The sequence below is a fragment of the Micromonospora sp. RL09-050-HVF-A genome, from assembly GCF_019374995.1.
GTDB classification, from domain to species: Bacteria; Actinomycetota; Actinomycetes; order Mycobacteriales; family Micromonosporaceae; genus Micromonospora; species Micromonospora antibiotica.
Genome location: NZ_JAGKQP010000002.1, coordinates 5253896 through 5311566 on the forward strand (window position 1 = coordinate 5253896; position 57671 = coordinate 5311566).

Here is a 57671-nt window from a genome sequence, read left to right on the forward strand (position 1 = left end):
GTCCCCCGTTGGCGACCAGCGCCGGACGCGGGATTTCCCGCTGGGGGTGCGTGGTTGCGTCCGGGGCTCGGCTTAGCGTGTTCCGGGGGTGCGGCTCCGCCGAGCTTGCAGAAGGACACCACTGGTGTTGATGCGGAAGCGCGCCATAGGGAGGCTCACGTCGTGCTTCTGTGCGACGGCTGCGGCGTCCGCTCCGGCGTAGATTTCCTTGAGGAGGAGGGCGCGGGGTAGTAGGAGGCATCCTGCTAGCCAGTTTGCTTCGTCTTCCTGGTCTCGGTCGCAGGTGAAGAAGGTGTGGCCGGCGATCTGCTGCAGCTCTCGTACGTCGTGGGCGAGGAGTAGGTGGGCTAGTTCGTGTGCTAGGTCGCTGTTGGTGCGGCAGGCGTCGCTGCATGGGTTGTATACGACGACAGTGCGGCCGTCGGGTAGGTGGAAGGTCGCGGCGGAGAATGCGCCGGGCTGTTCGGCGTTGAGTTGTTCGATTCTGCTGCGGTCGATGAGGTCGTCGGCGGCGTAGATCTCGACTTTGAGCTGGTTGGCGAGGTGGCGGATCGGCAGTGGCGCGTACGGCTGGAGACCGAGTTGGGCGCGGGTTCGGTCGGCGAGCCGTTCGGCTTCGGCCTTGAATCCTCGTCGCATGGCGCTATCCGTTCGCAGCGTCGTGGCGCGTGCGGTCGTGTTTGTCGGTCAGTACGTCCTGGATGTCGCCAAGCAACTCGCCGAGGATGCGGGATGCGTCGGGGGTGAAGGTGCTGGCGGCGCGGAGGTGAACTTTGACGGGTCGGTTGGTCACGGCGAGGCTGGTGTAGAGCTCGCGGACCAGTCCGGCGATCTTCTCCGCAGCGGCGTCGGACAGGTTCGGGTCGCGGGCAAGGTGGTGTGCGATCACCTCAGGTGTGTCCACCGCGCGGACCTGTGCTGGCTGGAAGAACCGCTCGGGCGCGAGGCCGAGCCATTCGACGATCCGGCGGAAGTTGGCAAGGTCAGGCAAATGACCCTTTTCAACTCGGGCGAGAGTGTTGAACGGGACATCGGCCTGTTCAGCCGCAGCGCGCAGGCTAAGCCCGCGCCGCTTGCGTTCGCCAGCCACGAGAGTCTTAAGTTGGTCGATGTCTACTGGCTCGCTCACCCGTCCTCCTTCCACGCGAAGTTGAGGCTCACCGTAACGACCGCCTCGGCAGTCATGTTGGGTGACCCGACATGGATAGATCAACTCGTATTTGTACCTCCGGAGGTACGCGCCGTAAGATCTGCTTCAGATCCAGGCTAGCTCGGTCAAGACCGGGTTGCCGCACTTCTGCGTGGGCCGCAGTCTCGTGTCCCCCGAAGGTGACGCATCCGCTGAGTGCCTGGGCGACAACGTGAAGCGGCCGGGCCGGCGGCCGGCGGACCCCTTCGGGGATTGATGTGTTCGGCGGGGTCAAGGAGGCCCCCTCCTCATGAAGCTTGTCGGGTACTTCGACACGTTGCTCACCGACACGGTGAACCTGAGCAGGTACAAGCTCGACCGTCTCGATGACCGGGTCGACGCGATCTACCGGGCGTTGAAGAACGACGCGGTCCTCGGCCCGTACGTGCGGTCCAAGATCGCGCAGGGCTCCTGGGCGCACCGCACGATCATCCAGCCTCAGCCGGAGAAGGAGTACGACGCCGACTTCCTGTTGCAATTGGATGAGAACCCGGAGTGGTCGCAGGACAAGGGCCGATACATCGGTGAGGTGTATGCCGCGCTTGGCCGCAGCAACGCCCACAGCGACATGCCGCGATCGAGGAAGTGCCGGTGCGTCAGGTTGACCTACGCCAACCTGTGCCACGTCGACATCGTGCCCTACCTGATTCTGCCCGACGGCCGTGAGGTGATCGTCAACCGTGACCTCGGTAAGTGGGAGGACACCAACCCAACCGGCTTCACCAGGTGGATGCGCACCCAGGACGACATCACCGGCGGCAACCTGCGCAAGGTGATCCGCCTGCTGAAGTTCCTACGCGACCACAAGGGCACCTTCCAGGGCGTCCGGTCGATCATCCTGACCACGCTGGTCGGCAACGTGGTGGACGCGAACAAGACGGTCTGGAATCCCGGCTACTACGCCGACGTGCCTACGACGCTGCGTAACATCACCCGCGACCTTGACACCTGGCTTCAGGCGAACGACAGCAAACCGAGCGTCGAGGACCCGTCGCAGTGTGGCACCACCTTCGACCACCGTTGGGATGACGTCACCTACGCCAACTTCCGCGACAAGATGAACAGATATGCCGCCGCGATCGATACGGCGTACGAGGAGACCGACAAGACCAGCAGTATCGCGCTCTGGCAGGACCTGTTCGGTGAGGGATTCAAAGCTCCTGCGCCGAAGCAGGCATCGGGACCGTTCACGCCTGCCGCCACTGCGTTGCCGGTCCGGTCCGGCCGGGCCGGGTGACCCGCAAGAAGACCGCCGGGAAGCCGCAACTGCGGCTCACGGCAGGTCAGCAGCAGGCGGTCGCAGAACTGCGCGAGGTCGTCGCCGCCCACACCGGCCTGATCACGTTGGTCGGTGAACCGGTTCTCCGTGAGCAGGGACTCCTCGTCGTGACGGTGCGCCTCGCCACGGGGAGTTTCACCACGGCCGAGGGCGGCCTGCCCTTAGCCGCGCAGGGCGAAGACGTCGTCATCGGCGTCCCCCGGCACTTCCCGTGGATGCCACCGCAACCATGGGTCAATCACACCCGTTTCGCCGGATACGCGCACGTCCTGCTAGGACGTGCGCTCTGTATCTACCTCGACACGAGCCGCGAGTGGCACCCCGACCTGGGCATGCGAGGCTTCCTCGACCGGCTGTGGAACTGGTTCGCCGACGCGGCGGCAGCCAGGTTCGACCCGGCCACTGCCCTGTTCCACCCAGTCGGCGGGGTGCCACACCGCACGCCCGGAACGCCGACGATCGTCGTGCGTAAACCTCTGGACGTCCAGGGCAGAGCATTCTTCCGCGCCACGCTGACCACCCGAACCCCGGCTCGGCTCGACCTGGACCGCTGGGCCACGTCCGAAGCCGCAGGCGACGTGGCGCAGATCATCGTCCTGCCCGAAGCGCTGCCCTACGGCGCAGGTCTCACCCTGCCTGAGGTTCTCGTTCATGTCGCTAGCACCGGGCACGTCGGCGCGGACCAACTCGCCACGCTGCTGGCCCGCACCGCCACACGTAACGCGAACGGCACCGCGCTCTACCTGATCATCGCCTCGCCGCACCACGCCTCCGCCGGTGGCCACCACCTGGTGGCCGCCCGGCTGCCTGCTCCCGCCGCCGATGTCCTGCGCGCGGTCATGCGGAAAGGCAGTTCACTGGCAACGATCAACAGCCGGGCGATCCCGGCCAGCATCTCGATGGAGTGGTGTCACGTGTCCGACGAACGACCCGAGATAGCCTCCCGACGCGACGCGTCGCGTCCCGTGTCTCGATTCGCCGGCACAACCGTCGAGGTGTGGGGATGCGGGGGCCTCGGCTCCTGGATCGCCGAGTTCATCGCCCGCGCTGGAGCAGCGCGCATCGTCCTGCGCGACCCCGGCGAGGTCCAAGGCGGCTTGCTCGTCCGGCAGAACTACGTCGAGACCGATATCGGCGGCAACAAGGCAGACCAGCTCGCCCAACGGCTACGGCAGATCTGCGATGATCTGATCGTCGAAAGCCATCCCGCAGGATTCCCTACCAGCCACAAGCTCCCCGACTGCGATCTCATCGTTGACGCGACGATCAACAACGGTGCCGGGATCTACCTCGATAGGGCGGCTCACCGGACACGCGACACCACTCGGCCGATGCTTGCTATGGTCGCAACCGATCTCCGCACCGCCACCCTGGGCCTGCTGACCGTGTCCGCTTCCGGGTATCCGACTGGGCCGGCTCACATCGACCAGGCGGCCGGGCCGCGAGTCCTCGCCGACGGCACGCTGGAACGCTTCCACGGCCTGTGGCAAGAGCCCGCAGAAGGAGATGAAATGGTGCCGGCCCGAGGATGCTCGGTCCCGACCTTCCACGGATCCGCAGCCGACGTCGCCGCCGTCGCCGCGTCCCTCGTGAGCCTGCTCGCACAGCACCTGAACACCACCATGTCCGGAACCCATCTGGCTGCCGTCGCACACGCGCCGGGAACCGGCCCGCATCACCACTTCATCCCTGCGCCGGAAGCCGAGTAACCCGATGGCGTTGACCGAACCCGAACGGCGCAAGCTGTGGGTCAAGGCAGGCGGGCGTTGCACCTTGTGCAAGGCATACCTGCTGGAAGGCAACCTGACTGCCAAGGAAGTACCGCTCGGCGAGGGTGCCCACATCGTCGGTCAGCAAGCCACCCCCGGATCACCTCGCGGTATGGACTCCGACCTCGGAGCCGACGACCGCGACAAAGCCGAGAACATCCTCCTGGCCTGCGCGTCCTGCCATACGGAGATCGACAAACAGCAGGTCACCGGACTGCTGACCATCGACGAACTGACCCGCCGCAAACTCCAGCACGAGAATCAGATACGGCACCAAACCGGATTGACCACCGACCGGCGCACCACCGTCCTGCGAGTCCAAGGCTGGGTACGCGGTGCCGCGATGGAACTCAGCAAGGATACCGCCGCTCTCGCCGTGATTCGCTCCAGCGACCGCTTCCCCCTCTTCATGCCGGCCTTCGACCAGCACGGCATCGAGATCGACCTACGTCACCTACCTGGCGAAGAAGAAGGCACACCCGCTTACTATGCCGCAGGCCGCGCCAGAATCGACTCCGGCGTCAAAGACCGGCTCTACGAAGGCATCCGCACCAACCAGGTCCACCACCTCAGCGTCTTCGCGATCGCCCGCCTCCCACTTCTCGTATACCTCGGATGGGCACTGGACGACGGCGTACCCACTGACGTCTACCAACGCCACCGCAGATCCGACGACTGGCTATGGCCCACAGGCGGCCAAGACACCCAATTCACCATCGAACCCATCCGAGACGAACACGCCGAAGCCACCGACGCAATTCTCATCACCAACCTTTCCGGCACCACTCACCTGAAAAATCTCCCACCCGCACTTACCACGTGCCCGGCCTTCCGCCTGCGGGTCGACGGAGACACCGCCCATGAAGACATCATCGCCACACCTGAGGCGCTGAGTTTCCTGGAAAAGGCAATACGGCGGTTCTTTTCCAACCTCGAAGCAACCAACAAACCGCTCCAGCGCCTCCATGTATTCGGCGCCCTGCCGGTATCCGCTGCAGTCACACTCGGCCGAAGCCTCAAAGCCGCCGACCTCAGACCAAAAGTCGTTCTCTACGATTTGACGCAAAGCGGATATGTGCAGGTCATGGAAATCTGACACATAAAGTCGGCCGGCTCTGGCGACCCCCCAAAACTTGGTTGCCACAGGCGTCCGGAATGGCTCCCGATCAGGGGATCAAAACGTTAATCTGGTGCGGGTGCGCCGATTCGTGCATAACCGCTGGCCGAGAGGCCGTGCTGCTCGTGGAAATTTCTCCAGGCGCGCTATGAGGAAGCACCGACCAGAGGCGCCGGGCGACGCGCGGAAGGACGACAGGAGATTCCTACGGCGTGGGTTGGATCGCGTTCAGCCAGTCGAAGATCTAGGCCGCGGTAAGCACGATCTGGTCGCATTCCTCGCGGTCGACCACTTCGCCCTCGTGTGCGATCTTGTTTCGTAGCTTCCTGAGCCGCTTGGCCTTGATGAACAGCGCTTGGTTCGACAGCCTGAGGGACACCCCGAACGCTTGTTGATAGAACCGGTCGATGACCTCGTCGAGGTCAGACACCCCGCCAAGCCCTTGGCGGTGCTCAGGCTTGGCCCGGTCACCACCGACCCCGCCGTGCAGCGGAGCAGCGGCCACAAAGGATAATATGCTGGGATGCACCCCAGCGAAGCGGCCGCCCAGGCCAATCTGGTTCAGCGGTACGCCAGCCTGGGCGCGTTGGCCGGTGGCATCAGCAAGTCAAAGCGGGGCATGGCGTTCAACCAGTTGATCGCTGACGCGCTCCAGCGTGACGGTATCGATGCTGAGGCCGATGCCCGCGGTCCACGAGGTGAGGTCGACGTCGCCTTCTTCTACGAGGGTACCTGGTACCTATTGGAGGCGAAATGGGAAGCCGCACCGATCGATGCTGACCCCATCCGCAAGCTCCACGACGTCGTCAACGAGCGACGCCCTGGGAGCATGGGCATCCTGGCATCATGGTCCGGTTTCAACGAGAGTGCTCTACGTCGGGCCGCCGGCACCAGAAACCTCATACTGTTCGATCGCACACATATCGAGGCATTGCTGGCCGGTGTTGCCACCGCGCAGGAGGTTCTTTCCGCGTCGAACCGGGCGATCTCGGTCCTCGGTGACGAGCGCGTATCGCTGGCCACGCTCCTGCGGCCTCGGCGTCCAAGCGAAGCACCCATCATCCTTGGAGTGCCAGACGGTTTCACCCCGGCGGCTGTCGCGGCGCCGAATGGCTTAGACGCGGAGGTGTTGGCCTACGGCGACGGGATCAAGGGCTTAGCGTCACACGAAGATCGACTGCTAATCACTGTCGAGGATGGTGTGGTCGAGCTCGAACCTCGACATCTGCGAGTACGGCGGCGGCTGGAGTTGACGCGCTGTGAGGGCAACATGTTCAGGGACTCTGATGGCTCCCTGCTCGTCGCGCGTCACGGCGGTGTTGTCCGATACGGCCACGATGGGGTTGGGGTGGCGGCTGGGGGCTATGGACGTACGCCGATGATCGTTAACGGTATGGACGGGCTGCCCTGGTTTTTGGACCGCAGCACGACCAATTGGCTTGGGAATCACCCAGGGCACCTTGTTGCACCGGGCCCCGATCTAGGCGTCGACCAGCGGTACTCCTGCGAGTTGCCGGCCACGAGCTGTGTAAACGCCTGCTGGATGCAGGGCTACACCTTTCTAATTCTGGGGGAGGGGAATAGCTGTGTAGTCGACGTCAGTACCGGTAAGTTCGTCTGGATCGTGACCCCGGTGGGCCGGCCCCACGGGCTCATCCGCCTCAACGAGACTCGGGTACTGGTTACTGGCTGGAACCGCCACCTACAGGTTGCTGTGATCGACACCGAGTCCGGGTGGACGTCTCAACCGGCTGCCGTCAATCTCGCCGGGCATGTTGGCGACGCGGTCATGCTCAACAATTCCGTGGTGGTTGTGGCCGGGGCGCCGGTCAACTCCTCGACCGTTGTTCCCGTCGTGGCTCGCTTGGACCTGGAGCAGCTCATCGGATCCATCCAGCCATAGCCACGTCGCTGGCGGCGCGACCATGATGGGGACTGTACGAATAACGGCTCTGTCTCACATTCGGTGGTGACGGTGAGTGTCGGTTAGCCGAGCAGGATGCGGTGTCGCAGAAGGTCGAACCCGGCGCGTCCGTACATTTGTCATTTGATCAGTTTGGTTTTGGTGTTGACGCCTTCGGTGCCGCCGTTGTGGAACGGATGGGTCAGGGCTGCGTTGACAGCGGCGCGGTCCAGGCCGAGGTCGCGGGTGAGGTGTGCAGGCAGGGCAGGTCCAGCCTGAGGCGCGGGTGGCTGCCAGAATGACCGAGGTAAGGTCCGGCGGGCTGATCGACAAGAGCTTCCGTTTCACGCCGTACGACGTGGTCGAGTGCGCGGTGCCGTCGTTCGCGGCGGCGATCCTCGGCGTACAGCGCCCCGCGTCGTTCCTGGTGGGCGGAACTCATCTCCTCGTCGTCGGACTCCGGGTGGAGCCGGGGTCGCAACTGCACGGAGCCCTGGTGTCGTCTGCTGACCGCGACGGCGAGATCGCGATCCTTTATGCGGTCGGCCCCCGCGGTGTGATCAACTGCCGGATGCAGGACTACCGGCCTGCCGTAGGTGAGATGATCTTCGCGGTCTGCACACCAACGGGAATGGGCCGGCTCGCCTTGCGCACTCGGGCTACCTGATTCCCTGACCTTGGGTGCGTAGTTGACTCGTTGATGTCACGAAGCAGCCCTCGCAACTGGACCTGAACCCCCACCGAGGCAGTGTGGTCCCACCCCAACCGCCGTATCGGCAACCTCGCAGTGACCGGCGTTGTGAAGTGGCCCCTATGAGCCGGACATCCTGATGGTGCGGCGAGTCCATGATGGTGCGATGGATCGAGTGTTCGGTCGTCGGCTGCGGCGTCCCCTACGGATGGTATTGCTCGGCGTCGCGGCCCTAGGGGCGTCCGTCGTGGTGTGGGTGTGGTGGCAACCACCGGCCCTTCCTAAGCTGGGGTGGGGCGGCACCGAGCAGGCCAGCTGGATCGTCAGCATGGTGCTGGGTGTAGCCGGCACCGTGGCGACGATGGTTGGCACGGCGGCGACGGTGCGGTCCGCCCAGTCCCCGGCCTCTTTGGGTGACGTGGGTGTGGTGGCGGATCTTGCGGCGCGGTTGGAACGGGACTGGGCTGAGGAGGCGGTACGACGGGAGGTGACTCGGCCGGCGCCGTTGCGTGTGTCCTGGTCGTCAACGGGTCGTCCGGCGGCCAGTCGCGAGGCGGTGACCGGTGAGCGGTCGAACGGTGGCTGGCGGCGCTTTCCGCTCTGCGGACAGATCGACGTGCCGCTGCCAGGGCAGCGTGGCGAGATCAATCGGCAGATCGTGAGTGCCTTCCGGGGCCTGCCGCGCCGGCAGTTGGTGGTGCTTGGCGAGCCGGGTGCGGGCAAGAGCGTCTTCGCGATCCTGTTGACCCTTGGGTTGATCCGTACCCGGGTTGAGGGTGAGCCGCTGCCGGTGCTGTTGGCGATCAACGCGTGGGATTCGGCCGAGCCGGTGGACGTTTTCGTCGCCCGCCATCTCGCCGAAGACTACGCCGACGTGTTGGCCGGCTTCGGCGACCCACGGGCGGTGGCTGAACGGCTGGTGGAGCATCGGCAGGTGGTCCCGGTGCTGGATGGCCTAGATGAACTGCCCGCCTCGGCCATCGGCCAAGCGCTGCAAGCCCTGGACGCGCACGCAGCAGCAGGCCGACCTTTGGTGGTGACCTGCCGTATCAGCGAGTACGAGCGGGCGGTGAACCGCAGCGAGACCATCCTGACGACCGCTGCGGTGGTGGAACTCGAACCGGTCACCATCGACGCGGTAGTCGAGTACCTGTCCTACCCGGAGCAGGCCCGACCCCGCTGGGAACCAGTATTCGCCCACCTACGCCCACACCTCGACGGCGACGAGCCTCAGACGAAGACACCGGCGAATCCACTGGCACAGGCGTTGTCCACGCCGCTAATGGTGGCTTTGGCCCGCACCGCCTACAAGGACCCCGGAACGGATCCGGCCGAGTTGCTCAAGTTGACGACCCTACAGGCGGTTACCAGCCGGTTGATGGACGCGTTCGTCACCGCTGCCTACACCCACCCACCCGAGCGGCGGAGCGCTCCAACTGGCTTGCGGTGGCGACGCCATGACCCGGCGCGGGCCCGCCGATGGCTAACCTGTCTGGCCTACCACCTGTACCAGAGCCATACTCGCGACTGGCACTGGTGGCAGCTCAACCCCGTTCTACTCGCGGCCCGGCCAGATCAGGTGTCGGTGATGACCACAGCCCTGGCGATGGTGATCGGCGGGCTGTCCGCAGGACTGGTCGGTGCCAGCGTCGGTGCCAGCGGCCTCGGGTCTTCCGTCACGGGAATACTCATCATGTTGACGGCAGCCAACGGCTTGCTGCGGCCGATGTGGCCGTACGGCTACCCGCCCTATATACAGGTGAGATTTCGGACTCGGCGTCAACGCCGCATCGAACGGGTCACGCTTGCGTTGGGATACGGGATCGTCGGCGGACAATTGATCGGGCTGATCACCGAAGGGGCAGCCGAGCTGCCTGCCGGGCTGGTCTACGGGCTCCTCACCGCCGTCGTTCCATCCTGGCGACCGGCCTCGCCGATCCGCCAGACCAGCACGTCCCCCACTGACCTGGTCCATAACCGTCGTAATATTGCCGCCGCAGCGTCTCAACAGGCCCTGACCAGCGGTGCGCTATTTGTGCTCGTAGGAGCGCTAGCCCAGGCCCCCACACCCTTAGCTACCGGTATCACGGCAGCTGTGGTGTACGGCATCACCGCCGGACTCATGGCCGGCGCCTGGACCTGGATAAGGTTCCGCCTGACCCATACCCGCCTCGCACTGCAGGGCTGGCTGCCCTGGCGCCTGCAGTCTTTTCTCGCCGGTGCCCACCACCACGGTGTGCTACGCCAAACAGGCACCGTCTACCAGTTCCGCCACGCCATCCTCCAGGACCATCTCAAAGACACCGCCCGCACCTACCATCTTCAACTCCAAGCCGACGCCGGCGATCGGCACGCCGCTGTGCGGTTGGCGGATTTACTCGTTGAGCAGGGCCACGTCGACGAGGCGATCGACACTTTACGAGTCCGTGCCGACGCCGGTGACCAGTACGCTGCCGTGCGGTTGGTGGATCTGTTCGTTGAGCAGGGCCGTGTTGATGAGCTACGGATCTGTGCTAGCACCGGTGACCAGTACGCTGCCGTGCGGTTGGTGGATCTGTTCGTTGAGCAGGGCCGTGTTGATGAGCTACGGATCTGTGCTAGCACCGGTGACCAGTGCGCTGCCGAGCGGTTGGTGGATCTGCTTGCTGAGCAGGGCCGTGTTGATGAGCTACGGACCCGTGCCGACGTCGGCGACTGGCGAGCCGCTGTGCGGTTGGCGGATTTACTCGTTGAGCAGGGCCACGTCGACGAGGCGATCGACATCCTACGAGTCGCTGCCGACGTCGGCGACTGGCGAGCCGCTGTGCGGTTGGCGGATCTGCTTGCTGATCAGGGCCGTGTTGATGAGCTACGGACCCGTGCCGACGTCGGCGATTGGCGCGCCGCCGTGCGGTTGGTGGATCTGTTCGTTGAGCAGGGCCGTGTTGATGAGCTACGGACCCGTGCCGACGCCGGCGGTCGGCACGCCGCTGTGCGGTTGGCGGATTTACTCGTTGAGCAGGGCCACGTCGACGAGGCGATCGACACTTTACGAGTCCGTGCCGACGCCGGTGACCAGTACGCCGCCGAGCGGTTGGTGGATCTGTTCGTTGAGCAGGGCCGTGTTGATGAGCTACGGATCTGTGCTAGCACCGGTGACCAGTACGCTGCCGAGCGGTTGCTGGATCTGCTTGCTGATCAGGGCCGTGTTAATGAGCTACGGACCCGTGCCGACGTCGGCGATTGGCGCGCCGCCGTGCGGTTGGTGGATCTGTTCGTTGAGCAGGGCCGTGTTGATGAGCTACGAATCCGTGCCAGCACCGGTGACCAGTACGCCGCCGTGCGGTTGGCGGATCTACTCGTTGAGCAGGGCCACGTCGACGAGGCGATCGACATTCTACGAGTCCGTGCCGACGCCGGTGACCAGTACGCCGCTGTGCGGTTGGCGGATCTACTCGTTGACCAGGCAAGGGTTGACGCCCACGGGTGAGGGTGAACTAACGATGCTGTCACCATGGATGAAACCGGGAGGTGTGGGCCGGGCAAGCTCGAAAAGTCAGGACGCTACCGCCGGAGCGGTGGCGTCCTGACTTGATCCGATACCAAGCGGGCGACGTCCTCCATCGGCGGTTCAATTCCGTCTTGGCCGCAGTTCAAATTCCATTACCACCTCATCATCCATGCACTGCGGCAGTGGGTTGCGGTGTCGATCGCCCCCGCCGACACGAACCCCTGCCGATCGCGGGCGGGTCGCGATGAGGGCGGATGCTGGTCGTAACGTGCCGATGGTGCTCGACCCTGAGCGGGGGTTGTTGGGTCATGGCAACGCGCTGTCGGCACCCTGTCAAGCCCCGGGTTTGGTGGAGAGTTGGTTATCTGGTTTTCAGGGGTGCGGTGACCGGCTGGGTCATCGCGTGTAGGGCCTCATATTCGGCGGGTGGGACGTGTCCGAGTTCGCCGTGCAGCCTGCGGTTGTTGTACCAGTCGATGTACTCGACGGTGGCCATCTCCAGGTCGTCGAGCCCGCGCCACGGGCCTCTGTTGCGCACGAGTTCGGCCTTGTAGAGGGAGTTGAACGCCTCGGCCATCGCGTTGTCGAACGAGTCGCCCTTGGAGCCGACCGAGGCGACGGCGCCGGCCTCGGCGAGGCGCTGGGTGTAGCGGATGGCTCGATATTGGACGCCGCGGTCGGAGTGGTGCACGAGTCCTTGCAGGTCAGCGCCCTGATTCTGGCGGCGCCAGATCGCCAGTTTCAACGCGTCCAGCGCCAGGTCGGTGTACAGACTCGTGGATACCTGCCAGCCGACGATCATGCGGGAGTACACGTCGAGGACGAACGCGGCGTACACCCAGCCCACGCTGGTGCGTACGTAGGTCAGGTCGGCGACCCACAGTTGGTTCGGGGCCGTCGCGGTGAAGTCGCGTTTCACCAGGTCACGGGGCTGGTCGGTCTCAGCGGCCGGGCGGGTCGTGCGCGGTGACTTGTCGCGTAGCAGCCCGCGCAGCCCGATCTCACGCATCAGCCGTTCGACAGTGCACCGGGCCACCCGCACGCCGCGACGCTGCAGCTCGTGCCAGATCTTGCGGGCACCGTAGACGCCGTAGTTCTCGGCGTGGATCTTCGTGATCATCTCGATCAGTGCGGCGTCACGCCGTGAGCGGGCGCTGGCCGGGCGGGTCTTCGCGGCGTAGTAGGTCGACGGTGCGATCTGTGCCGGCGTGTCTTCAAGAGCCTGCAGGACCGGCTGGACACCGTGTTCTTCCTGGTGGGAGTCGACGAAGGCGACCTTCATCGCGACGGACGGTCCAGCTCCGCGATGCTCCTATGTCAAGCTGCCAGCGGATCGGTCCGATCGTTCTTGAGTTCGTGCCCGTGGGCGGCGGGGAGGGCAGCGGGTCGATCATGTGGTCGGAGAGCGCGTTCGTCGGCCAGAAGGGCGGCGAAGACCCGGTCGGACAATCGTCGTCGGAGCAGTCGCAGGGCTTCGGTCTTGGTCTTGCCGCTGGCAAGGAGCTTGTCGACGTATTCCTTGCCGGGGCCGATACCGCGCGTTTGCGTGACTGCGGCCATGTGCAGCGCGGTGTTGACGGTCCGGTTACCGCCTCGATTGAGTCGAACGCGGACCTTGTTGCCGGACCAGACCGGGATCGGTGCGGTCCCGTTGAATCGGGCGTAGGCGTGCTTCGAGCGAAACCGGGCCGCGCCAGCGGTCTCGCCGAGAATCATCGCCGCGCCGAGTACGCCCAAGCCGGGGATGCCGAGCAGGGTGGGCCCCAGATCCTCGACCAGGGTCCGTAGTTCGCGCTCGAGGCTGTTGATCTGCGCGGTCAGCTCCCGGCAGCGGACCAGCAGGTCGCGGGCGATCCTGGCGACCGTGCCGTCGACGCCCGTGAGTCTGGTGGTCAACTCGTCGATGACGCGGTAGCGGCGCAGGCCGCGTGAGGGCACCTGCAGTTCCGGGTCCAGTTCATGCAGGTGCCAGCGAAGCCGGCTGCACAGCTTCGTGCGTTCCACGACGAGGTCGTGACGGTGGTCGGAGAGCAGCTTGACCTGTCTGGTGGGCCCATCGAGGCGGGCAACGGGCAGATTCGGATCCCGGAGCGCGGCCAGGGCGACGGCTTCGGCGTCGATCGGATCGGACTTGCCCCGCTGCCGTCCGGACCTTCGGGCGGCGGCCATCAACCGGGTGTGTACCCGCACGACCCGATACCCGCAACGCAGAAGGTCGCGTTCGAGCCGGCGGGTCATGTGCCGGCAGTCCTCGACAGCGAAGCTCACCTCGGGCCACTGGTCAGCCCATTCCACCGCCCGGAGGTGACCTTCGTCCGTCGCGGCGACAGTACGTTCACCGAGTCTGCGACCAAGGTCATCGACCGCAACCAAGGTGTGAGTGCGCTTGTGCGCGTCGATTCCGATGACAGTCATGTCAGCTCCTCGCTGCCGGGATGACGTTCCACGCCAGGCAAGGGGGCAAGCCTTAATCGAGCATGAGCAGGCTCCTATCAAGCCACTCCAAGCCCAGCGAAGGTCCGGCGGGGCCGCACATCAGGAGAAGCCACCAGCCACAGGCCAGGGCAGCGAAGAAATGAGCGAACCCCGCCGGACGTTGACCAGCTTGGCATTAACGCGAAGAAACTTGCTGCGGACTTCAGGATCTGGTTCGCCCGGCGCAGCTCACGATTCTCCCGTTCCAACGCGGCGATGCGTTCGGCGTCGCTGCTGGTCGTGCCCGGCCGCACGCCGGCGTCGGTCTCGGCCTTCTTCACCCAGGTCCGCAACGCCTCCGGATGAACCCCGAGCGACCCGGCGATCCGCTGGATCGCCCCGGCCGCGGACGTCGGATCCCGGCGAGCCTCGACCGCCAACCGGGTCGCACGCTCACGCAGATCATCGTTGTACTTCCTCGGTGCGGGCATCGCTGACGTTCCTCCCAGGTTTCGATGTCTCCATCAAACCCGGGGCGCAACACCCCTCGTTTACCCCCCGAAAACGCACATCAGCACGTGACGAGCAGTGACAGGAAACGATTATTGCGCGGGCATGTCTGGGCAGCTCAGTGCCAATTCTCGACAGGCCGCGACAATGTTAAGGTCGCTACTTTCGGTAACCGTGTGTCGCAGGTTCGAATCCTGCCGGGGGCACCAGTTGAGGTCCAACGAGCAAAGTGCCGATCGTCGATGAACTTCGACCGGCTGCGGGACCACCGCTGTCGGATCGCCGCCCACGGTGAACCTGCTGCCCGAACTCCGACGACGCCGTCAAAGCCGCGATGCGGGTCATGACGGCGTCGTCGACGGCGGTGGGGCGGTGTTGCAGGCCGTTGAGCGGTCCGTGTTGTCGCGGGCGGATCAGAGGTACGGGTCGCTCGCGGCGTAGATGCCCAGAACGATCATGAGGGTGCCGGACACTGCCGTGAGGACCTGCCCGGCCCTCGGCGTCATGAGCTTGCGGGAGACCGCCCCGACTCCCACCAGCAGCCCCTGCCAGCCCGCCGAGGCGGCGAAGATGCCGGCTACGAAGAGCACGCCGGCACCCCAGGACATCGTGCCACCGATGCCCACCGCCGCCGAGGCGAAGTAGCCGATGGTCAGTGGATTAGCGGCGGTGAGGCCCAGGAGGAGCAGGTAGGCGCGCAGCCCGGTGGTCGGCATGCCACGATCCGTCGGCCCACCAGGGGTCGTCGATCCTTTCATCCGACGCAGGGCGAGCAGTTCCCGCGCCCCCAGGAGCACCAGGACGGCACCGGCGATGATCCGCATCGGTGTCAGGAGCGACCCGACGGCGGCGGCGACGCCGCCGCCGACCGAGACCGCCAGTGCGGCGAAGACCAGGTCGGTCGTGGCGACGCCCAGCGCCGCCGCCAGGCCCACCCGTAGGCCCCGCGCCTGACCGGTGCGGATGACCAGCAGCCCGATGGCGCCCAGTGGCACCGCTACTGCCAGCCCGGCCAACAGCCCGGCCAGCAGGTATCCCATCATGACAGACATCGCAGCGTCCCCCGTCAGTGCGCGCGTTACGACACTGCGGGACACTACCAGGTATGGGCTATTCCATAAGCTCAGATATCCCGAATCTGACCTCGTCGCCGTCCGCCGGGCTCAGGTCCTCCCGGGTGTAGAACATCTCATAGACGTTGGTCGAATACAGTTGACCTGCCCTGGTCAGCTCGTATCGGTCGCCCTCCAGGCGTAGCCAGTCCTTGTCCACCAGTTCCTGGAGCTCGCTGCCGAAAACCGACTCCATCGGTACGCCGAAGCGCTGTAGGAACTCTGTCTGAGATACCTCACACATCTTCAGGCCACGGATCATGACCCGCCGCATCTCCTGCTCCTTGGTGAGCACCGTGGCGAAGTCAATGGGAATCCTGCCCTCGTCCACCATTTCGTAGTACCGCTTGAGGGGCTGGACGTTGACGTAGAGGCGGTCATGGATCACGCTCTTTGACGACACCCCGAAACCGATCATCGGCCAGGTGCGCCAGTAGTATTCCAGGAAGCGGGACAGATCGGGACACCGGTCCGGGTGGAAGTACCCGGTGGAGCTGCGCCGACGGAACCCGGCGGCCTCCAACGCGTCGATGGCGTACTCGTACATCATGGCTTCCTCGGCCGGCGACGGCAGCTGCATCTTGCCCGAGCCGATCAGGGTGTGGAAGGCCGTCTTGGGCCAGATCTCCAGGCCGTACGCCGTGATGCAGGCCGGTTCCAGCTCGATGGCCCGGTCCACGCTGCGCTTCCAGTCGTCGAGGGACTGGTCCGGCAACGGGAAGATCAGGTCGATGTTGGTGTGCCGGAATCCACCGTCGACCACCATGCGGTACGCGTTCTCGGCGGTCGCCACGTCGTGCGAGCGGTTGCAGATCTCCAGGAGCCGGTCGTCGAACGCCTGCACCCCCACGTTCACCCGGTTGAATCCGCCGGCCACCAGTGTCTCGACCTTGTGCGGGTCGACGGTCGACGGGTCGAATTCCAGGGCGATCTCACAGCCGTCGTTGAATTCGAACGTTTCCCGGCACGCGTCGAGCAGGCGGACCAGTTGCTCACCGGTCAGGATTCCGGGCGTCCCACCGCCGAAGTACACGGCGTCGATCGAGAATCCGGGAAAGGTGCGGTTGGTGGCGAAGTTGCGGATTTCCTTCTCCAGCGCGTCGACATACCGCGCGAAGTGTGACTCGTTCTTGTTGACATAGACGGTGTAGTCGCAGAACCCGCACTTCTTGATGCAGAACGGCACGTGCAGATAGAGCACCGCGCTCTGCCGCCGGAAGTAGTCGTCGTAGTCCACGTAGCGGTACTTGAAGGGGTAGGTGTGGATGTTGCGGCGGATGATCTGGCCCTCGGGCTGATACATCTGCGATTCCTCCGCTTCGCTCAGTGAATCGGCGTGAACGGTTGCGTGGCTACGTCGGGCAGCGCATTGCTGACCCGACCGTTCGGGACCACCGGCCTGCCGCACGACACGAAAAGGTCGTCGAAGACCTCGCGCCGCCGGTCCCGGTAGTCCGAGCCGGACCGGCCCACCAGCCGGACCATCTCCTCGGCGAGCATCAGCTGGTACCGGCAGGACTCCTCGTTGAGCACGTTGAGGTCCCCGCTCGCGACGAAGTTCTCCTGGCGGCAGCCGCCACCACACAGGTAGCGCGCCCAGCACTGGCCGCAGACGGGGTGCTCGTCGACGGTGCGACGCCATTCCGGGTGCGGCACGGTGAGCCCGTCCTCGCCGGTCCCCACGTCGAACGCCTCGTCGCCGACGAGACGGTGGCAGGGACTGATGGTGCCGTCCGGCGAATGGGTGTAGTAGGTCCGCCCGCCGGAACAGAACGACAACGCGGTGAGACCCTCGATCATCATCTGGGCGGTGCGTTCGTACTCGAGCACCCCGGCGAAGCGGTTGTCGGGCGTGAAGAACGACGGGTAGGCGTGCAGGAAGTCGCGGAACTGCTCGATCATGCCGGGCCGCAGGAAGTGGTTGACGTAGGTGACCTGGCGTGGACTGCTGAGCACCTTGTCGCCCAGGGTCAGGGTGAGGGCGACGCTGCGCCCCTGCTGGTCGACCGGATAGACGCCGGGGTAGATCTGGAAGAAGTCGAACAGGTTGAGTTCCCACAGCTCGCGCACGCTGTCGAGCAGGGTCGGCGTCTCCGTCGCGATGGTCATCCGGGCCACGAGGATGACGTTGTCGCCCGCTTCCCTGCGCAGCGTCCACAGATTGCGCATGATCCGGTCGTACGAGCCGCTGCCGTTCTTGGACGGACGGTTGCGGTCCTGCACCTCCCGGGGCCCGTCGAGGGAGACGGAGACGATGAACCGGTGCCGGCGGAACAGGTCGATGACGCCGGTGGGCATCAGCGTGAGGTTGGTGGAGATGCGGTGGACGAACGTCACCCCCCGTTCGTCGGCCACCCGCTCGGCCCGCTCGCAGATCTTGCTGATCAGGGCGAAGTTGGCCAGCGGCTCGCCGCCGAAGAACTCGAAGCGCACCCGCTGGCCGGGTGCCACGTTCTCGTCGATGAAGCGGAAGATCCACGCCACGGAGTGTTCGCCCATGGCTTCCTTCATCCGGCCGTAGTCGCCGCCCTCGGCGAAGCAGTACGTGCAGGCCAGGTTGCAGATGTTCGTCAGGTTCACGTTGACCGCGAAGTCCGCGCCGTCGGCCAGCGAGCTGGCGCGCAGCGTCTCGGCGTTGCTGTCGGCGTCCGGGGTCAGCGTGAAAGCCTCCCAGGCCGAGTGTTCCTCGGCACGCAGGTGCTCGATCCCCTGTTCCAGGCGCTCACCCACCTCCCGTGGCATTCGGGCGATGCGGTGGTTGCCGGTGACCAGCACCGCGGACTCCTGCTCGTCGAGGTGCACGACGAAGTAGTCGGTGCCGCTACGCACGGCGGGTCTCCTGGAGTCGGATCGCGGCCTCGGGGACGGCGTCGCTGGAGTGTTGGATCTCCAGGACCGTGCTGATGGGGAAGTGCGCCCGGTCGTACACCTCGTAGAGGTTGGCGTGGACGCCGGGGGGCAGCTGCACGCTGACGCCGCGGTCGTCCGAGGCGGACTTGCACGCGATGAAGCGGTACTGCGAACCGGGCAGGATGGGCACCCGCTTGACCTCGCGGCCGTGGGAGGCCCCGCCCAGCACGCGGACGGTCACCTCGTGCGCCGCGGACGCCTCACTGGACAACTCCACGTGTACGGCCTTGACGTCGCCGCGCCACTCGTGCTCGATGTGGTGCAGGTCGGCGGCGTCGACGTCGAGAATGTCGAGGGCGGTGTTGTCCGGTGCCGCCAGCAGCCGGAACGGCAGGGGGTTGGCGCACCCCTGGCAGTGGGCCTCCCCGGTGAGCCCGACGGGGGACGCGATCAGCCCGTACCGCTCGACCACCAGCAGACCGCAGTGCGGGCAGTAGGAGTTCGTCGCCTCGTTGTCGTAGACGTTGCCGAGGTAGCAGTAGCGGACCCCCTCCTCCAGCGCGATCTCCCGGGCCCGTTCCAGCCGCTCGACCGGGGTCCGGTCGACGTGGGTGTACTTGTAGTCGGGGTGGAAGCGGACGAAGTGCACGGGCACGTCGGGGCCGAGCCGGTCGAGCACCCAGCGGGACAGTTTCCGCGCGTCGCCCTCGGTGTCGTTGGCGTCGGTGACCAGCAGGCTGGAAACCTCGACGTGCTTGCCCCGGTCGAACACGTAGGCCGTGGCGTCCAGGACGGGCTGCAGCTGGCCCTTGGTCACCCGCTTGTAGAACGTGGGGTCCATCGACTTGAGCGAGATGCTGAAGATGTCGATGACCTCGCAGAGTTCCTTGGCCCCTTCGAGCGAGATGTAGAACGCCGACTTGAAAAGGTTGACCAGGCCGTGCTCGCGGGCGAGCCGGGCGGTGTCCAGGACGAATTCGTGCCAGACGACCGGGTCGTTGTAGGTCCAGGAGATGACCTGGATCCCTCTTTCGAGGGCGCTCTGCACGACCTGTTCCGGGGTGTAGTAATGCACCGACTGGTCCTCTACGAACCGCGCCTGCGAGGTCTGCCAGTTGTGGCAGTAGTCGCAGTTCATCATGCAGCCGATGTTTCCCATCGAAAGGATGCGGGCGCCGGGGGCGTAGTGGTAGACGGCCTCGGTTTCGATCGTCTCCTCGGTCATGGCGACCGACTTGCCGTAGTTGAGCGTCACCAGTTCACCGCCGCGGTTGGCGCGTACCCGGCAGAACCCGACCGCTCCTGGGCGGATGACGCAGTTTCGGGGGGAGAGGTGGCACTGGACCGTTCCGTCCGGGCGGGAACTGTAGAGAACGGCGGGATGGGTGTCCTGCTGCCAGCTCCATTGTTGCTGATCCTTTGGCACGGTGCGTCCTTCCGTGGCGGGATGGCGGGAATTCAGCGTGAACTGCGGTGAATGTGCGCAGGTGCCGAGGGCGCGGGCGGGGTGACCCGTGCCGGGAAGGTGTCAGGCTGTCGCGCGCCAAGATCTGTGATCATTGTATCGCTTACGGTGACGACCCCCGAACGAACGGTATGTCTTGACATGTGTTGGCGTCAATACTTTCGGCATAGGACGGTGACGTGAAGTGGTCTTGGCCGGAAGAGATGGGACGTGCCTGACGCGGAGCTGAAGATCAGTTATCCGTTGCGTCGGTGGAGTTGTTCTTGGGGCAACGGATAACTGATCTTCCGACTCTCGGCGTGGGACGGGTGACGACCGCCGCCGCCGTCGTCCACTTCGTGGCCGCGGTGCCGCGCGTCCGGGCGCCGCTGCCGCGTCCCGGCGGCGGCGTCGGGGTCATCCGTCGGCCCGCATGCCCGCAGGGGCAGGAGGAACTGCCCCTAAGGCGGCCGGCGGTCGCGTACCCCGCGGGCGGGTGCCCGGGGCAGGGTGGCCGGGTTGACTGTCGCCGACGTGAAAAGAGCGGTCATGACCTGGCGCGAGAACTACTGGGACGATGCCACGCAGAGCCCGGACTACTTCGAGTCCGTCGAGTTCGCCACCGTCCTCGACGGCGACTACGGCACCCGGATGTTCGGCCGGTGGATCGCGCAGATGCATCCGGACCGCCACGACCTGATCCGCAGCCTGGAGTACCTGCTGGTCACCTACCGGCACGGCGATGACGTGCAGGCGACGCTGGACACGTTCGAGCGCCAGCTACCCCGGCCGTGGGACGACTGGGCGATGACCACGGCACTGACGGAGACCGCCCGCCGCAACCCGGACGTGCCGGTCGAACTCCGCGACGACGACGACTTCGCCGCCCTGGCCGAGCAGTTGCGCGACGACGCTCAGCTCTTCGCGCTCTGGCGGGAGGAGGTGCAGCAGGCTGCCGTCATGGCGCTGTCCGTCCCGGAGGTGATGCCCGCCTTCGTCACCTCCTGCCAGACCCTCGCGGCGGAGGCACACGGCTATGGGGACAGGGGCAAGGAGGAGGAGAGCGAGCAGGAGAGCGAGGACGAGGAGGAGGCCAGCTACGACTACTCCGGGTACGACCGGGCGTTCGGGCACATCGCGTCCGACGACGACCTGGTGGTGGCCCCCGGCCCGGAGAAGTCGGTCCGGTTCGCGGAGCCGCTGGTGCAGGGGGAGGACGCGCCGCAGTGGCAGCACGGCGAGTTCAAGATCGGGGTGGCCTTCACCCTGAACCCGGAGGCCAACTCCAACCTGGCCGGCCTCTACTCCTGGGCGCAGACGCAGGCCCTCGTCGGCCTGTGGGGGGTGGACGTGGACGAACTCGCCACCATGATCGGCTCGGCGATGGAGCGGATGCCCCGGATGTACCGGGACGACCGGATGACCATCCACGTCTTCCCGCAGTACGTCTTCATCACGGTCACGATCGACTCGGCGCTGAACGCGCACAACACCGGGATCATCGCCACCCTCACCGACGAGGGGGCGTACGCGCACTACGTGCAGTTCAAGGACCTGGTGATGTTCTACACCGACGAGAGTGACATGGACACCCCGATCTACAACGTGCTCAAGACGTTCGGGGACCCGTGGGCCGGCGGCACGGCCGAGAGCTACGTGGTGCGCCACGGCCGGGGCCGCAAGGCGTACTTCACTGTCGACCCGGTGCGGACCAGCCACGAGCAGAGCGTGGCGGCGGTGGTCCGGCGCTGCTCCGGTGGGCTCGACGTCCGGGTGCTGTCGGCCCGGCCGCAGTAGGGTGACGACCGCCGGCGGTGGTGGGGTGGTGCCCGAAGGTGCAGGCGGGACTGCCCGGAGGGCTTCCCGTGGGGTTGCGGCCGACCCGGGCGGGCCGCGTTCACTGGCCCCCATGGCTGCATCAGCGTCCCGGTCCCTGCGCGCCACGTCGGCGCTCGCTGTGGTGGCACTCCTGGTGGCCGGGGCACCGCCGGCGGCGTACGCCGAGTTCTTCGCGGCACCGCGACCGGCCGGTGGCCCGGCGCTGCGGATCAGCGTGAGCGACGGCGCCGCCCCGCTGGTCGGCGAGCCGGCCGGGACGACCCTCGGGCTGACCCCCGGTGGCTCGGCGGTGGTCACCCGCACGGTGACCACCGCGACCATCCCGCCCCGCCCCGACGTGGTGCTGCTCGCCGACACGACCGGCAGCATGCAGGCGGCGCTGAACGACGTCCGGGTCAACGCGAAACGGATCATCGGCGACATCAGCGCCGTCCAACCCGACGCCCGCTTCGCGGTCGCCGAATTCCGGGACGAGGGCGACGAGTTCGTCTTCCGGCTCAACCGGGACCTGACCGCCGTGCCGTCCGAGGTGCAGGAGGCGGTGAACGTCTGGACCGCCGCCGGAGGCGGCGACGGCCCGGAGGCCGGCCTGAACGCCCTGTACGCCGTCGCCACCGGAGCGGTCGGCCTGCGGACCGAGAGCAGCCCGATCGTGGTGATCTTCGGGGACGCGCCGTCGCACGACCCGAGCGTCGGCCACGACCTCGCCGGGACGATCCAGGCGTTGACCACCCGGGGCGTGCGGGTGGTGGCCGTGGACGTCGGCAACCCGGGCAGCTACTCCCTCGACGAGTCCGGACAGTTCACCGAGATCACCCGGCAGACCGGGGGCGTGCTGCTCGACGCCGCCGGCCCGGCCGAGGTCTCCAACGCCATCCTGGCCGGCATCCGCGCCATCCAGGCCACCGTCAGCGCCCGGACCACCGACTGCGACCCGCAGCTCTCGGCCTCGGTCACCCCGGCCGAGCAGACCGTCGACAGTGGCGGCACCGTCGACCTCACCGTCTCCGTCGCGGTCGATGCCGCCGCCCGCAACGGGGAGTACGCCTGCCACCTGGAAGTCTCCGTGGACGGCATCGTGCAGGGCGAACCGGAACGCCTGGTGGTGAACGTCAGCGGGGCGGCACCGGACGTACCGGTGCTCCACTCCGACGCCGCCGCGCTCGACCTCGGGGAGGCCCCCCTCGGCGTGCCCTCGGCGACCCGGACGGTGACCCTCACCAACACCGGCGACTACCCGCTGACCGTGGCCGCCGCCCTCGCCGAACAGCCGCTCCCGGCGGTGTTCGCGGTCACCGCCTCGACCTGCGGCGGAACCCTGGCCGTCGCCCGGTCCTGCACGGTGGCCCTCACCGCCACCCCCCGGGCGATCGGGGCCGCGACGTCGGTGCTCAGCCTCGCCAGCGCCACCGACACCGGCGGGGTCGCCGCCCAGTCGCTGGCGCTGAGCGTCTCGGGTCGCAGCCCGACGTTGCAGTTCAACCCCGGCGTCGGCCGCCCCGGCCAGGTGGTCACCGCACTCGGCCAGGGCTTTCCGGCGGGGGCCGAGGTGCTGGTCACCTGGGTCGACGGCACGGGCGCGGTGCCGGTGGTCGCCGACGCGTCCGGCCGGTTCGCGGTGCCGATGGTGGTCTTCGAGGAGGGGATCGCCGGTCCCCGGGCCGCGCTCGCCTCGGTGCCGGCGGTCGGCCAGGTGACCAGCGGTACCTTCCTGGTGCAGTCGGCGACCGCCCAGCCGGGACCCTTCACCCGCCGTCGCTGACCGGCCCACCCGTCGGGGCGCACCGGCCCCGGGCCACGGCCGGGGCGCCCCGGGACCCGGGCCACCGCCGAGCCACCCCCGGCGGGATCGCCCGGGGCCCGTACCCCGGTCAGCCGACCAGCACCTGACCGGTGGCGATGATGCTGCCGGCCGGCAGGGGAGCGGGGTCGTTGCAGGTGTTGACCTTGTCGCCGTGCCGGGCCGCCGGCTTACCGTTGATCAGCACCAGGGCGCTGCCGGCGATGATCGTGCCCTGGTTGTTCGGTGGCGTCTGGAACGGCCCCCCGGTCGGCAGGTGCGGCGGGGAGTTCACCGCGACGCTGCCGACCACGGCGGCCGGCTTGCCCTCGATCAGCACGTCGGTGCTGCACCCGTTGGCGATGGTCCCGGCGAAGGGCATCGGGGTGGGTGTCGGCACCGGACCGGTCGGCGAGGGCACCATGATGATGTGCGTGTCGGTGCCGACCACCTTGTCACCGAGCTTCGCGGCAGGTACGCCCACGATGGAACCCTCCCTTGGGCAGCGGAACCGGTCAGATCAGCCCCTCGCGGATGGCGTGCGCGACCGCCTGGGTGCGGTTGCGGACACCGAGCTGGGTGGTGATCTCGTGCACGATGTTCTTGATGCTGCGTTCCGAGTAGGACAGCTCCCGGGCGATCGTCGCGATGTCCGCCCCGGCGGCGATCATCCGGAGCACCGCGAGCTGGCGCGGTGACAGCGGCAGGATGGTCAGCCCCCGGGGGGCGAGCACCTGCCGCTGGGCCCGACCGACCCGGGTCAGCAGCGAGCTGAGCAGGTCGGTGGGGAGCCTCGCCTCGCCCCGGGCGGCAGCCCGGACCACCTCGCGCAGCAGGGCGGCGGTGCTCTCCGAACGGCGTACCAGACTGAGACCACCCGCCTCGATCGCCTGCAACCCGGCGGTGTCGTCGAGCTGCCCGACCACCAGCACCGGTCGGGGGGCCGGCCGGCCGGTCAACGCGTCGAGCTGGGCCAGCAGCCACCCGTCCACCGTGTCGGCGACGATCACCAGGATGTCCGGGGTGTCGTCGGGTTCGGCCAGCACCACCGGGCGCGCGCCGACCGGGTCGTCGGTCGCCGCAGTGCCGAGCTGGGCCATGACACCGGCCTGGGAGATCGGGTCGCGGGAACGGACCGCCGTACGGATCGGTGCCGGGCCCGGGGCGGTGCCCGCCCGGTGGGCGCTGGCGGCCGGATCGGTGGTGTCCGGACCGGGGACCTGCCCGACGGTGGGGTGCGGGTCGCTCATCGGCTGGGGGAGGGGCTCGGGGTGGGCGCGACCGGCACGAGCTGTCCGGCGAAGTACGCGGCCGGGGTGCACGCCGTGGTGCCCGGGTTCGCACACTTCACCGCGACGGTCACCGGTTGGCCGGCGGAGAACCGCAACGGCTGGACGAAGTGGTAGTCCAGGTCCCGGAAGTTGTTCAGGCCGGTCTCCAGCAGCACGGTGTCGCCCCGCCGCACCTGGAGCAGCCCGGCGTCGCCGTGCGGATTCTGCAGCACGATGTCGGTCACCCAGAGCACCTTCTTGTCGGCCGGCCGGTAGGTGGAGAGGGTGAACTCGTTGGCGGTGGTCGGTGAAGCGCTGGTCGCCACCCGGAAGTCGGCGGCGGTCTCCGGGTCGGCGTTGTCCAGCGTCCCGCCCTGGGCACCCGGCCCGTTGCCGTTGCCCTTTCCGGTTTCGGTCGTCGGGCTCGGGGCCGCGCTCGGTTTCGGGCTGGCGCCGGCCGCGACGATGGCCACCTTCTCGGCCTTCTCGGCGGTCTCCGCCGCCTCGCTGGCCTGGGTCTTCACCTCGGCCACCTCCTGGGACAACTCCTTGGTCTCCACCTTGGCAGCCTCCTTGGCGGTGGACTGCACGGTGGGTTTGAGCACCGCGAACCAGAGCCCGACCAGGGCGACCGCCACCGCGGCGGCCACCAGCACCACCCGGGGCGACCAGGCCGGCAGGACGGACCGCTGCACCAGCAGTCCGTCGCTGGTGATCGGCTCGGCGTCGGGACGGGTCACCGCCACCTGGAACGGCAGGTTGCGGTCCGGGCCCAGCAGGAACCGCTTCCGGGGGCGTACCCGCAGCTTCACGAACGTGGCCGTGCCCGGACGCAGCACCGGCGCGACCGGAAGCACCCGGAAGGTCAGCAGGCGGTCCGGATCGGCCGGCAGCACCTCGACCGTGGTCTCGACGTTGCCGGTGTTGTCGATCACCAGCTGGTGCCGGGCGGCGCGACGCGCCTGGGAGGTACGGGGCACCAGCTCCGTCGCCAGCTCCACGAAGGGCTGCACGGTGACGGTGCCCTCCTCGACCACCGAACCCTCGGGATTCTCCCGCCCCCGGACCCGTACCCCGAAGGCGACGCTGCCGGCCGGCACGGTCGCCGCACGCGGCGGCGTGAACGTCACCCGGGCCTCCTGCTCGGTGCCGGGCAGCAGGTTCATCGTCGCCGGCTCGACCTCGGCCCACGGTGCGGCGTCGCCGACCACGTCCAGGGTGAACCGGTCGACGACGGCGGCGGTGTTGCGCACCCGGACGGTGCAGCCGACCGTGCCGCCCGCGGCGACGGTGAGGTCGGTCTCGACAAGTCCCACAGCGACACTCATGCGGGCAGTCTCGCCGTGCGGGTGGGCCGGCAGAACCACGAACGAGGAACACCAAGGGGCAGCCGTGGCTACCTGAACGGGCAACGGAAAGCCTGATCGGGCAACCGGCGACCCGACGGGCGGCCCTCGCCCGGGTGGCCGGGGACCGGCAGGGGCGGCCCGGGCGACCGGGAAGACGGCGGGGCGTCAGCGGGGCTCGCTGATCCCACCCCTGGGCCGGGGCCCCGGCGGGCCACCCGGACCGCCGGGGCGGCCACCGCCACTGTTGACGCTGACCTCACGCGGCGGCGGTGCCAGGTCGGTCTGCGGCTCGGGCACGAACGGCACGAGCAGTTGCAGGTGCAACCCGGTCCGGGCGGTCCCGCCGTGCGCCACCCAGGCGGAGCCGGTGTCCCCCTCGCGCCGGGGCGCGGAGCGCACCACCACCGGCTGGTTCGCCCGGGCCACCGCACCGGTCAGGAACCGGGCCGGCAGGGCGGTGCAGCTCGCACAGCCGACCAGCAGTTCACCCAGCAGCCGGTGCTCCCGCTCGGTGTCAGTGGCCCAGGCGGTCAACAGGTAGCTGAACCGGTACCGGCGGCCCGGTGGGCGACGCCCCACCAGCTGACCGGTGGCGTCGCGCAACTCGTCCCAGGTCGCCGAGACGCCCGCCGAGTCCTCCTCGACGTCCAGCAGGAAGGCCGAGACCAGGTCACCCTCGCCGCGCTGCGCACACCGGTCCGGCGGGTCGAAGACGACCGGCACGTCCGACGGCAGGTAGTGGCCCAGCCAGGCCCGGACCGACAGGTCGACATCCCAGATCATCCACCCACCCTGCCCGCTGCCCGGACGGCACCGCGCCCGGCGGCCGGGCAGGCCGTCGGGGCGGATCGGTTGCCCTTGGGGGCAGAACTGCCTACCCCGGCGGCGGTCCGGCGGGCAGCCCTCGCGGCCGGCCGGCGTTGGCAAGCTCGGCCCCATCACACCGTCGTACAGGAGGTTCGATGCCGACGTATCTGTCGCCGGGCGTCTACGTGGAGGAGGTTTCCTCCGGGTCGAGGCCGATCGAAGCGGTCGGGACGGCCGTCGCCGCGTTCGTCGGCTTCGCCGAGAAGGGGCCGGTCGACGAGCCCACACTGATCACGAACTGGACGCAGTACACCCGCACCTTCGGGGGCTTCGTGGCGGGCAGCTTCCTGCCACTGTCGGTCTACGGCTACTTCCTCAACGGCGGCGGCTCCGCGTACGTGGTCCGGGTGGGTGGTGGTGCCGGTGCGGACTCCGCCGCCGAAGCCGCCGGTGAGTCGTACCCGGCCGCGGCCGTACCGGCGGCCGGCGACAACGGGCGGCTCTCCTTCACCGTGCGGGCCGCGCTGCCCGGCCCGGCCGGGCAGGACCTCTCGGTCGAGGTCGCCGACGCCTCCGAGGGCGGCGACGACGCGTTCAAGCTCGTCGTCAAGCAGGCCGGCAAGCCGGTCGAGACGCTGGACAACCTGACCACCAAGCGCGGTGCGGGCAACGTGGTCACCGTCGTCCGCCAGCAGTCCAAGCTGATCCAGATCGAGGAGACGAAGGGCGCCACCCTCGCCCCGCCCCGACGCGGCGCCGAGGTCACCCTCGCCGCGCCCGCGCTGCCGGCCACCACGACCGGCACCGGCGACCTGCGGGTACGCGCCGAGGACTACGTCGGTGACGTCAGCGACCGGACCGGCTTCGCCGGGCTGGAGGCGATCGAGGACATCACCATGCTCTGCGTGCCCGACCTGGCCGCCGCCCACCAGCAGGGCGCCATCGACGACGAGGCGTTCAAGGCCGTCCAGTTGGCGATGATCGCGCACTGCGAGCTGATGGGTGACCGCGTGGCCATCCTCGACCCGCCGCCCGGCCTGCACCCGCAGCGCCTCAAGGAATGGCGGATGGACGTCGCCGGCTACGACTCCAAGTACGCGACCCTCTACTGGCCCTGGGTCAAGGTGATGGACCCGGCGCAGGGCCGGGCGGTCTTCATGCCGCCGAGTGGGCACGTCGCCGGGGTGTGGGCCCGCAACGACGACACCCGGGGTGTCCACAAGGCACCCGCCAACGAGATCATCCGGGGCGCGCTCGCCCTGGAGAGCGGGCTGACCAAGGGCGAACACGACCAGCTCAACCCGATCGGGGTCAACTGCATCCGGGCCTTCCCCGGGCAGGGCATCCGGATCTGGGGCGCACGGACCCTGTCCAGCGACGCCGAGTGGCGTTACCTCAACGTCCGGCGGCTGTTCAACTGGATCGAGAAGTCGATCCTGCTCGGCACCAACTGGGTGGTCTTCGAACCCAACGACCCCCGCCTCTGGGACGCGGTACGCCGGGTCATCACGATGTTCCTGCGCCGGGTCTGGCGCAGTGGGGCGCTGATGGGCGACACCTGGTCCGAGGCGTTCTTCGTCAAGTGCGACGCCGAGAACAACCCGCCGGAGAACCTCGACGCCGGCATCCTCACCGTCGACATCGGCATCGCCCCGGTCAAGCCGGCCGAGTTCGTGGTGTTCCGCCTCTCCCAGCTCTCCCAGGGCTCCGGCGACTGACCGGCCCGCGGCGAGCACCCGACCTGAGCGACGACGAGACCAGGAGAACCGAGCATGGCCGGTCAGGGCACCCAGGACCCGAAGCAGAACACCCAGATCATCAGTGCCGCCGTCTTCCGGCTGGAGGTGCCGGGCATGTCGGCGATCAACTTCGCCGAACTGGTCGGGATCAGCAGCGAGGTGGAGAACGCGGAGTACATGGCCGCCGGCACGACCGGGCCGATCTTCTCCCGGCACTTCGGTCGGACCAAGCCGCCGACGGTCACCCTCAAGCGGGGCCTCGACCTCAACGGCGACCTGTGGCTCTGGCACCAGAAGGTGCGCAACATGATGTACGACGCCTACCGGGACTGCGCGTTGAAGCTCTACGGCCCCGGTGACGACCTCAACGGCGACGCCCGGCTGACGTACATGATGACCAACGCCTGGCCGTCGCGGGTGGAGGTCAGCGGGGTCAAGGCCGGAGCCACCGACATCGTCTACCAGACGGTCACGCTGATGTGCGACGACCTGTTCGACTTCAATGCGCGCATCTAGCCTCGCCGAGCCCGCCGCCGGACCGGCGGCGGGCCTGCGGACCGAGTACCCGTTCGTGCTGCCGCGCGGGCTGGTCGACGACCAGGGCGGGGTGCACCGCGAGGGCACCATGCGGCTGGCCACCGCCCGCGACGAGATCACCCCCCAGGGCGATCCCCGGGTACGCCACAATCCGGCGTTCCTCACCGTGCTGCTGCTCGCCCGGACGGTCACCCGCATCGGCGGGGTGCAGGCCGTCGACGTCGACGTGATCGAGCACCTCTTCGCCTCCGACCTGGCCTTCCTCCAGGACCTCTACCGGCGGGTCAACCAGCAGGGGCACACCGGGGCCGAGGTGGCCTGCCCCGGCTGCGGGGGCGCTTCGCGGTGGACCTGGCCGGCGGCCGACCGGGCGACTGCTGACCCACCCGGCAGCCCGACGCCGCACACCCGTACCGGAATCTGAAGGAGGTGGGCATGGCCTGGTCGTTACGGCCCGGACAGCCGTTCTGGCCGCGTCGCCGCCGGACGGTCGGGGCACCTGTTCCGCTCGCGTCGCCGGTGCCGCTCGCCTCGCCGGTGCCCACCGACCGGTACCCGGTCCTGCCAAGCCTGCCTTTACTGACCGTGGCACCCGCCTCGGCGATGGTGACCATCCCGCAACCGGGGACGGCCACGGACGACCCATCGTGGCCCCCGACCGCCGCTCACCGCCCGTTCCCCGGCCCGGCCCCGGTGGCCACCGCGCGGTCCGTCGGGCCGGCTGCGGTCACCGACCCGACCCCGATCCGGTACGACACCGGTGCGGCCCACCGACCGCCGACCGCTCCGACCCGGTGGGGCAGCCACGGTCCCGCCCTCGACCGTGGCCTGGCTCCCGATCACGGTTCGGACCCCGGTCATGGTCTGGCTCCCGATCACGGTTCGGACCCCGGCCGTGGTGTGACTTCCGGCCACGGTTCGGCCCTCGACCGTGGGCCGGTGGTGGTGCCGGGGGCGATTCCGGGTCCGGCGGGAGACAGCTTTTCGTCGCCTGAGGTGGGGTGGAACGTGGCCGGTGGTCCGGCCGTAGACGAGGGTTCGACGGTGGGGCATGGCCCGAGCGGGGCGGCGGGCAGGCCCGGCGGAGAGGGCGCCTTCCCGGCACCGGGTCCGTCGGCTGGGCCGGAGAATCCGCAGGGACCAACGTCCGCCGGGCGATCCGACGGGGCCGGCGTGGATGCCGCAGCCGCCCGGACGGCAGCGCAGTTCGCCGCCGCCGGTCTGCCCACCGCGCAGGTCTGGCCGCCACCGGGATTCGAGGTCGCCTACCTGGCGGCGGAGGCCACCCGGGCCGCCGAGGAGGCCCGGGCATCGGGCGGCAGCGGGCGTGCCCGGCCGGCGCAGCCGGACACCGGCCGGGGCGCGGCCACCGCCGCCCCCGGTCACGACGGTCGGAGCGACCCGGAGGGGACCCCGCCGTCGGCCGGTGAGGTGCGCCCGGTCGAGGTGGCCTTCGCCGGACGCCGGGGTCGCGCCGCCCGACCGACGACCGCGCGACCGGGCCAGGAGCCGGCCTCCCCGGCGGAACAGGGATCAGCCGATTCGGGTGGCACTACCGCCCCGCCCACCGCCGCCCCGGGGCGGCTCGCCGGGCCCGCCACCCAGGAAGCCGGGTCCGCCACCCGGGACCAGCCCGACCCGGGCGGCCGGGTCGGCCCGGACGATGCCACCGGCGGTGGCCGCGACGCCCCCGCCGACCGTCGGCGGGACGGCTCGCCGGACGTCGGGCAGGACCGGCCGGCGGGCGTCGGGCCGGACCGTCCGGAGTATCCGGCGCAGGCTACCGGGCCGGCGGACCACGGGGGCGGGACCCTCGACGAGGCAGGTGCCGTGGTCGGATCGGAAGCCGCACCGCTGGCGCACCCGCCCGGCGGAACACCGGACGGCGTGACCTCGCCGGTCGCAGGCGCCACGGCACCGACCCGGGGCACGAACCCGGCCGGGCGACCGGGGTCCGAGAACCTGCCAGTCGCGGACCCCGCCGAGCGGTCGGCGTCCGGGAACCGGCTACTCACGGACCCTGCCGAGCGGTCGGCGTCCGGGAGCCGGACACTCACGGACCCTGACCAGTGGTCGGCGTCCGGGATCCGGACACTCGCGGGCCTTGCGGAGCGGCCGGCATCGGAGGGACGGCCAGGACCGGCGGGGCCCGACATCGCGGACGACCGGCCGGGTCCGGCGGCAGCGCACGACACCGGGGACTATCGGCCCGCCCCACCGGTGGGGCGCGACACCCACCGCCCCGAGCCGGTGTCCCCGCCGTCGTCCTTCTTCCTCACCCGGCGTCCGGAGCAGCCCACGCCGGCCGGCCCTCCGTCGGGTGTGGACCGGGAGCACGGCGGGGCCGGGCAGGGACCGCCGGCCGGCCCGGGACAGGCGGAAACGGTGCCGTCGGTCGTCCCGCACCCACCCGTACCGTCGGCCGAGCGGGTCGACCGGCCGACGGTCGTACCAGCCATGGACGAGCAGGTCCCGGCGTACCCCATCGGGGTCGTCACGGCCGTGCCGACGGTGGCGGCCGACCGGCCGGGCCCGGTACCGAGCACCGGGCAGGGGCCCGGGTCGCTGGCGCACCGCGCGGGTCCGCCGCCTACCGCGGTGGGCGACCCGGAGCTGCCGGAGCAGGTGCCGGCCGCCCTGGTGGACGGCTTCCGGCAGCGGTACGGCGTGGACGTCGCGGCGGTGCCGGTGTGGCGGGGCGCGGCGGCCACGGAGGTGGTGCAGCAGGCCGGGGCACGGGCCGCGACCCGGGGTGGTGAAGTCCTGTTGCCGGCCTCGGCCGGGCCGCTGGACGCGCCGCCCGCCCGCGCGCTGCTCGCCCACGAGCTGGCCCACGTGGTGCAGCAGCGGGCGTTCGGGGCGACACCGCCAGCCGAGTCGACAGGCACCGGCCGGGACCTGGAGGCGCGTGCGCTCGCCGCCGAGCACGCCTTCGGCGACGGCGGCGGGCCGGGCGTCGGAGGTCCGCTGCCACCTGCCGCGCTGCTGACCGGCGCGGGTGCCGCGTCGACACCTGCGGGTGCCGCGTCGACACCTGCGGGTGCCGCGTCGACGCCTGCGGGTGCTGCCGGCACCTGGGGGATCACCCCCGGCGGTGGGCTGACCTGGCAGGCGAAGCCCGGTGCGGGAGGCGTGCCCCCGGCCGCACTGACCGGCCCGCCGGCCGCACCGACCGGCCCGCCGGCTGCGGCCCACCCGCTCCAGCGGGCGTCGATGGACACCTCGGCGGCCACCCTCGACGACCTGCGGGCGTTGGTGCGGGGCGAACTCGACCAGCAGCAGGACCAGGCCGCCGATCCGCCAGCCGGGCCGCCGTCGGACGCCCTGCGGGCCGAGGTGGCCGCAGCGCCCGCGACGCCCGCGATCGACCGCAGCGCGGGCCGGATCGCCGAGGTACGCGACGCGGTGGAGCGGCTCCGGGCCGAGCTGCGCACGGTGGCCGACCGGGGGCGGGCCACTGCCGCCCGGCTGGACCAGGAGGCCGACCGGGTGCCGGACCGGTCGCCGGGCCGGCCGGTCGACCTGGAGAACCCCGACGACCTGGAGGAACTGGCCGGCCGCCTGTACGGGCGGTTACGCGGGCGGCTCCGGCAGGAGCTGCTGGTCGACCGGGAGCGCAGCGGGCGGCTGACCCAGTTCCGCTGAGCACGCCAGGTGACACGAGGCACGCCAGGTGGCACGAGGCACGGCAGGCGGCAGGACGCACGGCAGGTGGCAGGACGCACGGCAGGTGGCACGACCGCACGGACGCGGGTCCAGGACGAGGCGACGAGGAGGGCGAAACGATGGCAGGCGGTCTTTCCACCGCGGCCCGCTTGATGGGCGGCTTCTTCGAGGTCACCGGCGTCAACCACAGGTACCTCGTGGTCATCGACGACGAGCGGTACAACCTCGGCTCCTGGTCCCGGGTCTCCGGGCTGGGGGTGACCTGGCAGGTCTGCGAGTACCGGGCCGGGGACAGCAACGACGTCTTCACGTACGTGGGTGAGCCGACCTACAGCCGGATCAGGCTCAGCCGGGCGGTGTGCTTCGACTCGCAGGTCGTCCAGGAGTGGCTCTGCCAGCAGGCCAACCGGTACCGCCCGCTCAGCGGCACGATCCAACTCGTCGACAGCGTCGGCCTGAAGATCGTCGGCTGGGACCTGAAGCACTTCTTCCCGGTCGGCTGGTCGGTGTCGGAACTCGACCCGAGCCACAGCGGGGTGGCGGTCGAGACGCTGGAACTGGCGCACACCGGCTTCCTGCACGACGACGTGAAGTTCTCGCTCTGATGGCCGCCATCTCCGCAGGTCAGCTCGGCGGGATGCTGGGCGACCCGAGCCAGACCGCGCAGGGGCTCGCCTCCGGTGGCCTGCTGCAGATGTTCCGCGACGGGCCGGGGGTCAAGCGGACCCTCAAGCTCGGCCTGGCGATGCGTTTCCAGGTGACCATCGGGGACGTCCCGATCGGGCTGTGGCGGTCCTGCCGGGGGTTGCGGGCCGACTTCCGGCCCGAGGTGGTCCGGGTGACCGGGGACTACGTCGGCCAGTACCACCTGCCCGGCGAGGTCAGCTACGCCCCGGTCGTGCTGGAACGGGCGGTGCACCGGGAGAGTTCCGCGCAACTGCAACAGTGGCTGGTCGGGGTGCTGCGCTCATGGCAGGACGGCACCGGCGACGACACCCGGACCACCGCCCGGATCACCCTGCTCGACGCCGACGGCGAACCGGTCAACAGTTGGCTGCTCTACGGCGTACGGCCGTCGTCGTGGACCGGGCCGGACCTCTCCTCGGACAGCAACCAGGTCGCGGTGGAACGGCTGGAACTGGTGCACGAGGGGTTCTTCCCCGACCTGCAGGCCAAGGCGGAGACGGCCACCCTGTCGTCCCCGTCGCTGGGCCGGGTCACGTTCTCCTACAACCCGGCCAAGATGGGCATCACCCGCTCCTCCCGGGCCAGTCAGCTCGTCGGTCGGGGCCGGGGCGTGGAGCTGACCTCCGACACCGCATTGCGGGTGATGGCCGGCGAGGTGCTGCTGGTCGGTGCCGGGGTGGCCCAGGACGTGCAGAAGCTGATCGCCTTCTCCGGCCCACCGAGCGTCGACGAGCAGAGCCGCAGCGCGTCCAGCATCGAGCTGCCCCGGTTGACGTTCACCTGGGGAAAGCTGTCGATGGCCGTCAACCTGAGCACCCTCAACGTCAACCTGACCCGGTTCGACGGTGAGGGGCAGCCGGTGCGGGCGCAGGCCACCCTGGACCTGATCGTGATCGAAGGGGAGATCTTCCCCAAGCGGGGTGGCCCGGTGCCGACCCGGTCGGTGCGGACCGACCCGGCGCAGTGGCGGCAGCGGGCGCTGGCCAGCGGGCTCGACGACCCGATGCGGGCGCAGGCCAGGGGCGCGTCCGTCGGGGCGCGGCGGTAGTGGGGGCGAGACGATGACCGCGATCGACCGGCACGGTCTGCTCTGGGGTACGGCGACCCTGCGCCCCCGGGTCACCGTCGGCACCGCCGGCCGGGCGCTGCCGACGGCCGCCGCCGACCAGCTGGTACGGGTGGTGGTGGACACCCAGGCCGCCCTGCCGGACATGTTCGAGCTGACCTTCGCCGACCTCGACGGCAGTGTGCTGCGTACGGCCGGGTTGGAGCTGGGCACCGCCGTGCAGGTCTTCGGCCCGACCGGGGACGGCTCGGCCGAGCACCGGTTGATCAGCGGCGAGGTGACCGCCGTGGAGGGGCACTTCGTGGACGTCAGCGCCCACGTGGTGGTACGCGGTTACACCCACGACCACCGGCTGCACCGGGTACGGCGGACGCGTACCTTCCTCAACCAGTCGGATGCCGACGTCGCCCGGCAGGTGGCGACCGCCGCGAAACTGTCGGTCGGCACGATCGACGCCACCACCGGCCGGTTGGCCCACCTCTCCCAGGTCGCCCAGACCGACTGGGAGTTCCTCAGCGCCCGCGCCCGGGAGATCGGCTACGAGATCGGCGCGGACGGGGACCGGTTCCACTTCCGCCGGGCGGCCACCGCCCGCCGGGCCGGCAGCCCGGTGCCGTTGACCTTCCGGGGCAACCTGCGCCGCTTCCTGCCCCGGGTCAGCGCCGGCAACCTCGCCCCCGAGGTCGAGGTGCGCGCCTGGGACCCGGTCGCCGCGACGGTGGTGGCGAGCCGTACCGCGACGACCGCCGACGGGGTGAGCCTGGCCGGCCGGACGCCGACCGCCGCCGCCGACACCTTCGTCCCCCGGGGCGCGGCGGCACCGCCACGGGCCGGCAACAGCGCGGTCGGTGACGTCGGGCCGGCCCCGGACCCCGCGCGCACGTCCTGGTCGGCCGGGGGCTGCCCGTGCCCGGTCGGGCCGACGGCGCGGTCACCCAGGTCGCGAAGGGGCTCGCCGCCAGCGTCGGTGGCGGGTTCGCCGAGGCGGAGGGGGAGGCGCTGGGCGACGCCCGGTTGGTCGCCGGCAAGGCCGTCAAGGTCGACGGGGTGCCCGCACCCTTCGCCGGCACCTGGACGCTCAGCGCCGCCCGGCACGTCTTCGACGAGACCGGGGAGGGCTACCGCACCGAGTTCACCGTCGGCGGTGCCGAGGACCGTTCGTTGCTCGGGCTGACGAACGTCGGCGGGACCGGCGGGGGCGGTGATCCGGCCCGGATCGACGGGGTGGTCTGCGGGGTGGTCAGCAACGTCAAGGACCCGCAGAACCTGGGCCGGGTCACCCTGGCGCTGCCGTGGCTGTCGCCGGACCACGAGACCGACTGGGCGCCGGTGGGGCAGCTCTTCGCCGGCCCGACCGGGGGCGCGTTCTTCGTGCCGGAGCCGGGTGACCAGGTGCTCGTCGCGTTCGAGTTCGGCGACGTACGCCGCCCGTACGTGCTCGGCAGCCTGCCCAGCCGGCACACCGGGTACGGCCTCGACGGCGGCCAGTCGTCGTCGACGAAGCCCGGGGCGACCGGGGTGAAGTCGGTGGGGCAGACCAGTTCGGTGATCCGGCGCGGCCTGCTGTCACCCGCCGGCAGCCGGTTGGTCTTCCACGACGAGGTGCCGCCCGGCGGCAAGGGCCAGCCGACCGCCGCCGACGTGGTGCTCGGCACCAAGGGCGACAAGCTGTCGCTGGCGATGGACCAGGTTGCCGGCACGGTGACCCTGCGCTGCGCCCCCGACAAACCCGGCAAGCTGATCATCGAGTGCACCGGGCAGACCGCCGTGGAGATCAAGGCGGGGCCGGGCGGCAGCCTCACCCTCGACGGCGGCACCAGCCTGAAGCTCAAGGGCAAGACGGTCGACATCAGCGGTACGCAGGTCAACATCAGCGGCACCGCGTCGACCGCCATCAAGGGCAAACCCATCCAGCTCAACTGAGGAGTGCCATGCAGGCCGACGTCATCGGCACCGGGTGTGCCTTTCCGCTGCGGGTCCAGCCCAACGGCCGACTCGCCATGATCAGTGGTACCGCCCTGCTGGAGCAGGCGATGTGCGTGATCCTGGCGACCTACCCGGGTGAGCGCCCGATGCGCCCGGAGTTCGGCTCCCGGCTGCGCGACTTCGTCTTCGAGCCGGTCACCGGGCAGACCCGGCGGGCGGTGGCGGTGGAGGTGCGCGCCGCGTTGGAACGCTGGGAGACCCGGGTCGAGATCGACGACGTCACCGTCACCGAGGACCCGGCCGGTGGTGACGGGCTGCTGCACATCGAGGTCCGTTACCGGGTACGCGACACCGACGAGCCCGGCACCCTCGGGCTCAACCTGCAGACCCTGCCCGGGGACCGGGAACTGACCGGCTCGGGGGTGCTCGGCTGATGGCACTGCCCGCCCCCGACCTCGACGACCGGGGCTTCGACGACCTGGTCGGTGACGCCCGCCGGTTGATCGCCGACCGCTGCCCGGAGTGGACGGACCTGCACCCCGCCGATCCGGGGATCACCCTGATCGAGACGTTCGCCTCCCTGACCGACCAGCTCATCTACCGGCTCAACCGGGTGCCCGACCGGCTCTACGTGAAGTTCCTGGAGCTGATCGGGGTACGCCTGGTGCCGCCCACGGCCGCCCGGACCACCCTGACGTTCTGGTTGTCCACGCCGGCCCGCGCCACCCAGCTCGTCCCGGCGGGGACCCGGGCGGTGACCGTCGCCGACGGCGGGGACCCCCTGGTCTTCGCCACCCTCACCGACCTCGCCGTGCCGCCGTGCGCGCTGACCCAGCTGCGGGTCCGGACCGCCGACGGGGTCACCGACCAGACCGGCGCCCTGGAACTGGGTGGGCCGGTGGTGGCGTTCTCCCCGGTGCCGCAGCCCGGCGACGAACTGCTGATCGGGCTGGACCGGCCGGTGGGCGGCTGCGCGGTGCGGCTGGAGTTCGAGGGCCGGGTCGACGGTGTCGGGGTCAACCCGCTGCACCCGCCGCTGCGCTGGGAGGCGCGCGGTGCCGACGGTTGGCTCGACTGTGAGGTCGGGTTGGACGAGACCGGTGCGCTGAACCGGCCCGGCGCGATCCTGCTGCACGTGCCCGACGGGCACCAGGCCAGCCTGGTCGACGGGGTGCTGGCCGGCTGGCTGCGGGCCCGGGTGGTCACCCCGCAGGAGGGGCAGCCCGGCTACAGCGCCTCACCGGTGGTCCTCGGGCTGGCCGCGAACACCGTCGGCGGCACCACCGAGGCGGTGCACGCCGACCTGGTGGACGACGAGGAGTTCGGCGACTCCGAGGGGGTGCCCGGCCAGCGGTTCACGCTGACCCGCCGGCCGGTGCTGGCCGGCTTCGGCGACCCGGTGCTGGAGGTCAGTTCCGACGACGGCTGGCAGCGGTGGTCGCCGGTCGAGCACTTCGCCGGTAGCGGCCCCGGGGACCGGCACTTCCTGCTCGACGGGGTGGCCGGTGAGGTGGTGTTCGGCCCGGCCGTCCGGCAACCCGACGGCACGTTGCGCCGCTACGGCGCGGTGCCGCCCCGGGGCGGCCGGCTGCGGCTGCGCCGGTACGCGGTCGGCGGCGGCAGCCGGGGCAACGTCGGCGTCGGCGCGATCACCGCGCTGCGTGCCTCGATCCCGTACGTGGCGGGGGTGGAGAACCGGCACCCGGCCAGCGGCGGGGTGGACGGCGAGACCCTGGACGAGGCGCGTCGCCGGGGCCCGTTGACCCTGCGCAGCCGCAGTCGCGCGGTGACCGCCGAGGACCACGAGGTGCTGGCCCGGGAGGCCGCCCCGGAGTTGGCCCGGGTCCGCTGCGTGCCGAGCAACGGGGACGGGCCGCCGGTGGCGCGGCTGCTGGTGGTGCCGGCAGCCCCCGCCGAGGAGGGGCGGCTGCGGCTGGAGGACCTGATCCCGGCCGAGTCGAGCCTCGCCCGGGTGGCCGGCCGGCTGGACGAGACGCGGCTGATCGGCACCCGGGTGGTCGTCGAGCCACCCCGCTACCGGGGGGTGACCGTGGTGGCCCGGGTCGTCGCCCGGCCCCGGGTCGTCGTCGAGCGGGTCCGGGAGGAGGGCCTGGCCGCCCTGTACGGCTTCCTCAGCCCGCTGGCCGGCGGTGGCCCGGACGGTCAGGGCTGGCCGTTCGGGCGTCCGGTGCAGGCCGGTGAACTCTTCGCCGTGTTGCAGCGGGTACGCGGGGTGGAGCTGGTGGAGGACCTGCGGCTGTTCACCGCCAACCCGGTGACCGGTGAGCGGGGCACCGAGGCCGGCCGGATCGACCTGGAACCGGACAGTCTGGTCTTCTCCTTCGACCACCAGCTCCGGGTGGAGGAGCACTGATGCGCGGCCCGGTCGACGTGGCGATGCCGTACCCGATCGCCGGTTTCCTGCCCGCCCTGTTGCAGGAGGACGACCTGCTGGTGCGCTGGACCGAAGGGCTGGACCAGGTGCTCGCACCGGTGGTGTCCACGCTGGACTGTCTCGACGCGTACCTGGACCCGTGGTTGGCCCCGCCGGATTTCCTGCTCTGGCTCGGTGCCTGGGTGGGTGCCCACCTCGACGAGAACTGGCCGGTGGATCGGCAACGCGCGATGGTGGCCGGCGCGGTCGCCGCGCACCGGCTGCGGGGGACGGTCGCCGGGCTGCAGATGGCCCTGGAGCTGGCCACCGGGGGTGAGGTGGAGGTCCTCGACTCGACCGGGGTGTCCTGGTCGACCCGGCCGGAGCCGTCGTCGGCCGCGCTGCCGCCGGCCCGGGTGCACGTACGGGTGTGGGTGGCCGAGCCCGGGAGGGTCGCCGGGCACGCCCTCGACGAGTTGTGCCGCGCGGTCGTACCGGCGCACGTGACGACGACCCTGGAGGTGCTCGACCGTGATCATCTGTCGTGAGTGCGGGAACCACAACGGTGACGCGGACACCTTCTGTGGTTCCTGCGGCAGCTTCCTGGAGTGGACCGGCGAGAAGACCGCGCCGAAGATCCCGGTCGAGACGGTACGGGAGGCCGAGCAGGAGTTCCGGCAGAAGCCCACGCTGTTGCAGCGCATCGCCGGGGTGATCGCACCGGCCCCGGGTGGCTCCCCGGTCGACGAGGGTGTGGTGCGGGTCGGTGACGGGACGGGCCGGGGGTCGGCCGGTGGACCGCCGGGTCTGCGTCCCGGCCCGCCCGGGGTGCGTCCGGGGCCGCCTGGCGCGGGTCCGCCCGGAGTGCGTCCCGGTCCGCCGGGGACGACACCGCCCGGGGTGCGTCCCGGGCCACCCGGCCTGAGCCCGCCCGGGGTGCGTCCCGGTCCGCCGGGGACGACACCGCCGGGGGCCGCTCCGGTCCGCCCGGGTCGGGTCCGCCCGGGTCGCGGCCGGGTCCGCCGGGGTCGGGTCCGCCGGGCGTGCGCTCCGCCCCGCCGGGAGCCGGCTCTCCCGGGGCGCGGCCCGCACCCCCGGGGTCACGCCCGCCGGGGGCCTGCCGCCGGGTGCTGCCGGCGGGTCGGCCGCGCAGGTCGTGGCGGGCGACGGGCCGGCGGCGGTGACGGTGCCGTCGCGCCGGCTGCCACCGCCACCGCCGGGCGTGCCGGCGGCCCGGCTGCCGGACCGGGCGGCCCGCCCCGGTCCGCCGACGTCCGGCCCGGCGGGACTACCCGGTGGTCCGCCCGCCCCGCCAGCGGTCGACGGGTCGGCCGGCACCGGCGCGGCGTCCACCGCCGCGTCGTCGGCGTGGGACGGCACCCCGGACACCGCCGCGTCGGAGGTCGCGGTGCCGCCGCGTCGGCTGCCGCCACCGCCACCCGGGGTGGCGGGTGCCCGCCTGCCGACCGCCCCGGCCCGCCGTGACCCGCGCGCCGCGCCGCACACCAGTGCCCTGGTCGCGGCCGAGGGCCCGGCCGACCTCGCGCCGCCCGGGTCGACCACCACCGGCGGGCGGGTCGGCGCGCGGCGGGCGACCACCGCCGCGGCGACGACCGGACCCGGGGAGGTCAGTCCGCAGGCGGTACGCCCCCGGGCGGCGACCGTCGGCCACCAGCCGCCCACCCGACGCCTGCAACCCGGTGACCTGGTCTGCGGCGAGTGCGGCGAGGGCAACGTGCCGACCCGCCGGTTCTGTAGCCGGTGCGGGGACTCGCTGCGTACCGCCGAGGTGGCCCGCCGCCGCTGGTGGCAGCGCCTGCTGCCGCGACGGGGCCCCGGGTCACCGCCGCCGGGCCCGCCCCGGCACCCCCGGCGGTGGCGGGGCGGGTGGGGTCGGCGGCGTGCTGCACTCCATCTACCAGCGGTCGAATGCGGTCGCCGCGGTGCTGCTCTTCGCGATCGGGGTGGCCTACCTGATCTATCCGCCGCTGCGGGAACGGATCAACGGTGCGGTCTCCGGGCCGGTGACCGGGGCGCGGGACTGGGCCGACCGGAAGATCAACCCACGGTTCGTGGCCGTCCGGCCGGTCGAGGTGACCGGCGGCGCGTCGGTACGGGACCACGGGCCGGCGCTCAGCGTCGACCAGTACCGCAACACGCACTGGCAGGTGCGCTGGGACGCCGAGAAACCGCCGACGGTCACCCTGCGCTTCGCGGCCGAGGTCGACCTCCAGCGGCTCATCGTGACCGCCGGCACGGCCGAGGACTACACCGCGTCGCACCGGCCGAAGACCCTGCACCTGGTCTATTCCACCAACCGGTCGGACACCCTGGCCATCGAGGACACCGGGGAACCGCAGACGCTGACCCTCGACGGGGCCGACGGGGTCACCAGCGTGCAGATCCAGGTCACCGACGTGCACCGGGCCGAGAAGGGCACCGACGTGACGGTCAGCGAATTCGAGTTCTTCGCCCGGGAGTGAGCGTGCCGGGCAGCGGGTGACGCCGGGGCGCGGCCCCGGGGAGCGGCACCTGACAACCACCACCACCGTCGGCCAACGGGCCCGACGGTCCCACGTCGGAGGTGTATCCGTGACAGAAGTCGCCATCGCCCTGAACACCACCGCGAACATGATCGGGTTCGCGCAGGGGCAGGCCAAGGGGCTGACAGACGGGGTGTTCCAGGTCAGCGGGTTCAGCAACGCCGGCTTCCCGACGGAAGTGCCGCTGAACCAGTTGATCTCGCCGGCGCCGATCGCCGACGGCCAGCTCGTCATGGTCCGGGGCGGCCAGTCCCGGCAGCACGTCTACTGGCTGCGTTACCTGCGCCGGGGCATCGGCGTCACGGACAAGAAGCGGGTCTGTGTGGAGCTGCTGGTGCGCTTCACGACCTTCGACTACGTGCCGAAGGACGGTGACGACGGCCCGACCGCGCAGGAACGGGCGGTCCTGCGTGACTACCCGTGCTGGGGGATCACCGACCTGAGCGTGTCGCTGATGCCGACCGGCCGGGGGCGCAACCCGTTCAACAAGTTCAACGAGTCCGGCAGCCTGACCTTCGACGCGGCCGTCGCCAACGACGGTATGCCCCACCTGCGGATCAACTACCGGGTGCAGCACCAGGCGAAGAACCTGCTCGGCGCACCCCTCGGGTTGAGCCACAACGACGCCGGCGCGTTCCTGGTGCACAGCAACGGCAGCTTCGAGATCAACCACGGTGAGGGGCGTACCGACAAGCACTTCCGGATCACCCCGCTCAGCGGCAGCGTGCACCAGCGCCCGACCCGGGTCGACCAGGTCGGCCAGGCGGGCACCACCACCGTGCTCAACGCCCAGCGCATCGAGCTGGGCGGGATCGACCACGGTGGCCGGATGCTCGACCCGCACGAGCACCGGGGCATGCAGGTGATCGGCTTCGAGCGGATGAACGGCCCGAACACCATCACCGTCCTTAACAACGGCCAGCAGCCGGTAGTCGCCTCGGCGGCGGAGGCCGACGGGCACGAGGCGGCGCTGCGACTGGAGTACGTCCGCGACGGTGCCGTGCTGGGCCGGAAGGTCCGCACCAAGATCAGGGCGTTGCTGCTGCTGCGTTTCACCCTGGTGCCCTACCTCACCGCACCGGACGACCAGGGCAACCGGCAGATCGTCTACGTGAACGGGGTGCGGTACACCGCCTTCCGCGACGTCTCCCTGCGGGTGCTGGAGGTGGGGCGCGGCGAGGCGGCGGTGGTCGGGGAGAAAGGCGAACGGTACGACGTCGACGCGGTCAAGAACCGGCACCACGAGGAGTCGACGCTGTTCTTCGGGCCGTACGTCGAGGAGGTCGAGGGGCAGGTCGGCGTGCAGCTCAGGATCGACTGGGCCGCCGAACACGCCGGTGCCGAGGGCCGCTCCCGCAGCCACCGCAACAAGGGCCAGTTCCGGCTCGGGGTCAACCAGTCGGGCAGCCCGGTGCTGCGCCTGCTGGACGCCGACAGCAACAAGTACTTCACCGTCACGGGCTGAGCGGGAGACGAGCGATGAACTATCCAGAGAACTTCGACACCACCGGCCCGGCCGGTCTGGACGACTCGTACGCCTATCTGAGCTGGGCGGTCGTCAGTGCGCACCGGATCATCGCCGAGCAGCCGGAGACCGGCTGGGAGCTGCTGCCCGACCTGCTCGGGCAGGGCTGGGGCGACCCGGACTGGTACCAGCGCAACGGTTGGCTGGCCGACTTCTACGACACCGTCTACCACCAGGCCAGTTCCCTCACGCCGGTGCAGGTCTTCGCCGTCGACGAGCTGGGTGAGCCGGCGGCGGAGATGGCCCGGATGATCGACTCGGTGACCCAGCACTGGGTGGCCGCCGCCCATCAGGCCGCCGAGCAGGACCAGCAGAACTACGACGAGCAGGCTGACGACCAGCACCCGTACGACGGTCAGGCCCACGACGAGCAGGCATACGACGAGTCGGGCTATGACGGGCAGGCCTACGAGGGGCAGGCCTATGACGGGCCGGGCCTCGACGGGTCGGGCGGGTCGGCGTACCCCGTCGAGCAGCCGGAGCCGGACGCGTCGTCGCCGGAACCGCTGGCCGACCTCGACCCGGCTGCCGCCCGGGAGGTGCTCGACCGCGTGCTGGACGACGAGGTGGACGATCTCTCCGAGGCCGACCAGCGGGTCCTGGCCACGGTGCTGACCGACGAGAAGTTCCAGTACCTGGCCCGCGAGTACGACCTGGTGTGACCGCCGACGCCGGGCCGGCACCCCGCCTGCCGGCCCGGCGTCCGCCCCACCCCACGGACCCACCGGTCACCGCCACGACCCCGGACCCCCGACCGGGCGGACAGAGGGAAAGCACGCCGTGACCACCATCGAGTACGAGCCCGAGGAACTCTCCGGCAACCGGTTCACCGTGACCGGCTTCCGCGACGCCGCCCTGCCGGTCGGGGAGTTCCTCGCCGACGAGTTGTGGCCGGACGAGCAGGACGGTGCGGTGTGGCTGGACCGGGGCACCCAGACCCGGCGGCACTGCTACTGGCTGCGGTACCGCTACCGGGGCCCGGGTCCGGGGCACCCGAAGCTGGTGGCGGTGGAGCTGGTGATCCGGTTCAGCACCTTCCCCTACCAGGTCCGACCCGGCACCGACCGGTATTCACCCCGGTCGACGCTGCCGGTGCCGGGCCTGTGGGGCATCGAGGATCTCAGCATCTCGTTGCGGGACACCGGGGCCGGCGGTCGGAACCCGTTCAACAAGTTCAACGACGCCGGTCAGCTGGTCTTCGAGCCGGAGATCGGGTTCGTTCCCGCCGCCGGCACGGGCGTCGCGGTGCCGGCGATCCGGGTCGTGCACCGGGTGCGGCACGTGGCCAACCCGATCGTCGGGGACGGGTACGCCCCCGGGCACGAGGAGACCGGGGCGCTGACCGTGCACAGCGACGGCGGGATCACCCTGGAGCCGGCGTCCGGGACGCCCGGGTGCTCGTCGTGGCGAATCGTCCCGGTCAGCGGGTCGGTGCACGACCGGCCGATCGTCGGGGCCGAGCCGCCACCCGGGCGCAGCCTCACCGTCTACCGGGCGACCGGCGTCACGGCCCCGCCACCGGTCACCGCGATGCGGGTGTCGACCGGTCGGGCCCGCCGGGGCGCGGTCGAGGTGCAGGGATTCGAGCGGGTCGCCGGCCCCGACCAGATCGGGGTCTGGCACACCGGTCACCCCCGCTGGTACAGCGCGTCGATGGGCGGCGACATCCGCGACGACGGGATGATCGTGGAGTACGCCCGCGCCGGTGACCGGGGTGACGACCGCCGGGCCGGCCGGGTCCGGGCCCGCCTGGCGTTGCACCTGCGCACCTGCTGCTACCTGATCGAGCAGAACGAGTTCGCCGACGCCGTCGTCTTCCACCACGGCCGCCGGCACCCCGGCTTCGTCGACGTGTCGCTGCGTCCCCTGCCCGACGACGGCGACCCTACCGGGGCCGCCGCCCCTACCGGGCCGGTCGGGTCGCGGCTGCGGTTCGTCCCCGAGTGGTACGAGGGCACCGACGACGAGGTGCCGGGGTTGCTGGTCCGCTGGTCCGAGGAGGCGGTGGGCCCGGCAGCCGACCCCGCCGTGCCGGTCGGTGGCGCGTTCCTGATCACCGTGGACGCCTCCGGCGGGCCGGTGGTCCGTTTCGCCGACGAGCAGACCTACCAGCATCTGACCGTGTTGAGCTGAGCGGAGACAAACTGTGCCTGGTCGGATACGGCTGACCGGATACCGGCCCGACGAGCCGGTGGGTGACGCCTTCACGGTGACCGGGTTCGGCGGCGCGGGCTTCCCGGAGCAGGCGACGCTGCGGGAGTTGATCTCCCCGGCGCAGCCCCACCTCGCCGGCACCATCATGGTCCGTGGCGACCAGCAACGGCAGCACTCCTACTGGTTGCGTTACCTGCGCCGTCGATCCGGCCCGGCCGGCCCGAAGCGGGTCTGTGTGGACCTGCTGGTCCGGTTCAGCACCTTCGACTACGTGGTGGCCGACGTCGGGGTGGGGGCGCTGGTGCTCCGACAGAGCGCGCTGTCGCACTTCCCCTGCTGGGGGATCACCGACCTGAGCGTGTCGCCCCATGCCGTCGAGGCCGGCCGTAACCCGTTCAACAAGTTCAACGAGGTCGGCTCGCTGGTCTTCACCGCCCGGCTGGAGGCCGCCCACGGCACGGTGCCGGCGATCCGGGTCGGCTACCGGGTGCACCACGAGCAGACCATGGTCGGGGGAGTCCGGTTGACCCCGGAACACGACGAGGCGGGTTCGTTCCTGGTGCACAGCGACGGTCTCTTCGAGGTGGCCGACCAGTCGCTGGCCACCCGTACCCACTTCCTCGTCACCCCGGTCAACGCGGGGGTGCACGACCGGCCTGCGGTGCCGGTGCACGCCGCCCGCCGGCCCGGCGGTGGCCGCCCGGCGTGGCACGCGACCGGGCTCACCGCCGCGCCGGCCGAGCTGCCGCAGGCCCACCCCACGCCCTACGTCGACGACACCGTCACGGTGACCGGTTTCCAGGGCCTGGACGGTCCACAGACCCTGGCGGTACGCGACGCCGCCGGTCAGGCACGGTCGGCGATGCTGGACTTCGCAGCCGCGGACCCCGGTGCGGTGCTGCTGACCTACCACGGTGGGCCCGCCCTCCGGGGGACGGTCCGGCTGCTGCTGGGGCTCCGGTGCACCATGCACCGCTACCTGGTCGCCCCGGCCGGCGTCGACCGCAGCGTCACCCACCGGACCGACGGGGACGATGTCGGCATCGACGCCCACTACGGTGACGACCCGACGGCCAACCGGGAGTCGTGGCCGGTGCTGTGGCACCGGGGGCGTCGGCACCTCGGCTTCCGGCAGGTCACGCTGCTGGTGGCCGGGGTCGACGGCGGACCCGGCCGGGGCGGCCCCGACGCCGTACGCAACAGCACCGGGTCCCCGGTGCGGCTGGCCCTCACCCCCCGGTGGGAGCCGGGGGGTGACGACCGGGGTCCGGAGCTGCGGATCAGGTGGCACGCGTGGCACCAGGACGACGCCCCGGTCGAGGGCCTGCTGGCGCTCGGGACCGACGACGGCGGCCGGCCGACCCTGACCCCGCTGGACGACGAGAGCCGCCGCCACTTCACCGTCACGGGCTGACCGGCAGGTCCTCGTCGACCACCGGACGAACCCGCCGGGACAGCTCGGTGATCTCCCGCCGGTACGCCGACTGCTGGGCGGCGTCGACGCCACCGGCCGGGCCGAGCGCGACCAGCAACCGCAGCGCCCGGACCTGACCGAGCAGGTGCCCGGTCTCCCGGTGGGTGGCCAGCGCCTCCTCGGCGGTCCGCGCCGAGGTCACCGGGTCGGTGTTCCGCATCGCCTCGGCGGCGGCCACCAGGGCGTGCCCCTCCCAGACCCGGTAGCCGGCGGCGCGGGCCACCGTCCGGGCCTGCCGGGCCAACGCGACCGCCTCCGTCGGGTCGGTGTCGCCGAAGACCTCGGCCAGCCCGATGAGCGCCTCGACCTCCTCACCCCGGGCACCACCGGCCCGGGCGAGTTCGAGTGCCCGTCGGTGTTCGATGGCCGCCGCCGGGTCACCGTTGCGCTGGTGGATCGCGCCGCGCACGTTGCGGGCGGCAGCCTGCTGGGCGGTGTCGCCGATCAGGTCGGCGAGGGCCAGCGCCTCGTCGGCCAGCTTCGTCGCCGGGCCCAGGTCGCCGGTCTGCACACGCAGCGCCGCCAACCGGCGCAGGCTCTCCGTCTCGGTGGGCCGGTAGCCCGTCCGCCGGCTGAGATCCAGCGCCTCCCGCAGGTGGTCGAGAGCCTCGCCGTGCTGGCCGAGGGCGTGCTGGACCTCGCCCAGGTTGCTCAGGCTGATCCCGGCGCTCATCCACATCCCGGTGCTGCGGGTCAGCGCCAGGGACTGCCGGAAGACCTCGGCTGCCTCGCGGAGCCGCCCCATGTCCCGGTAGATCACCCCGAGGTTGCCGAGGCTGGTGCTGAGCCGTTCGGGGCCGCCCAGGCGTTCGTGGATGCTCACCGCCAGCCGGGTCAACTCGGCCCCCTCGGCCAGCCGGCCGGCCCGCAGGTGCAGCAGCCCACAGGTGCCGTACGCCGCCGCCAACCCCTCGGGCCAGGCCGCCCGGTGGGCCGCGTCGATCATCGCGGTGGCGTGGGACAGACCCACCGCGTACTCGCCACGGCGCAGATGCAGGCTGGCCAGCCCGAGCCGGCTCGCGGCCTCACCGGCATGGTCGCCGACCTGCTGTGCGGCGTGCAGTGCGCTGGTCGCGGCGACCAGGCCGTCGCTGTGCGGGCGGAACTGGTAGTAGCCGCGTAGCGCGTCCGGGATCCGCCAGGCGGCCGGGTCGGCCCCGTTCTCGGCGGCGTGCGCGATCACCCGCATCAGGTTGGTGTGTTCCTCCTCCAGCCAGGCCATCGCCCCGGCTGAGCTGGGAAACGGGGACCCACCGGGGTGCGGTTCGGCCCCGTCGGGTGGCAACCGCACGAGGTGGGGATAGATCGTGGCGGCGGCGGCGTCGGTGCGCTGCCGGTACCAGCCGTAGAGGCGTCGGATGGCGGACCGCAGTTGCCCGGCGGGGTCCTCGGCGGTGGCCCGCTCCAGGGCGTAGAGCCGTAGCAGGTCGTGGAAGGCGTACCGGCCGGGGGTGACCTGCTGGACGAGGTGCGCGGCGGCGAGCCGGTCCAGCTCGTGTGCGGCGGTCGGCTCACCGATCCCGGCCAGGGCGGCGGCGGCGGTCACCGTGACGTCCGTCCCCGGCGCGGTGCCCAGCAGCCGGAACAGCCGGCGGGCCGGGGCGGGCAGCGCGGCGTACGACAGGTCGAACGCCGCCCGGACGGCCGCCTGGTCGTCTCCCTCGACACGGAGGCCGGCGAGTTGGTTACCGGCGGTCAGCCGGGCGGTGTGCGCGCTGATCGACTGTTGGGGCTGGTCGATCAGGTTGGCGGCGGCGATCCGCAGGGCCAACGGCAGCCGGGCGCAGACCGTCGCCAGTTCGGCGATCTCACCTGAGCGGGCCACCCGGTCGGGCGGGATGATCCGGGTGAGCAAGGTGCCGGCCTCGTCCACGGTGAGCACGTCGAGGTCGAGGCGGCGTGCTCCGTCCACGGCGACGAGCCCGCTGAGCCGGTCCCGGCTGGTGACCAGCGCCAGGCAGCCGGCGGCCCCCGGCAGGAGCGGGCGGACCTGGTCGGCGCTGGCGGCGTTGTCCAGCATCACCAGCATCCGGCGACCGTCCAGCATGGTGCGGAACAGCGCGGCGGCCTGCCCGGGGTCGACCGGCACCTGGTCGGCCGGCACCCCGAGCGCGTGCAGGAACCCGGCGAGGGCCTCCGACTCGCGGACCGGGCTGGCCGTCGAGTAGCCACGCAGGTTGACGTAGAGCTGCCCGTCTGGAAAGTGCCGGCGGACCCGGTGCGCCCAGTGCACCGCCAGGGCGGTCTTGCCGACCCCGGCCATCCCGGTGATGGTGGAGATGACCACCGGCCCCCGGGCCGCCGTCGCCCCGACCAGCAGCGCGTCGAGGGCGGCCAGTTGGGTGCTGCGCCCGGTGAAGTACGCGACGTCGGGCGGCAGCTGCGCCGGTGACCGGTGGCGCGACGGTGGGGTCGGCTGCGCCACCTCGGGCCGGCGGGGTGCCACTTCGGTCAGGCGGGGTGCCGGCACGGTGCCGGTCACCGGCCCGCCCGGGTGGGTGACCATCCGGGGCAGGTCCTGGCGCAGGATGCGCAGCTGTGCCTCCCGCAGTTCCGGGCCGGGCTCCACGCCGAGCTGTTCGGCGAGGCGGTCGCGCAGGTTGCGGTGCAGGGCCAACGCGCGGGCCTGCTGGCCGCAGGCGGCCAGGGCGAGCATCAGCCGGGCGTGCACCTGCTCGTGCAGCGGTTCGTGGCTGGCCACCGCGTGCAGTTCCCGGACCGCCCGGTCGGGCAGGCCCAGGTCGACGGCGAGCGTGGCGTAGGTGACGGCGGTGGCGATGCGACGTCGGTTCAGGGCGGCGGCGGTCGGGTGCTGGGTCAGGCTCGGCGCCGCGTCGGCCAGCACCGGCCCCCGCCACAGCGCCAGTGCCCCGGCCAGTCGGTCCAGGCTCGGCAGGTCGCCCGCGACGCTGCCCTCGGCGCGTTCGATCGCGGCGGCGAACCGGCTCAGGTCGAGCTGGGCGGGGTCGACCCTCAACCGGTAGCCGCCGCCGACGTGGGTGATGGTGGCGGCGGGGCCGCCGGGCTGGTCCAGCACCCGACGCAACCGGGCGACGTAGGTGTGGACGAGGTTGAGGCAGCTGTCCGGCGGGTCGTGGCCCCAGAGCACGTCGACGATCTCGTGGCGGGACACGATCGCGTCCGGGTGCAGGGCGAGCAGGCCGAGCAGCATCCGTTGGCGGTTGGAGCCGAGCGTGACCGGTTCGACGCCGACCTGGATGCGCAGCGGCCCCAGCACGTCGATGCGCAGGGTCGGTGCCGGCGTGGCGACGGGTGGCGCCGGGCCGGGTGGCTTCAGCTGCGGCGGACCGACGGCGGCGGCGATCCGCCGGAGGGACTCGGCCCGGGGGTTGCGGACCCGGCCCTGCTCGATGTCGCGCACCGCCCGGACGCTGATTCCCGCCCGTTCGGCCAGCTGCTCCTGGGTCAGTCCGGCACCCAGTCGTCGTCGTCGGATCTCACCACCGCTGTCGGCCATCAACGGGCCTCCCTGTCATGGCTGCGCGTCCGTCCCACCAGCGCTGCCAGCACATGATTCTGCCGGTTGACCGGTCGGATGACCATGATCTTCGCCACTGAATCACCGGGCTACCCGCAGGTCAAACCTGCCGATGGGGCAGGGCCGTCCGCCCTTGGGGGCAACGGTTCTGCCGGTTCTGCCGGTGCCCCCATCGTTCACTTGTGGACGCACGGGCATTTGAGCAGCTCAAAACGTTGTCACCCGGCAAGGATGTCTATCTGCCGGCGTCCAGCCGGCCTCCAGTGCGCGACCGACCGCCGTCTCTACCGTGGACGACGGGCACCGCCACCACCCGCTGGCCGGTGTCCATCTCGGCGAAGCGACTCCCACCCGGTCACGGAACCGCTCGGCACCGGCCTCCGGACCACCGATCTGCCCCTGCTGAGCGTCAGCCTGGCAGCCGACGCCCGCCTCAGCCCGGAAGCTAAGGAACCGCCATGAACGGACGTGCCCAGACCTACATCCGTACCCCCGACCCGATCTCCACGGCCGGGATCACCGCGGCGCTGCGTGGCCGGGCCGAGATCGAGGTCGTACCCGCGCAGATGATCACCGCCGAGACCGTCGGTGTGGTCGCCGCCGACACCCTCGACCGGGACACGCTCGACGTGCTCAGGGCCGTGCGCCGGTTGGGCTGCCGGCGCTTCGTGCTGGTCGCCACCGTCGAGTCGGACTCGGCGCTGATCCCCGCCGTGGAGCTGGGGGTACGCGCCCTCGCCTCACGCACCGAGGCGACCGGCCACCGGCTGGCCCAACTCGTGGTCAGCACCGCCTCCGGCGGGGCGGCGATGCCCCCGGAGGTGCTCGGTCTGCTGGTCAAGCAGGTGACCCGGCTCCAGCAGACGGTGCTCGCCCCGCGCGGCATCGACGTCAACGGGCTCTCGGTGCGGGAGAGCGAGATCCTGCGGCTGGTGGCGGACGGGATGGACACCCGGGAGGTGGCGACCCGGCTGAGCTACTCGGAGCGGACCGTCAAGAACGTGCTGCACGACATCACCAGCCGGTTCCAGCTGCGCAACCGCACCCACGCGGTAGCCTACGCGGTCCGGGAGGGGCTGATCTGACTGCCGAGGAGGACCCGACGTGCCGCACGCACGCACCGACGAACGTCAGGTGACCCGGGACGACCTGGGCGCCTGGCTGATCAAGGGCAATGCGGACCTGGTCGACCTCGCCGGCCGGTTCGCCCGGGACCCCCGGGTGACGGGCTGGTGCGTACGCCCCGGCTACCGGGCCCGGCTGATGCGGGCCGGTCAGCCCGTGGTGTTCTGGGCCAGCGGCAGCCGGGGTCGATTGCCGTACGGCGTCTGGGGGATCGGCCGGCTCACCGGCGAGCCGGTGCCCGGCGGGGAGGCCCGCGCGCCCTGGACGGTGCCACTGGACCTGACCGTCCTGCCCGAGCCACGACGGCTGCACCGGGACCGGTTGCGCGCCGACCCCCGGTTGGCCGGGCTGGAGGTGTTCCGCCAGCCACAGGCGGCCAACCCGTCGTACCTGACCCGGGCGCAGTTCACCGCCCTCGCCGACCACCTGCCCGAGGCGGCCGACGTGGTGTCCGGCGCTACCAGCGCACCGGTAACGTGGTGACGACCCCACCCACCTCCCGCTCCGCGATGGGGAACGGCCCGTCGGTGGCGAGGCGCAGGCCGGGCAACCGGGCCCGCAGCCGCTCCAGCCCCACCGCCAGGATCGCCCGGCCGAGCCGTCGACCCGGGCAGTAGTGGCGGCCCCCGCCGAACCCGACGAACTTCGGGCCGCTGCGGTGCGGCAGGAGCGCCTCCGGCTGCTGGTAGACCTCCGGGTCGTGCAGTGCCGAGATCCAGGCGAGGAGCACGGCCGTGCCCCGGGGCACGGTGCCGGAGGGCAGCACGAGGTCGGTGGTCGCGGTCCGCAGCGCGGCCACGTTGCCGGCGTACACCAGGCGGAGCAGCTCGTCGGCCATCGCCGTGGGGTCGGTGCCGTGCCGGACGAAGGCCCGCCAGTCCGCCGCGTCGTCCCCCAGGAGCCGTAGCATCGCCCGGCCGAGCACGGTCGCCGGGGCCTCGACCCCCGCCGACAGCATCAGCCTGGTCAGGCTGACCAGCTCGTCCGTCGAGAGCCGGGTGGCGGTGTCCGGTGGGTCGACCAGGTCGGCCAGCAGCGCAGCGTCCGACCCGCCCGTGACGACCCCGCGTACGTATGCGCCGAACTCGGCGACGAGCCGGGCCCGTTCCTGCGGCGTGCCGGGATGCGAATGGGTGTACGCCCCCGACCAGCGGCGGATCCTGTCGCAGTCCTCGGGCGGAATGCCGAGCAGCCGCGTGATCGTCAGCAGCGGGAGCCGGTCGGTGTACCCGACGACGAGGTCACCGTCGCGGCGGCCGTCGGCGGTCATCGCGTCCAGAAGGGAGCCGGCCACCTGCCGGACCACCGGTAGGTGGGCGGCGACCCGCGCGTGGTCCATCGCCCGGGTGGCGACCCGGTGCACCGCCGTGTGGGACCGCTCGGACTGGTTGATGAGCAGGTCCGGGTCGTAGAGGAAGTTGGGTTCGCCGCTGCGCCGGGGAGCGTCGGCGAGCAGGTGGTTGCGGGACAGCGCGGGGCTGGCGACGGCGGCGGCGACGTCGGCGTGCCGGACGAGCAGGATCGCGCTGTCGCCGCTGGGCAGCCGGACGCGGCCGAACGGGCACTGCTCGCGTCGGCGGGCGAAGTCGGCGGCGGGAGCGAGCCCCGACGCGGGCGGCAGCGGGAATGCGGGGAGGTCGTCGTCCATCAGCGCTCCTTCGATCGGCAGACGTGGGTGTGGGCACCGCCCGACGCGGGCACCGGCCTCGCCGGGGGTCCGGTGGCGCGGACGCCGCCGGTAGGCAGGGGCGCCGGTCCGCCGCCGGGGTCACCGCTCGACGAGTCGGGCCAGGTGGGTGAGGCCGGATCTGGTCGCCGCCGCCGGCAGGCCGAAGTCGATCAGGCAGGCGACCTCGTCCACGCCCGCCTCGGCGAGCCGGCGCAGGGTACGGGCGCAGGTCGGCACCGAGCCGAAGAGCCCCCGTTCGGCCAGGAACCGGTCGAGCACCCGGCCGATGAGGAAGTCCGCCTCGTCCTCGGTGATCGTGGAGTCGTGGAAAGGGGAGCCGGGCAGCATCCCCGCCACGAGGTCGAGCGAGGACCGCAGGTAACGGGTCATCGGCTCCCGGGCCAGGGCGGACACGCCCTGGTCGTCCGGCCCGACCAGGGTGTGCAGCATGAGGGTGACCCGGCCCTGCCCGGGGTGCAGCCGCCGGTACCGCCCGATCTTGGTGTGCAGCTCGTCGAGGCTCTGGGTGAGCAGGTGGGTGAGGACGCCGACGCCGAGCCGCCCGGCGAGTTCGAAGGTGGCCAGGTCACCGGCGCTGGTGATCCAGACCGGCAGGTCGGCCTGCACCGGCTTGGGGAACACCTCGACGTCGACGCGACCGCCGGTGCCGTCGGGACGTGGCGTGGTGCCGCCCCGCCACAGGGCACGCACCTCGTCGATCAGCTCCGGCAACGCCGACCTGCGGTGCGGGTACCGGTCGGGGGCGAGGACGAAGTCGACGGCGTGCCAACCGGAGGCGAACGCGACCCCGGCCCGGCCGTGGGAGATCCGGTCCACGACCGCCCACTCCTCGGCCACCCGCAACGGGTCGTGCAGGGGGAGCACGACGCTGCCGGCGCGGACACCGACCCGCCGGGTGACCGCCGCGACGGCGGCACCGGTCACCGCCGGGTTCGGGTAGGGGCCGCCGAATTCGTGGAAGTGCCGCTCCGGCGTCCAGACCGCCGCGAAGCCGTGGTCGTCGGCGAACCGTGCGCTGTCGAGCAGCAGGTCGTGGGCGTCGTCGGCGCTGGCGGAGAAGAAGAACAGGCTCAGGTCCACGGGGGCGGCTCCTCCTGCGGCCGGACGAGGGTCGCCTGCGGCGCGGTGAGGCTGCGGTCGAGCACCACCAGGACCCGGTCGATCAGGGCGTCGGCCCGTCGGCGTGCCCCGGCCGACGCCGGGAACTGGAACGTGACGTGGGTCTGCTCGCCGTCGGCGATCATGACGTGCAGGGCGTTGCGGGCGACCCCGTTGAACGCCGACCAGTCCACCGTGGTGGCGACGCCGGCGAAGACCGGGCCGGGGGCGATCCGCCGGTAGCTGACCGAGACGGCGGCGGTGGCCAGGAACGGCCGTGTCCCGGGCCGGCACATCGCCAACGGGACCGTCCGGTGGGCGTACAGCTCCCGCAGGCCGGCGCGGACGGTCGTCAGCGCCGCCGCGTACGAGCCGGTCGGTGGCGTGGGGAGGGTGAGCGGAAGCTCGTTGACGTACATGCCGATCCGGTCCGCCTCGACCGGCGTACGCACCGACAGCTCGATCGCGATCGAGGTGGGCCCGTCGTCGGGGGCGAGGCAGTTGGCGAGCACCGTGAGCAGCAGCTCGAACCGGGTCGCGTCCAGCGCGACGGCCGCCTCGGCCAGCCTCGTACGGGTCCGGGGGGTCAGCGCGCGGACGACCGTGTCGCCGGGTCGTACCCCGCCGTCGCGGGGCAGCTCGACCGGTCGTGGCGGGTTCCGCCACCAGTATTCGGTGGCCGCGACGAGCAGGTGCTCCGGCGGCATCGTGTACCCGGGTTCGGCCGGCTGCGCCGCCACCGTCGGTGCGTCGGGGCCGTAGCGGTCGGCCAGGTCCCGCAGCAGGACGTCCTTGGACCGGCCGTCGACGATCAGGTGGTGGGCGGCCAGGACGAGCACCCCACCTCCGTTCCCGAGGGGGAACCACCAGACCCGGGCCAGCGGTCCGGCCGACAGGTCGAACCGGGTGCGGCAGGCCCGCTCGACCCGCTCGCGGACGGTCCCGTCGGCGGCGGGTTCGACCGCGAGCGCCAACGGGTGCTCGCCGACCGCCAGCCAGGGCAGGCCGTCGAGGTTGTGGCAGCCGGCGGTCAGCAGCGGGTGCCGCGCGGCCAGCGCCGTGCAGGCCCGCGCCAGCCGGCCCACGTCGACCGGGCCGCGCAGGTGGGCGGTGACCGCGACCGTGTACGCCGACCCGAGCGCGACCAGCTGCTCGTTGAACCAGATGCCCCGTTGCAGCGGCGAGGTCGGCACGAACTGCGTCACGGTGACCCGGACATCCGGTCGGCGATCCAGGCGGCCTGCGCGGCCAGGCCCGGCCGGGCGTACAGCGCCGACACCGGCGTGGCGACCGCGAACTGGTCGGAGACGAGACGGGCCAGCCGCAACGCCGACATCGAGTTGCCGCCAAGGGCGAGGAAGTCGTCGTCGCGGCCCACGGCGGCCACGCCCAGCACGGTCGCCCAGATGTCGGCCAGTCGTCGTTCGACCACGGTCACCGGGGCGGCGGCGGGCGTCGATCCGGCCGGCGGGAAGAGGTCCCGCAGCGACCGGGTGACCACCTTGCCGCCGTCGTTGCGCGGCAACGCGTCCACACAGACGATCCGCTGCGGGATCTCCGCGCCGGACAGCCGGCCGGCGAGGAAGGCCCGCAGGTCCGCCGGTACGGCACCGGTACGGGTCACCAGCACGGCGGCGGGCCGTTCGCCCAACACCGGATCGGCGAGGGCGAGCACCGCGCAGTCCCGGACGTCGGGGTGCCCGTGCAGCGCCTGTTCGACCGCGAACGGCGAGACCTTCGTGCCGCCGGAGTGGATGGTCGACGCGGCGCGGCCGGTGAGGTGCAGGTAGCCCTCGTCGTCGAGCCGGCCGCGGTCACCGGTGCGGGTCCAACCGTCGCGGAATGTCGCGGCGTCACCACCGTCGAGGTAGCGGCGCGGTGGGGCGTCGGAGCCGATCCAGACCTGACCCACCTCGCCCGCAGCGACCTCCCGGCCGGCGTCGTCGGTGATCCGCACGGCGCCCCGACCGACCGCGTCCGGGCGTCGGCTGTCGAACACCATCGTCGTGCGGGCCGGCGCCGCCTCGGTCGAGCTGTAGGTGTTGACGATGGTGGCGTACGGCAGGGCGTCGCCGAGGGCCCGCGCGACGGCGGCGGGCAGCACGTCGCCTGTCGTTCCCACGAGCACCAGCGACGACAGGTCACGACGGTCGGGTTCGCCGGAGGCCAGCAGCTCCCGGGCCATCGACGGGACGAGGAAGAGGGTGCCGACCCGGAACTCCTCGACGGCGGCGCAGACCTCGGCGGCGTCGAACCGGGGCACGACGAGCGCGGCGGGTTCGGCGGCCAGGCCGGTGAGGAGCATGGTCTGGGCGGCGTTCGTCCCGATGGGGAAGGCGTGCAGGAAATGGCGGGAGTGCGCGAGTTGCCGCCGGCCGGGTGCGGTGTCGTGCCCGTGGGTGAGGTTGCCGTGGGTGGCGACGACCGCCCTGGCCGACCCTTCGGTCCCCGAGGTGAAGATGATCTGGGCCGCGCCGTCCGGGGTCGCCCGGTCGGGCACGGCGTCGGTTGCGGTCCCGGCCGGCCCGCGCTGCCAGCCGCCCAGCTCCGGGGGGACGGCGCAGCCTTCCCGGATGATCCCGACCGCCCCGGCGACTCTGACCCGCTCGACGAGCTGTCCCGGCGGGAGCCGGGCCGACAGCGGCACCGCCACCCCACCGGCCCGCAGCACGCCACAGAACGCGGTGGCGTACCCGAACCACTCCCGCTCGTCGAAGAGCAACGCCACCCGCTGGCCGACCCGTAGCCCGTCGTCGACGAGCGCGGCGGCGAGCGCGTCCGCCGACCGGTCCCACTGCGCGAACGTCAGCGTCGCGCCGTCGGGGTGGCACAGGGCGACGGCGTCCGGTGTGTCCGCCGCCCGCTGCCGCAGCAGGCCGGGCACGGTTGGTCCGCCGCTCATCGGGGGTCCGGTGTCCGGTCGGCGGCGACCGCCGCGATCCGCCCGATCGTGCCGGCCCGCACGATCTCCTCCAGGGTGAGCCGGATGCCCAGCCGTCGCTCGATCCGGAACGCGACCTGGGTGGTCAGCAGCGAGTGCCAGCCCACGTCGGTCAGGTCGTCGTCCAGGTCGACCCCGTCGATGCCGACCAGTTCCTCGACGATCGCGGCGATGGCGCGTTCGGTCGGGGTGTGCGGTGGTCGGGACCCGGCCGGTACCGCCAACCGCCGCCGGTCGACCTTCCCGGCGGCGGTGAGCGGCAGGGCGTCCACCACCACGACCAGGTCCGGCACCAGGTGGGCGGGGACGGCGCGGGCCAGGGCCGCCCGCAGCGCCGTACCGGAGGGTCGGTAGCCCGGTGTCGGTACGACGTGCGCCACGAGCGAGACCGGGCCGGCGTCCGCCGCGACGGCGGAGACGGCCGCCGAGCGGGCCCCGGGTAGCCGCAGCAGCGCGGCCTCGACGCCGGCCGGCTCGACCCGGAAGCCACGGACCTTCACCTGCGCGTCCAGCCGACCGAGCAGGTGGACGAGGCCGTCGGGGTCCCGGCGGCCCCGGTCCCCGGTGCGGTAGGACGGGCCGCCGTCGACCTGCCCGAACCGGGCGGCGGTGAGTTCGGGGGCGTCGAGGTAGCCGCGCGCCACGCCACGGCCGACGATGACGATCTCGCCCGGCTGCCCGTCGGCGACGACCCGGCCGTCGGGGTCGACGACGAGGACGTCGTATCCGGCTATCGGCCGGCCGATCGGGATGCGCTCGCCGTCGGTGTCCGCCCGGCTGACCCGGTGCAGGGTGCTGGCCACGGTGGCCTC

General features: G+C 71.1%; 45 protein-coding genes and 1 pseudogene (1 of these 46 cut by a window edge). 26 read left to right on the plus strand and 20 right to left on the minus strand.

Going from position 1 to position 57671, the window contains the following annotated elements; genetic code table 11:
* Positions 1-72: 72 nt before the first annotated feature.
* Together J7462_RS23370 and J7462_RS23375 are read right to left on the minus strand one after the other, a co-directional pair.
* Entirely contained in the window at positions 73-639 is a 567-nt protein-coding gene (locus J7462_RS23370; protein WP_219466627.1) for an ImmA/IrrE family metallo-endopeptidase, read from the minus strand.
* Between the two features lie 4 nt (positions 640-643).
* The gene (locus J7462_RS23375; RefSeq protein ID WP_219466630.1) at positions 644-1129 is read right to left on the minus strand and encodes a helix-turn-helix domain-containing protein; all 486 of its coding nucleotides are present in this window, start codon (positions 1127-1129) and stop codon (positions 644-646) included.
* A gap of 310 nt (positions 1130-1439) precedes the next feature.
* Here J7462_RS23375 and J7462_RS23380 point away from each other — a divergent pair, with 310 nt between their 5' ends.
* The 3 genes from J7462_RS23380 to J7462_RS23390 are packed head-to-tail and all read left to right on the plus strand — an operon-like array spanning position 1440 to position 5333.
* Positions 1440-2426, plus strand: coding sequence for a cyclic GMP-AMP synthase DncV-like nucleotidyltransferase (locus tag J7462_RS23380; protein WP_219466631.1), 987 nt, complete (start codon positions 1440-1442; stop codon positions 2424-2426).
* Positions 2423-4177 carry a ThiF family adenylyltransferase gene (locus J7462_RS23385; RefSeq protein ID WP_219466634.1) on the plus strand — a complete coding sequence of 585 codons (1755 nt, stop codon included), beginning with the start codon at positions 2423-2425 and terminating at the stop codon, positions 4175-4177. Before J7462_RS23380 ends, J7462_RS23385 begins: the two co-directional genes overlap by 4 nt.
* A gap of 4 nt (positions 4178-4181) precedes the next feature.
* Positions 4182-5333, plus strand: coding sequence for an SAVED domain-containing protein (locus tag J7462_RS23390; RefSeq protein ID WP_219466638.1), 1152 nt, complete (start codon positions 4182-4184; stop codon positions 5331-5333).
* A gap of 265 nt (positions 5334-5598) precedes the next feature.
* Here the strand turns inward: J7462_RS23390 and J7462_RS23395 are convergent, their stop codons facing one another.
* The gene (locus tag J7462_RS23395; protein ID WP_219466640.1) at positions 5599-5859 is read right to left on the minus strand and encodes a hypothetical protein; all 261 of its coding nucleotides are present in this window, start codon (positions 5857-5859) and stop codon (positions 5599-5601) included.
* Between the two features lie 18 nt (positions 5860-5877).
* Between J7462_RS23395 and J7462_RS23400 the strand changes: the two genes are divergently transcribed.
* The 3 genes from J7462_RS23400 (at position 5878) to J7462_RS23410 (ending at position 11417) form a co-directional block, all read left to right on the plus strand.
* Positions 5878-7257, plus strand: a complete 1380-nt coding sequence (locus tag J7462_RS23400; RefSeq protein ID WP_219466644.1) for a restriction endonuclease — start codon at positions 5878-5880, stop codon at positions 7255-7257.
* A 286-nt stretch (positions 7258-7543) separates the two neighbouring features.
* Positions 7544-7924 carry a hypothetical protein gene (locus tag J7462_RS23405; RefSeq protein ID WP_219466646.1) on the plus strand — a complete coding sequence of 127 codons (381 nt, stop codon included), beginning with the start codon at positions 7544-7546 and terminating at the stop codon, positions 7922-7924.
* A gap of 190 nt (positions 7925-8114) precedes the next feature.
* Positions 8115-11417, plus strand: a complete 3303-nt coding sequence (locus J7462_RS23410) for a hypothetical protein (RefSeq protein WP_219466648.1) — start codon at positions 8115-8117, stop codon at positions 11415-11417.
* A 382-nt stretch (positions 11418-11799) separates the two neighbouring features.
* Here the strand turns inward: J7462_RS23410 and J7462_RS23415 are convergent, their stop codons facing one another.
* The 7 genes and pseudogenes from J7462_RS23415 to amrS form a co-directional block, all read right to left on the minus strand.
* Complete coding sequence (locus tag J7462_RS23415; protein WP_219466663.1) at positions 11800-12720, minus strand: IS3 family transposase; 921 nt, start codon at positions 12718-12720, stop codon at positions 11800-11802.
* A 35-nt stretch (positions 12721-12755) separates the two neighbouring features.
* Complete coding sequence (locus tag J7462_RS23420; RefSeq protein WP_255597870.1) at positions 12756-13853, minus strand: IS110 family transposase; 1098 nt, start codon at positions 13851-13853, stop codon at positions 12756-12758.
* Between the two features lie 203 nt (positions 13854-14056).
* Positions 14057-14344 (minus strand): annotated as a pseudogene (locus tag J7462_RS23425) (transposase); the annotation flags it as partial.
* Positions 14345-14776: 432 nt separating this feature from the next.
* Positions 14777-15415 carry a LysE family transporter gene (locus tag J7462_RS23430; RefSeq protein WP_219466668.1) on the minus strand — a complete coding sequence of 213 codons (639 nt, stop codon included), beginning with the start codon at positions 15413-15415 and terminating at the stop codon, positions 14777-14779.
* A gap of 58 nt (positions 15416-15473) precedes the next feature.
* On the minus strand, positions 15474-16778 hold the full coding sequence (locus tag J7462_RS23435; protein WP_208565735.1) for a coproporphyrinogen-III oxidase family protein: 1305 nt from the start codon (positions 16776-16778) through the stop codon (positions 15474-15476).
* Positions 16779-16798: 20 nt separating this feature from the next.
* Complete coding sequence (locus tag J7462_RS23440) at positions 16799-18304, minus strand: radical SAM/SPASM domain-containing protein (protein WP_219466675.1); 1506 nt, start codon at positions 18302-18304, stop codon at positions 16799-16801.
* Positions 18297-19751: an AmmeMemoRadiSam system radical SAM enzyme gene (gene amrS / locus J7462_RS23445; RefSeq protein WP_219466679.1), complete on the minus strand. Its 1455-nt coding sequence runs from the start codon at positions 19749-19751 to the stop codon at positions 18297-18299. Before amrS ends, J7462_RS23440 begins: the two co-directional genes overlap by 8 nt.
* 567 nt (positions 19752-20318) lie before the next feature.
* Between amrS and J7462_RS23450 the strand changes: the two genes are divergently transcribed.
* Positions 20319-21566, plus strand: coding sequence for a hypothetical protein (locus J7462_RS23450; RefSeq protein WP_208565738.1), 1248 nt, complete (start codon positions 20319-20321; stop codon positions 21564-21566).
* Positions 21567-21678: 112 nt separating this feature from the next.
* Complete coding sequence (locus J7462_RS23455; protein WP_219466682.1) at positions 21679-23370, plus strand: choice-of-anchor D domain-containing protein; 1692 nt, start codon at positions 21679-21681, stop codon at positions 23368-23370.
* A gap of 109 nt (positions 23371-23479) precedes the next feature.
* On the opposite strand, the gene J7462_RS23460 is transcribed toward J7462_RS23455, so the two are convergent.
* The 4 genes from J7462_RS23460 to J7462_RS23475 all read right to left on the minus strand — a co-directional run bounded on the left by J7462_RS23460 (position 23480) and on the right by J7462_RS23475 (position 26791).
* Positions 23480-23872, minus strand: coding sequence for a PAAR domain-containing protein (locus tag J7462_RS23460; protein ID WP_208565740.1), 393 nt, complete (start codon positions 23870-23872; stop codon positions 23480-23482).
* 31 nt (positions 23873-23903) lie between these two features.
* The gene (locus tag J7462_RS23465) at positions 23904-24638 is read right to left on the minus strand and encodes a response regulator transcription factor (protein WP_219466684.1); all 735 of its coding nucleotides are present in this window, start codon (positions 24636-24638) and stop codon (positions 23904-23906) included.
* Positions 24635-25987 (minus strand): hypothetical protein, encoded by a 1353-nt coding sequence (locus tag J7462_RS23470; RefSeq protein WP_219466686.1) that lies wholly within the window; start codon positions 25985-25987, stop codon positions 24635-24637. The genes J7462_RS23465 and J7462_RS23470 overlap by 4 nt, the downstream gene beginning before the upstream one ends.
* A gap of 186 nt (positions 25988-26173) precedes the next feature.
* Positions 26174-26791 (minus strand): Pvc16 family protein, encoded by a 618-nt coding sequence (locus J7462_RS23475; RefSeq protein WP_219466688.1) that lies wholly within the window; start codon positions 26789-26791, stop codon positions 26174-26176.
* Between the two features lie 179 nt (positions 26792-26970).
* Between J7462_RS23475 and J7462_RS23480 the strand changes: the two genes are divergently transcribed.
* The 16 genes from J7462_RS23480 to J7462_RS23550 all read left to right on the plus strand — a co-directional run bounded on the left by J7462_RS23480 (position 26971) and on the right by J7462_RS23550 (position 46446).
* Positions 26971-28533, plus strand: coding sequence for a phage tail sheath subtilisin-like domain-containing protein (locus tag J7462_RS23480; protein ID WP_219466697.1), 1563 nt, complete (start codon positions 26971-26973; stop codon positions 28531-28533).
* 54 nt (positions 28534-28587) lie between these two features.
* Positions 28588-29070, plus strand: a complete 483-nt coding sequence (locus tag J7462_RS23485; RefSeq protein WP_088643766.1) for a phage tail protein — start codon at positions 28588-28590, stop codon at positions 29068-29070.
* The gene (locus J7462_RS23490) at positions 29057-29515 is read left to right on the plus strand and encodes a hypothetical protein (protein WP_219466700.1); all 459 of its coding nucleotides are present in this window, start codon (positions 29057-29059) and stop codon (positions 29513-29515) included. The genes J7462_RS23485 and J7462_RS23490 overlap by 14 nt, the downstream gene beginning before the upstream one ends.
* A gap of 2033 nt (positions 29516-31548) precedes the next feature.
* Positions 31549-32736, plus strand: coding sequence for a DUF4157 domain-containing protein (locus J7462_RS23495; RefSeq protein WP_219466702.1), 1188 nt, complete (start codon positions 31549-31551; stop codon positions 32734-32736).
* A gap of 140 nt (positions 32737-32876) precedes the next feature.
* Entirely contained in the window at positions 32877-33362 is a 486-nt protein-coding gene (locus J7462_RS23500; protein WP_088643770.1) for a phage tail protein, read from the plus strand.
* Positions 33362-34492: a phage tail protein gene (locus J7462_RS23505; protein ID WP_219466705.1), complete on the plus strand. Its 1131-nt coding sequence runs from the start codon at positions 33362-33364 to the stop codon at positions 34490-34492. The genes J7462_RS23500 and J7462_RS23505 overlap by 1 nt, the downstream gene beginning before the upstream one ends.
* Positions 34493-34505: 13 nt before the next feature.
* On the plus strand, positions 34506-35684 hold the full coding sequence (locus tag J7462_RS32555; RefSeq protein ID WP_255597871.1) for a hypothetical protein: 1179 nt from the start codon (positions 34506-34508) through the stop codon (positions 35682-35684).
* 62 nt (positions 35685-35746) lie between these two features.
* Positions 35747-36433, plus strand: coding sequence for a phage baseplate assembly protein V (locus J7462_RS23510; protein ID WP_308291126.1), 687 nt, complete (start codon positions 35747-35749; stop codon positions 36431-36433).
* A gap of 8 nt (positions 36434-36441) precedes the next feature.
* Positions 36442-36870 (plus strand): GPW/gp25 family protein, encoded by a 429-nt coding sequence (locus J7462_RS23515; protein ID WP_219466709.1) that lies wholly within the window; start codon positions 36442-36444, stop codon positions 36868-36870.
* A complete protein-coding gene (locus J7462_RS23520; RefSeq protein ID WP_219466711.1) occupies positions 36870-38810 on the plus strand; it encodes a putative baseplate assembly protein in 1941 nt (646 codons plus the stop codon). Before J7462_RS23515 ends, J7462_RS23520 begins: the two co-directional genes overlap by 1 nt.
* Positions 38810-39358, plus strand: coding sequence for a phage tail protein (locus J7462_RS23525; protein WP_219466721.1), 549 nt, complete (start codon positions 38810-38812; stop codon positions 39356-39358). Before J7462_RS23520 ends, J7462_RS23525 begins: the two co-directional genes overlap by 1 nt.
* A 1353-nt stretch (positions 39359-40711) precedes the next feature.
* Positions 40712-41293, plus strand: coding sequence for a hypothetical protein (locus J7462_RS23530; protein ID WP_219466723.1), 582 nt, complete (start codon positions 40712-40714; stop codon positions 41291-41293).
* Positions 41294-41402: 109 nt separating this feature from the next.
* Positions 41403-42818, plus strand: coding sequence for a hypothetical protein (locus J7462_RS23535; protein WP_219466725.1), 1416 nt, complete (start codon positions 41403-41405; stop codon positions 42816-42818).
* A 14-nt stretch (positions 42819-42832) separates the two neighbouring features.
* A complete protein-coding gene (locus J7462_RS23540) occupies positions 42833-43540 on the plus strand; it encodes a hypothetical protein (protein WP_219466728.1) in 708 nt (235 codons plus the stop codon).
* A gap of 118 nt (positions 43541-43658) precedes the next feature.
* Positions 43659-45011: a hypothetical protein gene (locus tag J7462_RS23545; RefSeq protein WP_219466729.1), complete on the plus strand. Its 1353-nt coding sequence runs from the start codon at positions 43659-43661 to the stop codon at positions 45009-45011.
* Between the two features lie 13 nt (positions 45012-45024).
* A complete protein-coding gene (locus J7462_RS23550; RefSeq protein ID WP_219466730.1) occupies positions 45025-46446 on the plus strand; it encodes a hypothetical protein in 1422 nt (473 codons plus the stop codon).
* Here the strand turns inward: J7462_RS23550 and J7462_RS23555 are convergent.
* Complete coding sequence (locus J7462_RS23555; protein ID WP_219466735.1) at positions 46436-49984, minus strand: BTAD domain-containing putative transcriptional regulator; 3549 nt, start codon at positions 49982-49984, stop codon at positions 46436-46438. The two genes, J7462_RS23550 and J7462_RS23555, sit on opposite strands and share 11 nt — an antisense overlap.
* A 479-nt stretch (positions 49985-50463) precedes the next feature.
* Between J7462_RS23555 and J7462_RS23560 the strand changes: the two genes are divergently transcribed.
* Both J7462_RS23560 and J7462_RS23565 read left to right on the plus strand, forming a co-directional pair.
* Positions 50464-51090 carry a response regulator transcription factor gene (locus J7462_RS23560; RefSeq protein ID WP_219466737.1) on the plus strand — a complete coding sequence of 209 codons (627 nt, stop codon included), beginning with the start codon at positions 50464-50466 and terminating at the stop codon, positions 51088-51090.
* A 19-nt stretch (positions 51091-51109) separates the two neighbouring features.
* On the plus strand, positions 51110-51613 hold the full coding sequence (locus J7462_RS23565) for an EVE domain-containing protein (RefSeq protein WP_255597874.1): 504 nt from the start codon (positions 51110-51112) through the stop codon (positions 51611-51613).
* Here J7462_RS23565 and J7462_RS23570 read toward each other — a convergent pair.
* The 5 genes from J7462_RS23570 to J7462_RS23590 form a co-directional block, all read right to left on the minus strand.
* Entirely contained in the window at positions 51588-52778 is a 1191-nt protein-coding gene (locus J7462_RS23570) for a cytochrome P450 (RefSeq protein WP_219466748.1), read from the minus strand. The two genes, J7462_RS23565 and J7462_RS23570, sit on opposite strands and share 26 nt — an antisense overlap.
* Before the next feature lie 120 nt (positions 52779-52898).
* Positions 52899-53900: a MupA/Atu3671 family FMN-dependent luciferase-like monooxygenase gene (locus J7462_RS23575; RefSeq protein WP_219466751.1), complete on the minus strand. Its 1002-nt coding sequence runs from the start codon at positions 53898-53900 to the stop codon at positions 52899-52901.
* Positions 53891-55123: a condensation domain-containing protein gene (locus J7462_RS23580; protein ID WP_219466760.1), complete on the minus strand. Its 1233-nt coding sequence runs from the start codon at positions 55121-55123 to the stop codon at positions 53891-53893. The genes J7462_RS23575 and J7462_RS23580 overlap by 10 nt, the downstream gene beginning before the upstream one ends.
* Positions 55120-56820, minus strand: coding sequence for an AMP-binding protein (locus tag J7462_RS23585; protein ID WP_219466761.1), 1701 nt, complete (start codon positions 56818-56820; stop codon positions 55120-55122). Before J7462_RS23585 ends, J7462_RS23580 begins: the two co-directional genes overlap by 4 nt.
* Positions 56817-57671 carry the 3' portion of an amino acid adenylation domain-containing protein gene (locus J7462_RS23590; protein WP_219466762.1) on the minus strand. It continues 843 nt past the right edge of the window, so only the last 855 of its 1698 coding nucleotides appear in the window; its start codon lies beyond the right edge, outside the window; its stop codon occupies positions 56817-56819. Before J7462_RS23590 ends, J7462_RS23585 begins: the two co-directional genes overlap by 4 nt.

Bases quoted from the DNA above. Each gene is read 5' to 3' on its own strand.
- J7462_RS23470 (WP_219466686.1), bottom strand. From the start codon at position 25,987: ATGAGTGTCGCTGTGGGACTTGTCGAGACCGACCTCACCGTCGCCGCG.
- J7462_RS23390 (WP_219466638.1), top strand. From the start codon at position 4,182: ATGGCGTTGACCGAACCCGAACGGCGCAAGCTGTGGGTCAAGGCAGGC.
- J7462_RS23400 (WP_219466644.1), top strand. From the start codon at position 5,878: ATGCACCCCAGCGAAGCGGCCGCCCAGGCCAATCTGGTTCAGCGGTAC.
- J7462_RS23485 (WP_088643766.1), top strand. From the start codon at position 28,588: ATGGCCGGTCAGGGCACCCAGGACCCGAAGCAGAACACCCAGATCATC.
- J7462_RS23495 (WP_219466702.1), top strand. From the start codon at position 31,549: ATGGACGAGCAGGTCCCGGCGTACCCCATCGGGGTCGTCACGGCCGTG.
- J7462_RS23380 (WP_219466631.1), top strand. From the start codon at position 1,440: ATGAAGCTTGTCGGGTACTTCGACACGTTGCTCACCGACACGGTGAAC.
- J7462_RS23430 (WP_219466668.1), bottom strand. From the start codon at position 15,415: ATGTCTGTCATGATGGGATACCTGCTGGCCGGGCTGTTGGCCGGGCTG.
- J7462_RS23450 (WP_208565738.1), top strand. From the start codon at position 20,319: ATGACCTGGCGCGAGAACTACTGGGACGATGCCACGCAGAGCCCGGAC.
- J7462_RS32555 (WP_255597871.1), top strand. From the start codon at position 34,506: ATGACCGCGATCGACCGGCACGGTCTGCTCTGGGGTACGGCGACCCTG.
- J7462_RS23415 (WP_219466663.1), bottom strand. From the start codon at position 12,720: ATGAAGGTCGCCTTCGTCGACTCCCACCAGGAAGAACACGGTGTCCAG.
- J7462_RS23455 (WP_219466682.1), top strand. From the start codon at position 21,679: ATGGCTGCATCAGCGTCCCGGTCCCTGCGCGCCACGTCGGCGCTCGCT.
- J7462_RS23490 (WP_219466700.1), top strand. From the start codon at position 29,057: ATGCGCGCATCTAGCCTCGCCGAGCCCGCCGCCGGACCGGCGGCGGGC.
- J7462_RS23525 (WP_219466721.1), top strand. From the start codon at position 38,810: ATGCGCGGCCCGGTCGACGTGGCGATGCCGTACCCGATCGCCGGTTTC.
- J7462_RS23420 (WP_255597870.1), bottom strand. From the start codon at position 13,853: ATGACTGTCATCGGAATCGACGCGCACAAGCGCACTCACACCTTGGTT.
- J7462_RS23520 (WP_219466711.1), top strand. From the start codon at position 36,870: ATGGCACTGCCCGCCCCCGACCTCGACGACCGGGGCTTCGACGACCTG.
- J7462_RS23370 (WP_219466627.1), bottom strand. From the start codon at position 639: ATGCGACGAGGATTCAAGGCCGAAGCCGAACGGCTCGCCGACCGAACC.
- J7462_RS23570 (WP_219466748.1), bottom strand. From the start codon at position 52,778: ATGGACGACGACCTCCCCGCATTCCCGCTGCCGCCCGCGTCGGGGCTC.
- J7462_RS23515 (WP_219466709.1), top strand. From the start codon at position 36,442: ATGCAGGCCGACGTCATCGGCACCGGGTGTGCCTTTCCGCTGCGGGTC.
- J7462_RS23435 (WP_208565735.1), bottom strand. From the start codon at position 16,778: ATGTATCAGCCCGAGGGCCAGATCATCCGCCGCAACATCCACACCTAC.
- J7462_RS23505 (WP_219466705.1), top strand. From the start codon at position 33,362: ATGGCCGCCATCTCCGCAGGTCAGCTCGGCGGGATGCTGGGCGACCCG.
- J7462_RS23480 (WP_219466697.1), top strand. From the start codon at position 26,971: ATGCCGACGTATCTGTCGCCGGGCGTCTACGTGGAGGAGGTTTCCTCC.
- J7462_RS23465 (WP_219466684.1), bottom strand. From the start codon at position 24,638: ATGAGCGACCCGCACCCCACCGTCGGGCAGGTCCCCGGTCCGGACACC.
- J7462_RS23475 (WP_219466688.1), bottom strand. From the start codon at position 26,791: ATGATCTGGGATGTCGACCTGTCGGTCCGGGCCTGGCTGGGCCACTAC.
- J7462_RS23500 (WP_088643770.1), top strand. From the start codon at position 32,877: ATGGCAGGCGGTCTTTCCACCGCGGCCCGCTTGATGGGCGGCTTCTTC.
- J7462_RS23585 (WP_219466761.1), bottom strand. From the start codon at position 56,820: ATGAGCGGCGGACCAACCGTGCCCGGCCTGCTGCGGCAGCGGGCGGCG.
- J7462_RS23410 (WP_219466648.1), top strand. From the start codon at position 8,115: ATGGATCGAGTGTTCGGTCGTCGGCTGCGGCGTCCCCTACGGATGGTA.
- J7462_RS23540 (WP_219466728.1), top strand. From the start codon at position 42,833: ATGAACTATCCAGAGAACTTCGACACCACCGGCCCGGCCGGTCTGGAC.
- J7462_RS23560 (WP_219466737.1), top strand. From the start codon at position 50,464: ATGAACGGACGTGCCCAGACCTACATCCGTACCCCCGACCCGATCTCC.
- J7462_RS23555 (WP_219466735.1), bottom strand. From the start codon at position 49,984: ATGGCCGACAGCGGTGGTGAGATCCGACGACGACGACTGGGTGCCGGA.